Source organism: Burkholderia sp. WSM2230 (assembly GCF_000472445.1).
GTDB lineage: Bacteria > Pseudomonadota > Gammaproteobacteria > Burkholderiales > Burkholderiaceae > Paraburkholderia.
Window position 1 is genome coordinate 801,339 of sequence record NZ_AXAJ01000001.1, and the last position, 57,671, is coordinate 859,009.

Annotated in this window: 43 protein-coding genes and 1 pseudogene (2 of these 44 cut by a window edge); 23 read left to right on the forward strand and 21 right to left on the reverse strand. The window is 63.0% G+C overall.

Annotation, left to right across the window (positions count from 1 at the left end; all coding sequences use genetic code 11):
- The 3 genes in view from A3AC_RS0103700 to A3AC_RS0103710 are tightly spaced (at most 13 nt apart) and all read left to right on the forward strand, a layout consistent with a single transcriptional unit that may run on beyond the window.
- Nucleotides 1-284 carry the final stretch of an SDR family NAD(P)-dependent oxidoreductase gene (locus A3AC_RS0103700; protein WP_025597413.1) on the forward strand. The gene continues 553 nt to the left of window position 1, outside the view, so 284 of the gene's 837 nt are visible here — the last part of the coding sequence; its start codon lies off the left edge, out of view; its stop codon occupies nt 282-284.
- A 13-nt stretch (nt 285-297) separates the two neighbouring features.
- Entirely contained in the window at nt 298-2,040 is a 1,743-nt protein-coding gene (locus tag A3AC_RS0103705; protein WP_269663318.1) for an FAD-dependent oxidoreductase, read from the forward strand.
- Nucleotides 2,037-2,384, forward strand: coding sequence for an NIPSNAP family protein (locus A3AC_RS0103710; RefSeq protein WP_025597417.1), 348 nt, complete (start codon nt 2,037-2,039; stop codon nt 2,382-2,384). The genes A3AC_RS0103705 and A3AC_RS0103710 overlap by 4 nt, the downstream gene beginning before the upstream one ends.
- Before the next feature lie 50 nt (nt 2,385-2,434).
- Here A3AC_RS0103710 and A3AC_RS0103715 read toward each other — a convergent pair whose 3' ends face one another.
- Nucleotides 2,435-3,340, reverse strand: coding sequence for a helix-turn-helix domain-containing protein (locus A3AC_RS0103715; RefSeq protein ID WP_025597419.1), 906 nt, complete (start codon nt 3,338-3,340; stop codon nt 2,435-2,437).
- Between the two features lie 397 nt (nt 3,341-3,737).
- On the opposite strand from A3AC_RS0103715, the gene A3AC_RS0103720 reads away from it, so the two are divergent.
- Nucleotides 3,738-5,105, forward strand: a complete 1,368-nt coding sequence (locus A3AC_RS0103720; RefSeq protein WP_025597421.1) for an MFS transporter — start codon at nt 3,738-3,740, stop codon at nt 5,103-5,105.
- 1,124 nt (nt 5,106-6,229) lie between these two features.
- Nucleotides 6,230-8,428, forward strand: a complete 2,199-nt coding sequence (locus A3AC_RS29005) for a PAS domain-containing protein (protein ID WP_025597423.1) — start codon at nt 6,230-6,232, stop codon at nt 8,426-8,428.
- A gap of 651 nt (nt 8,429-9,079) precedes the next feature.
- Here the strand turns inward: A3AC_RS29005 and A3AC_RS0103730 are convergent.
- The 6 genes from A3AC_RS0103730 to glmS form a co-directional block, all read right to left on the reverse strand.
- Nucleotides 9,080-10,039 carry a glycosyltransferase family 2 protein gene (locus A3AC_RS0103730; protein WP_025597424.1) on the reverse strand — a complete coding sequence of 320 codons (960 nt, stop codon included), beginning with the start codon at nt 10,037-10,039 and terminating at the stop codon, nt 9,080-9,082.
- A gap of 36 nt (nt 10,040-10,075) precedes the next feature.
- Nucleotides 10,076-11,380 carry a flippase gene (locus A3AC_RS0103735; RefSeq protein WP_025597426.1) on the reverse strand — a complete coding sequence of 435 codons (1,305 nt, stop codon included), beginning with the start codon at nt 11,378-11,380 and terminating at the stop codon, nt 10,076-10,078.
- A gap of 47 nt (nt 11,381-11,427) precedes the next feature.
- The gene (locus A3AC_RS0103740; protein WP_025597428.1) at nt 11,428-12,381 is read right to left on the reverse strand and encodes a GlxA family transcriptional regulator; all 954 of its coding nucleotides are present in this window, start codon (nt 12,379-12,381) and stop codon (nt 11,428-11,430) included.
- A gap of 379 nt (nt 12,382-12,760) precedes the next feature.
- Entirely contained in the window at nt 12,761-13,498 is a 738-nt protein-coding gene (locus tag A3AC_RS31200; protein WP_025597432.1) for a helix-turn-helix domain-containing protein, read from the reverse strand.
- A 480-nt stretch (nt 13,499-13,978) separates the two neighbouring features.
- Nucleotides 13,979-15,511 carry a N,N-dimethylformamidase beta subunit family domain-containing protein gene (locus tag A3AC_RS0103755; RefSeq protein WP_025597434.1) on the reverse strand — a complete coding sequence of 511 codons (1,533 nt, stop codon included), beginning with the start codon at nt 15,509-15,511 and terminating at the stop codon, nt 13,979-13,981.
- A gap of 132 nt (nt 15,512-15,643) precedes the next feature.
- A complete protein-coding gene (gene glmS / locus A3AC_RS0103760; protein WP_025597436.1) occupies nt 15,644-17,482 on the reverse strand; it encodes a glutamine--fructose-6-phosphate transaminase (isomerizing) in 1,839 nt (612 codons plus the stop codon).
- A 284-nt stretch (nt 17,483-17,766) separates the two neighbouring features.
- Here glmS and A3AC_RS0103765 point away from each other — a divergent pair, with 284 nt between their 5' ends.
- Nucleotides 17,767-18,645, forward strand: a complete 879-nt coding sequence (locus tag A3AC_RS0103765) for an NmrA family NAD(P)-binding protein (protein WP_025597438.1) — start codon at nt 17,767-17,769, stop codon at nt 18,643-18,645.
- Nucleotides 18,646-18,776: 131 nt separating this feature from the next.
- Here A3AC_RS0103765 and A3AC_RS30320 read toward each other — a convergent pair.
- Nucleotides 18,777-18,907, reverse strand: a pseudogene (locus tag A3AC_RS30320) (glutaminase); the annotation flags it as partial.
- The gene (locus A3AC_RS0103770) at nt 18,907-20,493 is read right to left on the reverse strand and encodes a DHA2 family efflux MFS transporter permease subunit (protein WP_025597440.1); all 1,587 of its coding nucleotides are present in this window, start codon (nt 20,491-20,493) and stop codon (nt 18,907-18,909) included. The gene A3AC_RS0103770 and the pseudogene A3AC_RS30320, both read right to left, overlap by 1 nt.
- Before the next feature lie 334 nt (nt 20,494-20,827).
- On the opposite strand from A3AC_RS0103770, the gene A3AC_RS0103775 reads away from it, so the two are divergent.
- Entirely contained in the window at nt 20,828-21,487 is a 660-nt protein-coding gene (locus A3AC_RS0103775) for an alpha/beta hydrolase (RefSeq protein WP_025597442.1), read from the forward strand.
- A gap of 195 nt (nt 21,488-21,682) precedes the next feature.
- Nucleotides 21,683-22,735, forward strand: a complete 1,053-nt coding sequence (locus A3AC_RS0103780) for a rod shape-determining protein (protein ID WP_025597444.1) — start codon at nt 21,683-21,685, stop codon at nt 22,733-22,735.
- 78 nt (nt 22,736-22,813) lie between these two features.
- On the opposite strand, the gene A3AC_RS0103785 is transcribed toward A3AC_RS0103780, so the two are convergent.
- Nucleotides 22,814-23,215 (reverse strand): hypothetical protein, encoded by a 402-nt coding sequence (locus A3AC_RS0103785; RefSeq protein WP_025597445.1) that lies wholly within the window; start codon nt 23,213-23,215, stop codon nt 22,814-22,816.
- A gap of 426 nt (nt 23,216-23,641) precedes the next feature.
- On the opposite strand from A3AC_RS0103785, the gene A3AC_RS0103790 reads away from it, so the two are divergent.
- Nucleotides 23,642-25,924, forward strand: coding sequence for an amylo-alpha-1,6-glucosidase (locus tag A3AC_RS0103790; protein WP_025597446.1), 2,283 nt, complete (start codon nt 23,642-23,644; stop codon nt 25,922-25,924).
- A gap of 57 nt (nt 25,925-25,981) precedes the next feature.
- On the opposite strand, the gene A3AC_RS0103795 is transcribed toward A3AC_RS0103790, so the two are convergent.
- Nucleotides 25,982-26,278: a hypothetical protein gene (locus A3AC_RS0103795; protein WP_025597448.1), complete on the reverse strand. Its 297-nt coding sequence runs from the start codon at nt 26,276-26,278 to the stop codon at nt 25,982-25,984.
- Between the two features lie 236 nt (nt 26,279-26,514).
- Nucleotides 26,515-28,083: a sensor domain-containing diguanylate cyclase gene (locus A3AC_RS0103800; protein ID WP_025597449.1), complete on the reverse strand. Its 1,569-nt coding sequence runs from the start codon at nt 28,081-28,083 to the stop codon at nt 26,515-26,517.
- 165 nt (nt 28,084-28,248) lie between these two features.
- On the opposite strand from A3AC_RS0103800, the gene A3AC_RS0103805 reads away from it, so the two are divergent.
- From A3AC_RS0103805 to A3AC_RS0103855, 10 genes are all read left to right on the forward strand, one after another.
- Nucleotides 28,249-29,103 carry a MurR/RpiR family transcriptional regulator gene (locus A3AC_RS0103805; protein ID WP_025597451.1) on the forward strand — a complete coding sequence of 285 codons (855 nt, stop codon included), beginning with the start codon at nt 28,249-28,251 and terminating at the stop codon, nt 29,101-29,103.
- A gap of 208 nt (nt 29,104-29,311) precedes the next feature.
- Nucleotides 29,312-30,640 (forward strand): aspartate aminotransferase family protein, encoded by a 1,329-nt coding sequence (locus A3AC_RS0103810; RefSeq protein WP_025597453.1) that lies wholly within the window; start codon nt 29,312-29,314, stop codon nt 30,638-30,640.
- 70 nt (nt 30,641-30,710) lie between these two features.
- The gene (locus tag A3AC_RS0103815; protein ID WP_025597455.1) at nt 30,711-31,265 is read left to right on the forward strand and encodes a carboxymuconolactone decarboxylase family protein; all 555 of its coding nucleotides are present in this window, start codon (nt 30,711-30,713) and stop codon (nt 31,263-31,265) included.
- A 296-nt stretch (nt 31,266-31,561) separates the two neighbouring features.
- Nucleotides 31,562-31,987 (forward strand): OsmC family protein, encoded by a 426-nt coding sequence (locus A3AC_RS0103820; protein WP_025597457.1) that lies wholly within the window; start codon nt 31,562-31,564, stop codon nt 31,985-31,987.
- 144 nt (nt 31,988-32,131) lie between these two features.
- Complete coding sequence (locus A3AC_RS0103825) at nt 32,132-32,980, forward strand: isocitrate lyase/PEP mutase family protein (RefSeq protein WP_025597458.1); 849 nt, start codon at nt 32,132-32,134, stop codon at nt 32,978-32,980.
- Nucleotides 32,981-33,417: 437 nt separating this feature from the next.
- Entirely contained in the window at nt 33,418-35,517 is a 2,100-nt protein-coding gene (locus tag A3AC_RS0103835) for a putative bifunctional diguanylate cyclase/phosphodiesterase (protein WP_025597460.1), read from the forward strand.
- 766 nt (nt 35,518-36,283) lie between these two features.
- A complete protein-coding gene (locus tag A3AC_RS0103840) occupies nt 36,284-36,637 on the forward strand; it encodes a DUF1428 domain-containing protein (protein WP_025597462.1) in 354 nt (117 codons plus the stop codon).
- A 334-nt stretch (nt 36,638-36,971) separates the two neighbouring features.
- Complete coding sequence (locus A3AC_RS0103845; RefSeq protein ID WP_025597463.1) at nt 36,972-37,610, forward strand: TetR/AcrR family transcriptional regulator; 639 nt, start codon at nt 36,972-36,974, stop codon at nt 37,608-37,610.
- A gap of 30 nt (nt 37,611-37,640) precedes the next feature.
- Nucleotides 37,641-39,368 (forward strand): MFS transporter, encoded by a 1,728-nt coding sequence (locus A3AC_RS0103850; RefSeq protein ID WP_025597465.1) that lies wholly within the window; start codon nt 37,641-37,643, stop codon nt 39,366-39,368.
- A gap of 481 nt (nt 39,369-39,849) precedes the next feature.
- A complete protein-coding gene (locus A3AC_RS0103855; RefSeq protein WP_025597467.1) occupies nt 39,850-40,119 on the forward strand; it encodes a YodC family protein in 270 nt (89 codons plus the stop codon).
- 20 nt (nt 40,120-40,139) lie between these two features.
- Here A3AC_RS0103855 and A3AC_RS0103860 read toward each other — a convergent pair whose 3' ends face one another.
- Nucleotides 40,140-40,451, reverse strand: a complete 312-nt coding sequence (locus tag A3AC_RS0103860) for a superinfection immunity protein (protein WP_025597469.1) — start codon at nt 40,449-40,451, stop codon at nt 40,140-40,142.
- A gap of 363 nt (nt 40,452-40,814) precedes the next feature.
- On the opposite strand from A3AC_RS0103860, the gene A3AC_RS0103870 reads away from it, so the two are divergent.
- Entirely contained in the window at nt 40,815-42,278 is a 1,464-nt protein-coding gene (locus A3AC_RS0103870; protein ID WP_025597473.1) for a M20 family metallopeptidase, read from the forward strand.
- Between the two features lie 493 nt (nt 42,279-42,771).
- Nucleotides 42,772-43,659, forward strand: a complete 888-nt coding sequence (locus A3AC_RS0103880) for a crotonase/enoyl-CoA hydratase family protein (RefSeq protein ID WP_025597475.1) — start codon at nt 42,772-42,774, stop codon at nt 43,657-43,659.
- Between the two features lie 45 nt (nt 43,660-43,704).
- On the opposite strand, the gene pdeR is transcribed toward A3AC_RS0103880, so the two are convergent.
- The 3 genes from pdeR to A3AC_RS0103895 form a co-directional block, all read right to left on the reverse strand.
- Nucleotides 43,705-45,708 (reverse strand): cyclic di-GMP phosphodiesterase, encoded by a 2,004-nt coding sequence (gene pdeR / locus A3AC_RS0103885; RefSeq protein WP_025597476.1) that lies wholly within the window; start codon nt 45,706-45,708, stop codon nt 43,705-43,707.
- A 224-nt stretch (nt 45,709-45,932) separates the two neighbouring features.
- Entirely contained in the window at nt 45,933-50,429 is a 4,497-nt protein-coding gene (locus tag A3AC_RS0103890; protein WP_051361584.1) for a DEAD/DEAH box helicase, read from the reverse strand.
- 309 nt (nt 50,430-50,738) lie between these two features.
- Nucleotides 50,739-51,089, reverse strand: a complete 351-nt coding sequence (locus A3AC_RS0103895) for a carboxymuconolactone decarboxylase family protein (RefSeq protein WP_025597479.1) — start codon at nt 51,087-51,089, stop codon at nt 50,739-50,741.
- Nucleotides 51,090-51,205: 116 nt separating this feature from the next.
- On the opposite strand from A3AC_RS0103895, the gene A3AC_RS0103900 reads away from it, so the two are divergent.
- The gene (locus A3AC_RS0103900; protein ID WP_025597481.1) at nt 51,206-52,177 is read left to right on the forward strand and encodes an AraC family transcriptional regulator; all 972 of its coding nucleotides are present in this window, start codon (nt 51,206-51,208) and stop codon (nt 52,175-52,177) included.
- 114 nt (nt 52,178-52,291) lie between these two features.
- On the opposite strand, the gene A3AC_RS0103905 is transcribed toward A3AC_RS0103900, so the two are convergent.
- From A3AC_RS0103905 to A3AC_RS0103930, 5 genes are all read right to left on the reverse strand, one after another.
- The gene (locus A3AC_RS0103905) at nt 52,292-52,864 is read right to left on the reverse strand and encodes an FUSC family protein (protein ID WP_025597483.1); all 573 of its coding nucleotides are present in this window, start codon (nt 52,862-52,864) and stop codon (nt 52,292-52,294) included.
- A 55-nt stretch (nt 52,865-52,919) separates the two neighbouring features.
- The gene (locus A3AC_RS0103910) at nt 52,920-54,239 is read right to left on the reverse strand and encodes a cation:proton antiporter (RefSeq protein WP_025597485.1); all 1,320 of its coding nucleotides are present in this window, start codon (nt 54,237-54,239) and stop codon (nt 52,920-52,922) included.
- A 169-nt stretch (nt 54,240-54,408) separates the two neighbouring features.
- The gene (locus A3AC_RS0103920; protein ID WP_025597487.1) at nt 54,409-54,819 is read right to left on the reverse strand and encodes a DUF3175 domain-containing protein; all 411 of its coding nucleotides are present in this window, start codon (nt 54,817-54,819) and stop codon (nt 54,409-54,411) included.
- Nucleotides 54,820-54,998: 179 nt separating this feature from the next.
- Nucleotides 54,999-55,514 carry a PRC-barrel domain-containing protein gene (locus A3AC_RS0103925; RefSeq protein ID WP_025597489.1) on the reverse strand — a complete coding sequence of 172 codons (516 nt, stop codon included), beginning with the start codon at nt 55,512-55,514 and terminating at the stop codon, nt 54,999-55,001.
- Nucleotides 55,515-55,842: 328 nt separating this feature from the next.
- Nucleotides 55,843-57,240: a DNA topoisomerase IB gene (locus A3AC_RS0103930; protein ID WP_025597490.1), complete on the reverse strand. Its 1,398-nt coding sequence runs from the start codon at nt 57,238-57,240 to the stop codon at nt 55,843-55,845.
- Nucleotides 57,241-57,401: 161 nt separating this feature from the next.
- Here A3AC_RS0103930 and A3AC_RS0103935 point away from each other — a divergent pair, with 161 nt between their 5' ends.
- A protein-coding gene (locus A3AC_RS0103935; RefSeq protein WP_025597492.1) for a hypothetical protein crosses the window boundary here: on the forward strand, nt 57,402-57,671 show its 5' portion. 75 nt of this gene lie beyond the right edge of the window; the window shows 270 of its 345 coding nt (coding positions 1-270); it begins with the start codon at nt 57,402-57,404; the stop codon falls past the right edge of the window.

The following is a 57,671-nucleotide window of genomic DNA, read 5'->3' on the forward strand; positions in this document are numbered from 1 at the left end:
GGGGGCCGCGCGGCGTGCGCAGCAACTGCGTACTGCCCGGCATGATCCGCACCGCGCTGTCAGCGAAGTTCTACGAAGAGCCCGGCTTCGAGGCTCGTCGCGCCGCCGCCACGGCGAGCCGCCGCATCGGCGAGCCGGAGGACCTCGCCGGCCCGGTCATGTTCCTCGCGTCTGACCTCGCGGCCTACGTCAATGGCGCCGAAGTGCTCGTCGACGGCGGGCTCGATTGCATGCTGATGGACATGGTTCCGCGTCCCGGCTTTAACGCCACCCCGGCCGCGTGAGCGCCATCAAACCATAACGAAAAGGAAAGTGAATATGGCTAGGGAGATCACTTGCGATCTGGTCGTGGTCGGATCGGGTGCAGCGGGCCTCGCCACCGCGATCACAGCAAAGAAGCGCGGCCTCGACGTCGTCGTGCTCGAGAAGGAGCCGGTGTTCGGTGGTACCACCGCACTGTCCGGTGGGGTCTTGTGGATTCCGCTGAGCAAATACGGCCGCCAGCAGAACCCGGCGGACTCCGTCGAGCGCGTGCGCGAATACATGATGAGCGAGACAGGCAGCAACTACGATGCTGCCGCCGTTCAGTGCTTTATAGAGAATGGGCCGAAGATGGTAGAGTTTTTCGAGCGGCAAACCGAGATGAAATTTGTGCCCACGCTCTATCCGGACTATCACCCTGATGCGCCCGGCGGCGCGGACGTCGGCCGCTCCATCCTTGCCGCGCCCTATGATATTCGCGGTCTCGGCAAGGACATGCAACGCCTCAAGCCGCCGCTCGAGACGATCACCTTCATGGGGATGATGTTCAATTCCTCGAATGCGGATCTGAAGCACTTCTTTCGCGCGACCAGGTCGATTGTTTCGTTCTGCTATGTGGCGCGCCGTCTGGCCACGCACATCAAGGAACTGGCGCTTTACCGCCGCGGAATCAATGTAACGAGCGGCAACGCGCTCGCCGCGAGGCTCGCGAAGTCGGCACTGGCGATCGGCATTCCGATTTACACGTCGACGCCCGTGAAGCAACTGCTGAGCAAGCAGAGCAAGGTGACCGGTGTGCTCGCGAGCGCAGCGGACGGTGAACTTCGCGTCACCGCCCGGCACGGCGTCGTGCTGGCTTGCGGCGGCTTCCCTCACGATCTCAAGCGCATTGCGCAGGTCTATCCGCACGTGAAGCGCGGGGGGGAGCATCTCTCCCCCACACCCGTCGGCAATACCGGCGATGGGCTGACCATGGCTGAGAAGGTAGGGGGTGCCCTCCAGCTTGGCTTTCCCGACGCGTCCGCCTGGATGCCTGTCTCCAAGGTGCCATTCGGCAAGGGCCGCACGGGCGTATTCCCCCATCTGCTCGACCGCTATAAGCCCGGCGTGATCGGTGTGCTGCGGAACGGTCAGCGCTTCACCAATGAATCGAACTCCTACCACGATGTTGGCGCGGCGCTGATCCGCGCCTGCGAGGGTGAGCGGGAGACGGCAATGTGGCTGATCTGCGATAAGGTGGCGCTGAGCAAGTACGGCCTGGGCTATGCGAAGCCCGCGCCGATGCCGGTAGGGCCGTTAATACGCAAAGGCTATCTGATCAAGGGCGAGACGATCGGCGAGCTGGCGCGCAATTGCGGGATTGTCCCTGATGCGCTCGAGAAGACAGTCCATGCCTACAACCTGGGTGCCGCGCGCGGAGAAGATCCGGCGTTCGGTCGCGGTCGTACATCGTTTAACCGTTATCTCGGCGATCCGGACAACAAGCCCAATCCTTGCGTTGCGCCCATCTCGACTGGCCCCTTCTATGCGGTGAAGGTGGTGATGGGCGATTTGGGCACGTTCGACGGCCTGAAGACGAGCGTCACCGGCGAGGTGCTGCGCGCGGACGGCAGCGAGATTGAGGGCCTTTACGCAGTCGGCAATGACCGGCGCAGCGTAATGGGCGGCAATTATCCGGGAGCCGGTATCACCCATGGACCCAATATGACGTTCGGCTTTGTCACAGGGAACGCCATCGCCGACAAGGCCACGGTCAGCAAATTGAAGGTGCATGCATGAGCCGCGACCCCATGTATCTGGCAAAGCCTCTCGTGGATTTCCGGGTCTACACGATCGCGCTGCGCAAGATGCCGGAGTTCATCGAGGTGTTTGACCGGCTCGCCATGCCGATCCTGCTCGAGACGCTTGGGCACCCGCTCGGCTTTTGGACAAGTATGGTGGGGCAGCAGAACCAGTTCACCCATTTGTGGGGGTACGACGATCTTACGGACTACGAACGACGGTGCCTCGCACGGGATACGCATCCGGATTTCCCCGCCTATCTCAAGGCATCGGGCCATCTGATCACGGCGCAGGAGACACGGCTCATTCGTGCCGTCGCGCTAGGGAGCGTCGCGGCGTAAGCCCGTACGCCGTTGTCACTCAATTTATGCAGTTCTTGTCGCGTATCGCACTACGACGGGCCCAATGCGAGATCGCGATGAGCAGAGCTCTGGAATTCGCGGGGCGTCGCGCCCGTCTGCTTGCGAAAGTAGCGGCTGAAATAGGCGCTGTCCTCGAATCCCAAGCTGTGCGCGATCTGCTTGACGGTCATGCCCGAGTAGACCAGATCGCGCTGCGCTTCTCGAATCAGGTGGTCGTTGATTAACGCGGTAGGTGACGAACCCAGTTCTTCGCGGCAGATGCGCCCAAGTTGCGGCGGGGTGACATCGAGCGCGGCTGCATAGAACTCGACCGGGCGATGCTCGCGGAAATGCTGGGCAATCAGCTCGCGGAAGCGTCTGATTTGCTGGCTGCGCCGCGCGGCGAGTGCGGCCACCGGCACGTTTGCATGGTCGACGAGCCGCGCCGCCTGTACAAAAAGTGCCATTAGTAATGACATACCCGCTGCCGTATAACCGGCCGCGCTACGGCGGTATTCGTTTTCCAGCATATGAAAGAGCGGCATCAGCGTCTCGTCGCTGGCGGACGGCCCGCTTACCGGAATCACGGCGGGGCGCTGCAGAACCGCGACGAGCGTTGAAGAAACTGACTTCGCGATGGACTCCAGAGCGCGCTGCGCCGCCGTGACAACGAGGCCGTCGATTTCCGGTGAAAACGCGAAGCTGTGCACCACCTGCGCGGGAAGGATCACGAGGCAGGGCGGGTTGAACGGGGTCTTTTCGCTCTCTATGACGACGTGGCCGTGGCCGCTGCGGATGTACAGAAACTGCAGCAGCGCGTCGTGACGGTGCGCCGGAATGTTCCAGTCGTTGGGCCGGCTGCGCTCCGGAATCCATTCGAAATTGAATGCATCGTGCCACGGGGGCCGCGCGGCCGATGCCTCACCGTACAGCTCATAACTAGGGATTTTCCTCATCTCGCCTTCCCTCATACGTGCAGATTGTCCTGCTTTTCCACAGTTTTGTCCACGATCAGGCGACGCGCTCTGCCTATACTTCAGGCAGAGGGAATCAATGAAGATTTCTTCGTTTCAGACGCAGGACAAGCTTCGAATCTGGCCGGCCAAATGAGCGCGGTGCCGGCGTCATCTGCGGCGCGCGCGTCGTGCACACGTTGGGCGGATGCTGAAACGAAGCTCTCACGCAATGGCGCTGCGGCGCGCCGTGGCAGATACCGGCCGTCCCCCGACTGCGGGTACGGCGCCGCATCAGAATCACATTAATTTCTGGAGACATCGCAATGGAAACGCTCTATCGCGTCGGCCCCGCCGGCGCGTTGCCCCCGCTCGTCTATCACGTTGCTGGAGGGCTGTAATGAAATCCGATAAACGCATCGTGGATACGCAGGCCTTCATTGACGGTCAACGGTTCTCTCCATTTCAGTGGGTCATTCTCGTGCTGTGCTTTCTCGTGGTCGCCGCCGACGGCTACGACACGGCAGCCATTGGCTTCATCGCGCCATCGCTCGTGCAGCAGTGGGGCATTGCGCGTGTCGCGCTCGGCCCGGTGATGAGCGCGGCGCTGGTTGGGCTAGGCATCGGTGCGGTGCTGGCCGGCCCGCTTGCCGACCGGCTCGGACGCAAGACCGTGCTGGTGTTTTCCGTCGCTTTCTTCGGGCTGTGGAGTCTTGCGGCGGCATTTGCGGGCACGGTCGAGTCGCTGACCGTGCTGCGCTTCTGCACCGGTCTCGGCCTCGGCGCTGCCATGCCGAACGCCGTCACTCTGATGTCCGAATATGCGCCGACGCGCGTGCGTGCGGTCGTCGTCAATACGATGTTCTGTGGCTTTTCCGCTGGCCTCGCGCTCGGCGGATTCGCGTCCGCATGGCTGATTCCGCATTTGGGCTGGCAAAGCGTGCTGGTCGCCGGCGGTGTCGGGCCGATCGTCCTCACGGTTCTGTTGATCCTGTTCTTGCCGGAGTCCGTTCAGTTCATGGCGGTACGCAAACGTGCGGACGCGAAAATCGCACGCATCCTAAGCCGTATTGCACACGGCACGACGCTTGAAGGTTGTGGTTTTGTCGCGCCGGAGGGTGGCGTAGGCGGGAAGCGTGAATCGGCGATTCGCGCCGTCCTGTCGCGACAGTACCGCTTCGGGACATTGATGTTATGGCTCGCGTACTTCATGGGCCTTCTGATCTATTACCTCCTCACCAACTGGCTGCCCACGCTGTTTCGCGACACGGGCTTCTCCGGCGCGAGTGCAGCCCTGATGACCTCGCTTTTCCCGCTGGGCGGCGTGCTGGGCAACCTGTGCGTCGGCTGGTTCATGGACCGCCTGAACGCCAATCGCGTAATCGCGGCCACCTATATGCTCGCCGCGTTAATGGTTCTGCTGGTACGGCAGGGTGTCGGCCACCAGTTGTGGCTTGGCGTGCTCATTTTCTTGACCGGGACGCTGGTCACTAGCGCAGTCACGTCGATGTCCGCGCTGGCCGCCGCTTTTTATCCGACGCACGGGCGGGCAACTGGCGTTGCCTGGATGCTCGGCGTGGGGCGCATAGGGGGAGTGGCAGGCGCACTGGTCGGTGCCGCATTGATGGACTTTGGCTGGCAGATCGGCTCTGTGTTCAGCCTGCTTGCCGTGCCGGCGCTGGTCTCCGCGTGCGCGCTGTTAGTGATGATTCGGCGTGGCACGGCCGCTTCGCAAACGCGCACACAGCAAAGCGTGCCGATGCACTAGGCAAGGTTAAGAGTCGTTCTAGTCGTTAGTTCCTGTCCAGAAAGTTAGGTGCGAACAAGTAACTCAGGCTTGGAGAACCTGGAAGAAAAACTTGTCGCATTAGCCGAGCTTTGCCCAAACAGCGCATCGCCTTGGGCGCAAAGCGGTCTGACGTTGTCCCCCGTGCTGGACGAAGGCATCACATGCAACACAACGTGTTGATCACGTAAGAACCGCGAGAGAGCGGTTGTAGTCGGCCTCCCAATAAAGACGGGTTCTCTTAGACAACGAATAGGTCAGGCTGACGATCCCGAGATCTCGTTTGCCATCGGTGTTCTGCAAGCTTGTCTCCTACACTCCTGCGCCAACGCGCAGAAATGTAGTTCGCGCCCGCCTGAAGACGCCGGTGGATATATACGGTGCAGCCCTCGAAGAACCCGCTTTTGTCTTGCATGCCCGGGCTTCGAGCGGACCCATCGTTGAAATCACCCCCTACGCCGCCGAACGGGTTCTCGACGGTGCTTGCCCGATCGCCGTGAAGCCGGGGAATACTTTTCGATAGCGAGCAACCTTTGACGGACCGACCGCTCGATTTCAGCCTCGACATCATCGGCGTCATGAGGGTCTTCGCAGCGTAGTGAATTTACTTTGTCGTCCTGAGAAATTCGAGTCGATCGGCTACCCGTTCGGTGCTAGAACAGCCCGCCGCCGTAGCGTGAACCGGCACCATCGTTGCCGGCGCCGACGATGTCGATATGCCATGCCGCAGGCAGCTTCGCGAACGCGAGCCGCGAGCTTTAAGAGCGGTTGCAGACTATTGGCAGCGGTACCGGTCCGCTTCAGCGGACTTGTTAAGCTGCATGATGGAATCTTATGCCTTAAGCTCGTCGTGATGTGGCTATTTTCGTTTGTGCCGGTCTGGGTGCACCGTTATTGACAATAGCTGCGCACCATTGTGGGTCATGTCCAGGCGTCAAGAGGGTTGACAGAACTCCACCCCTTTAAGATAGTTATCAAGCGGAATCAAGCCGATCTTTCACCACTGAATGAACATACTGCGGGGGAGTGTCGCGCTGGCTGATAGATAGCCAAATAGAGACGCTCCGCATCCTCCCTGCTAACGTCTCTTTAGTCGAGCCACCGATATGAATTCCATTTTTCGCGAACAGGGCATACAGGGAACGCACTTGGACGTCGCACCGTTTCCCTGCTGCCGGATACACTTCGACGGCTCAATCGTCGATTTCAACGACGCGGGCGGCGCGCTCCTCCGCCTGGACACCGGTACTTCGCGACTTCCCGCCCTGCAGAACCGTCTATATTGCGACGACATAGAGGCGGTGCTCGCGGCATTGGGCTCTTCGGACCAGTCGTTCGAAGCGGACTGCCGCGTTGCGGTCCAGCCGGAGGCGTTCCGCTGGTTCATGCTGCGTGGTCAACGTATACCGGGCATCAGCGCGAATACCTGGCTTTGCTGTCTCATCGATATCGATGCACGTAAGGCACGCGAGACTGAACTCGGCCGTGAACTGCGTATTCGCAACGACATGCTAGATGCGAGTGTCGACTGCATAAAGGTCATCACGTCTGACGGCCTGCTAACGCATATGAACAAGGCGGGGTGCAGCGCGCTTGGTGTGCCACAGGACTCGTCCTTGGGCATGCCGTGGACCGATCTGTTGCCCGAGTCAGTGCGCGCGTCCGGCAGGGCCGCGGTGGCGGCGGCCAAAGACGGGAATGCAGCACGCTTTGCCGGCAGCAGTCGGTTGCCTGGGGAGCCGCCGCGCTACTGGGACAATATGCTGACCCCCTTGCAACGGAAAGGGGACGAAGTGACGTCGATTCTCTGCATGTCGCGCGACATTACACTGCAGCGCGAGGCGGAAATCCGGCTCGAGCTCGCGCTGCGCGCCACAGACGACGCCATCTGGGACTGGGACGTCCATACGAATCGAATGCGTTGGAACGAGGCGATGCTGCGCTGCTACGGATACGCCGCCGAAGGCGTCGGCGAGACGCCGGCGTGGTGGCTGGAGCGCATTCATGCGGAAGACCGCTCTCGCATTCAAGCGACGTTGAGCAATGTGCTCAAAGGAAGCGACTGCAAATACACTATTGAATATCGTTTCCGACGTGCGGACGGACGCTATGCCGACGTGCGCGAACGCGGCTATCTCAGCCGGGACAAAGACGGCGATGCATTGCGCGTGGTGGGCACTATGCTCGACCAGACGGATCGCAAGGCCATCGAGCGCAACTTACAGCAAGTGAACCGCGCGCTCGAAGAGAGAGCGAACGAGCGCACGAAGGAACTCGAGCGACTATGGAATACGTCGCCGGATCTGCTGCTCGTGCTCGGGCCCGACGGCATCATCCGGCGCGCAAGTCCAGCCGTGAGAGATGCACTGGGCCGAGAGCCGGATGCCATCGTTGGGCACCACGTCGGCGAGTACGTCATGGAGGAAGACGCGGGTTTGCTTGGCCGCGCGCTTTTGTGTGAGCTCAGCGAGTCGTCGCCGGCCGTAGAAGTGCGTCATCGGCATCGCGATGGTTCGTGCCAGTGGATCGCTTGGGTTGCTGCTTCGAGCGGCGCAGATGTCTTCGCGACCGGCCGCGTAGTTACGGCGGAGAGGAACATGCAGGCATCATTACGCAAAGCCGAAGAGGCGTTGCACGAGGCGCAGAAGATGGAAGCGATCGGCCGCCTGACCGGAAATGTCGCGCATGACTTCAACAACCTGCTGCACGTGATCAAGACATCGGTCGAACTGCTGCGCCGCCCAGACATCCCGGCGCATCAGCAGGCGCGTTGCGTCGAGGCTATCTCGAGCACTGCGGATCGCGGAGCACGACTGACAAGCCAGTTGCTCTCATACGGTCGGCGTTCGACCCTTGCGCCGACATGCTTCGATGTCGGCGCCAACATTCGCGCGCTGCGAGAGCTGTTTGGAACTCTGGTGGGACGCGGGATCGAAATTGAGATTAATGAAACGCGGGCCTGTCGCGTGTTTGCGGATTCGAACCAGTTCGACACCGCAATGATCAACATTGTCGCGAATGCATGTGATGCAATGAATCGCAAAGGATTGCTAAAGATAGGCATAGACTCGGGCGCCGACGGATTCGTCGCTGTATCCGTCGAGGATCAGGGCCATGGCATTCCAGCGGACCAGATCCAAACAATCTTCGATCCGTTTTTTACCACCAAGCCGCCGGGACAGGGCACGGGCCTTGGGCTTTCACAGGTCTTCGGCTTCGTGAAGCAATCAGGCGGCGATGTCGTGGTCGAAAGCACCGTTGGCGTCGGATCTAAATTCACTCTATCTCTGCCGGAGTGCAGGTAAACCCAAGGTCAATCCAACCGCGCACTTGCAACGTCGGCGTTGCCAGGCCATGCGCCGCCGTGCCCGTCAAGGATCACGCCGCCGTTGCACTGTAAGGTTCGTGCAGTTTCAGCGCTAAAACGAAGTGAAAGGGCGGCGCAGTCGATGCGTTTTCCCTGCTGCTTTTCAGGCAGAAGTTATTGTTAATGAGCATACCGAATTCAGATATGCAACGATGATGGACGGTTGAATCAGAAGAGCGAGCCACTGATGATATTGCAAAAAGAAGTGTGCAGCAGAGAGTGGAGGGCGATCTATGCAGGCCAACGGATACCTTCCGACGTCTAATTATGGAAACGGGATTTCTACGAGAAAATTAAAAACTAAAAAAGGATGCGTCGATTTCCGGATGGCTTAGTTATTTTGGACCCGAATATTGTCATATGACAGGCCCGACTGCGGACAGCATCTCATTTGGGCTTTCGAGCTTGAGTGAACATGCTCCCGTTTTCGAGTGTCGTCGAAGATCGTCTGTGCCTGCGGGATATCGTATCGGATGTCGGAGGCGAAGCCGCGTGTTACTGCAAAATTGACCCCGCGCTCACGGTTCGCGCGATCACGAACGCTTGCGCGGCGCCGCCATGGTCGCGGCACCGTGCCAGAAAAGCTTGCTCAGATCTCGGGCTTCAGTCGATACAGTTCCGGCACGACCGCGAGCAACAGACGCTTCAGGGAAAAAAGCCGCGGCGAGATATGCGTGGCCACGTACCAGGTTGCCGCGACGTTCATGCAGCGCAGCTTGAGATCGGGCCCGACGAGCGCGCTTGCGAAATGCAGGTCGCCGAGCGTCTTGCCGATGATCTCCTGCTTGATCCGTGCACGCGCCGGTGATTCGATGGCAATGAAAGACAGCTCCGAGATCTCGTGAAGCAGCCGGTACATGCTGTTGTAATGATGCAGCGTTTTGGTGGTGAACATCGTCGAGTCCATACGCAGACGCCTTTTGAACAGCGCCTGATTCAGTACGGCGAGCTTGATTCTTTGCTGCAGCAGCAACGCCGCGAAAAAATGATTGTCCTCATACACGATGCCTTCCACGAAACGCAGATTGCCTATGGCCGAACGCCGTGTAATGAAGCAGCATGGCGAAACGAAATAGCGCCCTTGCCGCAGCGACTCCACCACGAACTCATCCGACCAGAGGGTTGCGGTTCCGAGCGGCCGCCTATAGCCGTTCACTTCCTGCTTGTACATGGGCGCGTCATTCGGAAACACTGCCGCTTCGAACATGACCGCATCCATCTCGGGATTGCCGAATTCCCGATGGCAAACGCTCAACGTGTCGATATCGATCAGATCGTCGCTGTCCATGTAGTACACGTACGAGCCCGTCGTGAGCGAGGTACCGAGATTGCGCGCCGCGGATTGTCCGCGGTTCGGCTGATAGACGTACCTGAATCGCGAGTCGGTTTCGCAATAGCGCTGCGCAATTGCGGCGGTGCCGTCAGTGGAGCCGTCGTCAACGATCATCACCTCGAAATCCGTGAAGGACTGTCCCGCAACGCTGGCCAGCGCTTCGTCGAGATAGTGCTCGACGTTGTAGGCGGGCACGATGATGGAAAAAGCTGGCATAAGGCACCTCGATTGTTTGATAACCAGAACGGCAACTCAACCGGCATCCGCGCCGCGCGCTTCCTGACCCGCCGGCGATGCAACGGAGATATGCGCCGCGCCTCGCGAGGCGGGCGCAACGCCGCGAAAATACAGCCACATGAAGGCCGCCGCGCCGACTGTTTCGGTCAGGATCACGGCGACGATCGTCCCTTTTGCTGCGCCGTAGCGCGTGAGCGGAACGACATAAAGAAGATGCAGAACCGTCGCGCCGAGAAAGACATTGGTCAGCGAACGCGCCCGGCCTTGAGCGAGCAGCCCCAGGTCGCCGAATACCACGGCTACGCTGATAATCGGCGGCAACACCGCTTCGAGTCTCAGAAGAGGAATCGACGCATGAAACTGCGGGCCGACCCAGGTTTCGATACCCCACGCGGCAAGCAGCTCGATGCCGATAAAGAGGCTCATCGACGTCGAGAACACGGCGAGCATCGCCATGCGCATGAGGCGCTGCGCAGCTTGCGGATCGGTTGCGTGGAATTGACTGATGCGCGGATAGAATGCCTGACTGATCACCATGAACATGGCCTGCGCTGCCACCCGGATCTTGTCGGCCATCGCGAACTGACCCACTACGTCCGGCCCGTGAAAGTAATTCAGCAGGATCGAGTTGAAGTTCACATAAAAGCTGATCAATACAAAGGAGAGGAATAACGGAAAACCGTCTTTCAACGCCGCGACTATCTTTTTCGCGGAAGTGCCGACGAGTTTCACCCATCGGTTGCGGTGAAGAATCCACAGTGCGCAGACGGCAAGCAGTACATTGCCGAGACTGACGCCAAGTGCGGCGAGCGCGGCATCCCCTGGTCCTTTGACTGCGAGATAGACGAACGCAAGGCCGAGAAGCCGGGAAACAAAAGTCGGCAACACCAGCGCGCGCATACGTTCAAGGCCCTGAAAAAGCCATACGGGCGTAACAGCGTTGGCAACGATGCCGATGAATAGCGCGGCGAGTACATCGGCATGCTCACGCAGGTCTGGCACGAACACGATGCCCGCAGCGATCAGAAGAAGCGCCGCGCCAACCAGTAAAAGCCGTGCAGCGCACGTGCTGGTATAGACCTCGGCGAGACGTTTGGGATCACCGCGCGCGACCGACACGTGCCGCGTTGCCGTGAAGTTGAAGCCATAGTCGGTCAGCAGCACCATGTATTGCGCGACAGCCTGACAATAAGCCAACACCCCGAACTCTCTCGCACCGAGTACATGACCCAGGTAGGGCAACATCAGCAACGGTACGATGTAATTGCCGCCCTGGATCAGGATCAGATACAACAGCGTCTTGCGAATCGGAGTGGTCATGGAAATGCGCCTGGTGCAATGGTGGCTTTCTTCATGCGTAAGCCGCTCTACAGGCTCAAATGCCGCTGTGCGCGGAATTCGGTGGGTGACATGCCGTACCTTTCCTTGAAAAGACGGCCAAGGCGGTTGCCGTCGCCCATGCCGCATCGCCGCGCAATTTTTCCAACCGGGATATTGGTAGAACTGAGCATGGTGCGAACCACGTCAAAGCGTGTGCGCAGCAGGTACTCCAGGGGCGTCATGCCGAACTCCTGCTTGAAACGGCGGCGGAAATTGCGCTTGCTCATTGCTGCGGATTCCGCTGCCTGTGCAATCGAAATGGGCTTGCTGTAGTTCTCCTGTATCCAGCGCGCCGACTCCCGGACCTTGCTCGCGGTAGTCAGCGATTTCACGTCGCCTTCGCGCGGCCTCGTGTGCTTGAGCGCATTCGTCTGCAGTTCAACGGCGACCTTTCTGGCTATGTGCGGACCGAGGTCGCGCTCGATCTGCGAAAGGGCCAGCTCAGTGGGCGCCGCACCACTTGTGCGGGACGTCGCGGGGTCGTCGTCGAATAGAAAGACAGGTACTGCGAGCCGTGAAGCGTTTTTGTAGACCACCGCAAGCTTCGACCCTTGCGTAATGCGAAGCGATGCAACGGCGCCCTGGCGCGTGATCCACGAATGCAGGCGGTCGTTGGGCTCCGTGGCCACCGTGGCGTCGCGGCACGCCACGAAGAACGCGTGAAAGTCGCTGACGCTGTAGCGCTTGAGCTGCTCGGTGACGATTGAAATGCCACACGAGCTCGTCACAAGGCCTCCTTCTTCCGACAATACCGTGAGCCGGTACGGAGCACCCTCGCCACGGTGCACCTCCGCCATGTTGGCGAGGCGGAAAGCGTCGCCAATCGCACCTGCACTTGCCGTGAAGAAGTTCTGCGACACGAGAAGGCCAATGTGCATCGACGGTTCGAGACAGTCGGGTCTCTCATTGACGAGTGGAGTGGAGAGTTCAACGAGATCCATCACGATTAGGGCTCCCAATATATTTATAAAATGCGCCAGAAAACGGGCGACAGTGAATTGTAGTGACCGCGGATTGCGCAAATGTGCTGTCAATCGGAGGCTCAGCCGCCAATTCCTTGTCGCGCTTCGCCAATGCGCGCCGCGTCTCAAAGCCGCTATCTGCGCCGCTTACTGGCCCCGATTGCGGCCCCGATTGCGGAGAAAATCCGCGCGGGAATCAATGCAATCGCAACCACCACAAAGACGACGATTACGGCCAGAACATAAACAGTTGCAAACCCAATCAGTATCGCCGTGAACATGACTCTTTCGGCACGCGATGCCAGCGGCAGGTCTCGCCAATGACCACGCGGCGGGCCTTCTTCCATGTCGTACCCACTCAGGCAAAACCCGTGCGCCCGCGGCGCCGGTACTCCGTTGGGGAGACTCCAAAGCGCTTGCGAAACAGCTTCGCGAGCTGCGATCCATTGCCCATGCCGCTTCGTCGAGCGATCTTGTCGACCGGAAGATCCGATTCGGTAAGCAGCCGGCAGGATCGTTCCAATCGGGCCTTCAGCAAATACTCAGAAGGCGTAGTGCCGATCTGCCGCCGGAAGCGGCGCAGGAAAGTCCGCTCGCTCATCGCCGCGGTCTGAGCGACATCGGCAATGGAGATGTCGTGCTCACAGTTGTCGGTGAGCCATTGCGCGCAAGCGTGCATCTTGTCGTCTTCCATTTTCGGCTTGCCCGATGTTGCTGGGCTTGCGCAATCCGCCTGCGGAAGAAAGGTGATACGTATTTCAGCGGGCCGTGCAATCACAGCGCCATGATCTGTGTGGTCCAGGATCCATACCGGAGCAATCAGGTCTTGACAATCCAGGCTGGACCTGACAATGGAAGCAAGCGTTGCATCCGTATCCGGTGCAATCAGCATCTGCAGTTTGTCGGCGCTCTCGTGTGCGCGGCGAGTGGATGCAGCCTTTACGGTAGGAGGTCTTTCAAAGTTCATTTCGCTTTCGCCGCATTCGAGTTCTCGGCTCGAAACAATATCAATGCGTGCATTCGTATTAATTAGACGAAGTACTTGTGCCGCTTTATCCGTCGATAGGAGGCAACTAGCGGAGCCGAGTTCATTCATGCTGTCTCCTGGTCTTCAGGGTGTCGCGAGTTATTGGTTGAATGCCGCTCAGCTATGACAGTGCTTTTATCGGGCGGGAGCGAAGAAGCGTCGGTGAGGACGATGCTTACGCAATCTTTCTTCGTCGGGTTTTGAGTGAAAGAATAGCTGTAAGGCTAGTTGCATGCTCACCTAAATTCAGCCTTCACCGGCCAACCTTGGCTGACAACGCAGATGTGCGTTATGGCTTGCGATGCCGCGAATGAGCGCATGCGCCCCGCTGACGCAAACCCAGTTTAAGTACCTTGGGAAAGCCGTTTAATCGGCAGGAAATACGGCAACTTAAAGACCGCTGTTCGCGGTACATGGAAATATATACGTAGGAATACGAAGTAACGTAATGAGCGGTTATTCGCAGTAGCGAAATTACCCTGGCCTCTCGCGGGTCGGCATCGGCGTGCGTGCAACCGTCAGTTCTTTCATGACTTCCCGGTGGTCCGGTCAACCGGCATCCGTATGCAATGCGAACTCGCCGGGGGCATCGGCGGCTTCATGCTGCGTCTGTCTGTGCTGAATGGCGTTTGTCTCTTCAGTACCTGTGTATCGGCGGATCACGTTGCGCGTGATCTGCTGCACCACGCCGTGGCTTTTCGCCGTGCTATCCGCTAGTGCGCGGGCCCAGTCGGTCGTGCCCACGTTGAACACTTCTCCGGCGCTGCGGCGGCCGTCCCGCAACAGCGGACGGAATATGCCAATCGCGCCTGCGCCACCCATCTCCCATCCGGTGAGCCGATTCGTGACCGCCAGCGTTTCGAACGCATCATCAGGCCAATCCGGCGGGATGCCGTCGGCCTCGTAGCCGACGAGGCGATCTTCCGCGCCAAAGGTCTCGTCTCTTTGCAATTGAGTGCCCGCGAAAACCCAATGTTCCGGACGTTTGACCGTAAAGCCGATTGCTTCACGCTCGCATTTGACCCAGCGCCGACGCCAGCGCGACCACGTGCCCCAGTGGCCGCCGCCATGCTTATATGTCAGTCCTATCAGATTGCTTTCATTGCCGCTCACGCGCGGGTCGAGGTCGATCTGTTCCTTCAGTGCATCCCAGCTTTCCGCGAGTTTGCGCATTTCAGTCGGCCGGTCCGGTTCCGAGCCTATAAACCTCACGGGCCGGTAGCACGTATTGCCGCTGAAAACCGCGACGTTGCCGCCCTGCGTGACGAAGTACGCAACGTGCGCGCGCATTTCCTCGCTCCAGTACTCGTGATGACCGACGCTCAACATGCAGCGGTAATGTGTCAGATCGAGTGTGGTTGCATAGTGCAGATCGAGGTCGGTGTAGAAGTCGCAGGCAACGCCTTCCTTGCGCAGCCAACGTATGAACTTTGCGTCCCAATGAGCGAATTGCTGACGGGTCGAGCGCGTGTCGTATGGATCGACCGGCTCGCCGAGCCGCGCGCCAAGCCCGCCGCCTGGGCGCCGCAAGCTGACGCGGTTTGCCGCGCGATATCGGTGAACGCGGTCGTCATAGAAGCTTCCACCGCCCGTCGAGTTATAGGCGTGGTACGTGGCCGTCGGAATGATGTACGCAAGCGCCGCCTTGGGCATGCGAGGGCGAGCGATCACGAGCGCCATGCTGTCGCTTTGCGGCCGGGCCGCGAACACCGGCCGATGCGCGACACACGAGCGCCCGAGTTCATGGGCCGGCTTGCCCGCGGCGTCGACTTCATACGCAATCGCCACGTACGCGCCGCTGTGCAGATTCGATACGTTTGGCCGGATGGTGATTGTCGGCCAGTTCCAGTCTTCGTCGAAACGCATCGGCGCGCTATTGCCCGTCGATTCGAACACGTATTTGCCATCCACCAGATTGGCGCCCACGCCGTTCTTACCCGTGACGACCACTCCACACAGGCTGCTGAGCGACTCGTCGTCCTGTTGCTGATAAATGGCGATGCTAAAGCGCCTGTTCGGCTGCACTGCGAGTTCGAAGGACGTTCCCGCAGTAAAGCTCGGATGAATCGGATAGATCTGCATGTTCGCTTTCCTTGCGCGAATAAGCCGGGCATCGTCCCGCCAATGAGTTCCGATTGCATTGCGGCACGCGAGATACGTCGCGCAACCGTTTGCTTATACAAACATGCTGCGCGCGCGTCTGTGCGCTAGCCCTCATTCGACGGTCACGGACTTCGCGAGATTGCGCGGTTTATCGACGTCGGTGCCGCGCGCGCACGCGGTGTGATACGCAAGGAGCTGCAGCGGCACAACGTGCAGAATCGGCGACAGGCAGTCGTAGTGTTCGGGCATGCGGATCACGCGAACCCCATCGGCGTCCGCAATTCGCGAATCGGCATCGGCGAATACATACAATTGGCCGCTGCGGGCTCTCACTTCCTGCATGTTCGACTTGAGCTTGTCGAGCAGCGCGTCGTTAGGCGCTACTGTCACGACGGGCATCTGGCTTGTCACGAGCGCGAGCGGGCCGTGCTTCAATTCGCCGGCCGGATAGGCCTCGGCGTGCACGTACGAGATTTCCTTCAGCTTCAGTGCGCCTTCCAGCGCGATTGGGTAGTGCAGCCCCCGGCCGAGAAAGAGCGCATGGTCGGTGCGCGCGAAAATTTCTGCCCACGCGATGATCTGCGTTTCGAGCGCCAGCACGCTGTTCAGTTTTCCCGGCAAACGATGCAACTGGTCGAGAAAGCGCTCCTCCTGTGCCGCAGGAAGGCGCCCGCGCTGCTTGCTGAGCGTCAATGCCAGCAGGAACAACGCAACAAGCTGCGTGGTGAAGGCTTTTGTCGACGCAACGCCGATTTCCGGTCCCGCACTCGTCAGATGCTGGAATTCGGCCTGCCGCATCATCGTGCTGCTGGAAACGTTGCAAATGGCCAGCGTATGCCGATGGCCCTGGGATTGAGCGTGCCTGAGAGCGGCGAGCGTATCGGCCGTTTCTCCTGACTGGGACACCACAACCACGAGTGTGTTGGGATTCGCGACACTGCTGCGATACCGGTATTCGCTTGCGACTTCCACTTGTGTGGGGATTTTGGCAAGAGATTCGAACCAGTACTTCGCTGTCATACCGGCGTAATAACTCGTGCCGCACGCAACAATCAGTACGGAGTCGATTTCGCGAAACGCGTGGCGCGCGCCTTGACCAAACAGATCGGCTGTAATGGTCTGCACTGTTTCAATTGCGTCTGCAATGGCACTCGGCTGTTCGAAGATCTCCTTATGCATATAGTGCCGGTAAGGACCGAGCTCAACCGCGCTCGTGCTTGAACGCTGTACCTTGACTTCGCGCTGGACCGCCTTGCCGATGCGATCGACGATCTGCACGCCATGCAGCGTCAATTCCGCTATGTCGCCTTCTTCCAGATAAATGAAGTTCTCCACCGTGCCCGCAAGCGCCATGATGTCCGAGGCCAGATAGTTGCCTTGTTCTCCAAGACCGACGACGAGCGGGGAGCCGGCCCGTGCACCGATTACGCGGCCGGGGTCGTTCCGCGCGAATACTGCAATTGCGTAAGCGCCATGGAGGCGTTCGAGAGCTTGACGCACAGCCGAAAGCAGGTTGTCCGCGCGTTGCACCGGTTGCTTTTGCCACATGTGATGAATCAGGTGCGCGACAACTTCGGTATCCGTATCCGACTCGAACATATAACCGAGTGCTTGGAGTTCTTCTCGCAACGACTCGTGATTTTCAATGATGCCGTTGTGCACGATGGCGATTTCGTCGCTGGAAAAGATTGGATGCGCGTTTCTCGCGACAGGCGCACCATGAGTCGCCCATCTTGTATGTGCGATACCGATCATTCCGGACAAGTTAGCTTCGGCAACTTCGGCGGCGAGATTCGCGACCCGCGCGACACTGCGCACGCGACGTAGTGCGCCTTGCTGCACAACGGCGATCCCGCACGAGTCGTAGCCGCGGTATTCGAGCCGCCGCAAGCCCTCGGTCAACATGGAAGTGACATCGCGGCGATCCACTGCTCCTACGATTCCGCACATGGAAGATCTCCTGATTTCGCTGCGATTCGACTGGCTGATAGGACTATTGAATGTGCTGCATTGCAACCAAGCATAGACACCGCAAAGCCAGAGGCGTGCAGAGAGGCGCGAAACGTTGAACGGTTGTCCGGTAAATGAGCGAGTTGGTTTACCACGCAACAGTCATGAAACATGGTCATGCCATTCGGTCATTGCACAAATGACATTGATGCTCTCGCGAAATGACGCGCAAGCGGTGAAAATACGTCGCACTACGGTACGAGGTTTTCAAGGAGCGTTCGAATATGTATGCGATTACCGGTGTGACGGGGCAGGTGGGTGGCGCGGCGGCACGCGCTTTACTGGCTGCGGGGCATCATGTGCGCGCTGTATTGCGCGACGAGACGAAGGCCGCGCAGTGGCGCGAGCGCGGTGCAGAAGTAGTTATCGCGTCATTCGAAGACGCCGACGCATTGACCGCGGCGTTTCGCGGTACAGCCGGCGTGTTTGTCATGATGGCGCCGAATTTTGCGCCCCAGCCGGGTTATCCGAACGCGCATGCCGCGGCGGCAGTGCTAAAAAAGGCGCTGATCGACGCGCGTCCTGAGCGCGTGGCGGCATTGTCGTCGGTTGGCGGGCAGCAGGCATCCGGACTAGGGCTCATTACCCAGGTACGCATTCTCGAAGATGCACTGGCGGACTTGCCGCATCTGCGAATACCCACCGCAATCATGCGGCCCGCGTGGTTCATGGAGAACTCGCTATGGGACATTGCGCCGGCGCGCGACACGGGCGTCATGCCAGCGTTTCTTCAACCGCTCGACCGCCCTTATCCGATGGTCGCGACCGCGGATATCGGCCGTGTCATCGCAGATACGCTCGTGCAGTCCTGGCAGGGGCGGCGCACCATCGAAATAGAAGGGCCGCAGCGTTATACGCAGCATGAAATAGCGGCGCTGCTAGCCGGCGTGCTCCAACGCGACGTTAAAGCTCATGCAGTGCCGCGCGATCAATGGGAGGCGCTGTTCCAGTCCCAGGGCACGGCGTGGCCGGCGCCGCGCATCGAAATGCTCGACGGCTTCAACGCCGGATGGATCGATTTCGAGGGCGGCGCTAACGAGCATGTGATCGGCAAGACTCTCTATCAGACCGTGCTGGCTGAACTGGTCAAACGCGCCGGTTGAACTACTGGAAAGTGCAAACCGCAATGACGAATAGCGCGGCGCCAGTACTTCTGTCGAAAGCAGAGTACGGCCGCGTTATTCGCTTACTCTCTATTCACCGTCAATGTCTGTGCGCTGCCGCGCATTGGCTATTAAAAAATCGACTTCCCCGTATAGATGGTCAACCATTCGAGCGCGAGTACTCCGGCCAATGAGTTGCGGCTTGCGTCGAGTCCGGTGACCATACGCACACTGCCATCTCTCCGGGCAGCACCGCGTGGATCAATGTGCGCCGGCTGCGTCTCCACCGCCGCCTTTGGCGGGCCGCGTGATCCAGATGAGCGGAATGATCAGGATAAAGATCACCGCCGACACAAAGAAGATGTCGTTCAGGCCCATCATCGCGGCCTGCGTATTGACGGTGAAGTCGAACAGCGCGTGCGCCGATTGCGTGTTCATATGAAGCAGCGACTGCGTCGAATCGATCTGTTGATTAAACAACGGGTTGTCGACGGATGCGCGTTCAGTGAGCCGTGCGTGATGCAGCACCGTGCGGTTGTTCCAGGCGTTGCCGGCTATCGAGGTGCCGACCGCGCCGCAAAACACGCGCACGAAATTCGACAGCCCCGCCGCCGCCGGAATCTTGTGCGGCGGTTGTCCCGACAGAATGATCGACGTGAGCGGCACGAAGAAGAGCGCCATGGGAATGCCTTGCAACAGCGTTGGTATCACGAGATGCCAGGTGTCGATTTCGATCACGTACTTCGAACGCATATAGAAGACGATTGCGAAGCCGACGAAAGCCATTGTCGAAATGATGCGGGCGTCCGAGCGCGGGAGCACGCGGCCCATGACCGGCGCAAGAATCACGGCGAATACGCCGAGCGGTGCGGTGACGAGGCCGGCGTCGACGGAACGGTAGTTCAGGTACTCCTGCATCCATTGCGGCAACAGCACGAGGTTGCCGAAGAAGACCCCGTACGCGACAGAGATGGCTATCGTGCCGCCGAGAAAGTTGCGCTCCCGAAAAAGCCGCAAATCGACGATCGGATTCTCTTCGGTCAATTCCCACACAAGAAAGAACGCGAAACTGACGAGCGCGGTCAGGCCAAGAATCACGATGACCGGCGACGCGAACCAGTCGAGATCCTTGCCTTTGTCGAGCATGATCTGCAGCGAAGCGACCCAGGTGATCAGGAGGCCAAGCCCGACCACGTCGATGGGCGGCTTGCGCGTGGGCGACTCGCGAGTGCGATAGATCATCCACGTGACGCCGGCCGCGAACAGCCCGACCGGAATGTTGATGTAGAAGATCCATGACCAGCTGTAGCTGTCCGTGATCCAGCCGCCAAGCGCGGGGCCGGCAATCGGACCTACCGTCGCGGTCATTGCCCATAACGCGAGTGCGGTCGACGCTTTTTCCTTCGGGTAGGAGCCGAGCAGAATGGCTTGCGACAGCGGAATCAGCGGGCCCGCCACCGCGCCCTGGAACACGCGCGCGAGCAGCAGCACCGGCAGCGTCGGCGCAATGCCGCACAGCCACGACGCGAGCACGAACATCAGGATCGCGCCGACAAAGAGTTTCACCTGGCCGATACGCTGCGTGAGCCAGCCGGTGAGCGGAATCGACACGGCGTTCGCCGCGGCGAATACGGTGATGACCCACGTGCCTTCGTCGACGGAAACGCCCAGGTTGCCCGAAATAGTGGGAATGGCGACGTTTGCAATCGAGGTGTCCAGCACGTTCATGAAGGTGGCGAGCGCGACCGCGATCGTTGCGAGCACCAGTTGACCGCCTTGCAGCGGCGGCGGAGGGGCGGGCGGAGCAGAAGCAGGCGCTGGAGACGCCGCGGAGGTGGGTTGGCTCAAGACATTCTCCGGTATCGGTTTGCCGCGGACCTCGCGCGTTGGGCGGCGCGACCGGGGCTGCTGGTGCGGGCGCCGCAAGAGCAAATGCATGCCTCCATGCATGCGCACATACATGAGAACTGCATGCGCCGCGCGGCAGGTCCGCCGGATGCTCGCAAAAGCATACCCGGATTCATCTTCCAACGTCGCCGACCCGGGCAGCCCAACCCGCCATAAGCAAGGCTGACAGCGTATCCTCGCGGTTAAGGCCGAACCAATCCGCATCGCGCCGCATCGGGCGGTGTGCGGCCGGCCGCCATCAACCGCGATTCACTGGAGCGAAGGGAAAAGCAATATGGCTTGGGAGCAATTCGAACACGGCTGGCGGCGCGCGCCGCTCGACTCGCCTGCTAAGGGGCTCGTCGTGCTGATGCACGGCGTGGGCAGCAACGCGCGCGATCTGATGCCGCTCGCGGACATCTGGAGCGAGCGTCTGCCGGATGTGGCCTTTACGTCGCTCGACGGCACAGATCCTTTCGACGGCGGATTCGGCGGCCGTCAATGGTTCAGCCTGCGCGACATCAGCGAAGGCAACCGCGAGGCGCGCGCGGCGGCGGCCTACGCGGCCCTGCGCGGCATGCTCGAAGCTGAACTCGCGCATTGGCAGCTTGCTTTCGGACGCCTTTCGCTGGTTGGCTTTTCGCAAGGTTCGATCATGGCGCTGCATCATGCGGCGACGAGCGCGGAGGGCGCCGCCTGCGTCGTCGCCTATTCGGGGCGGCTCGCTTCGCCCGTCGTCGCGCACAACGGCACGCCGCTCACGTTGATTCACGGCGAGGAAGACGAGGTGATCCCGGTCCAGGAGCTCGAATACGCCGCGGACGCATTCAGCGCGGCGGGCTACACCGTGGATGCCTACGCGTTGCCTGGCGTCGGCCATACGATCAGCGCGGACGGCGTCGCGCTCGGCGAAGCGGCGCTGGAACGCACGCTGGGCGCGTTGTCGCGCGATTGACACGGCCCGCGCGAAAAGCGGCTCTAAAGTTATTGGCCGGCTTGCCGTTAACTGCTCATAGCACGAAAATCACGCCCGTCGCGGGACTGCGCAGTGCCCGCGGCCTGGGTGACCGGGGTGCATTTTCCACACCGTCGCGCATGAGCTGACCTCTCAGCCGGGCGACGCTACCGAGCGACACAACAGAGCCTCCTTATGGCCAGACCGACGCCGCATCACCCGCTTTTCGATCGACTGTTCCGCCAGGCCGTGACCGTGGACCTCGGCACGGCCAACACCCTTATCTATACCGACGACGGCGGCATCGTGCTGAACCAGCCGTCGGTCGTCTGTTTCCAGAAGGATCAGTCAAGCGGCCCGAAACGCGTCGCGGCGGTGGGAGCCGAGGCGCGCCAGCTTCTCGGTCGCGCGCCGCGCAATCTGGAAGCCGTGCGGCCAATGCGCCACGGCGTGATCGCCGATTTTTCCGCCGCCGAGCACATGATCCGGCAATTCGTCGACATGGCCCGGCCGCGGCAACTGTTCAGCCGCCGCGCTGCTTTCACGCTGTGCGTGCCGGCCGGGGCGACGCAGGTCGAGCGCCGCGCAATCACGGAAGCGGCTGTTTCGGCGGGTGCGTGGAAAGTGAGCCTGATCGGCGAATCGCTGGCCTCGGCGGTGGGCGCGGGCTTGCCGGTGGCGGAGGCGACCGGTTCGATGGTGGTCGATATCGGCGGCGGCACGACCGAAGTCGGCGTGCTCACGCTCGGCGGCACCGCGTACAGCGGTTCGATTCGCGTGGGCGGCGACGCCTTCGACATGGCGATCGTCAGTTATGTGCGCAACCTGTACGGTGTGCTGCTCGGCGAGCAGACCGCTGAACACGTGAAGAAGAACATCGGCACCGCCGTGCGCGACGTGCCCGCGGAACACATGAACGCAACCGGGCGCAGTGTGGACGACGGCCTGCCGCGCACGGTCCAGTTGAGCAATCACGATGTCGCCGACGCGATCGAGGGGCCGCTGCGTCAGGTGATCGGTGCGGTCAAGCGCGGGCTTGAAATGGCGCCCCCCGAGCTCGTCACCGATATCGCGCACAACGGCATCGTGCTGACGGGCGGCGGCGCACTGCTCGCCAATCTCGAGCGGCGCCTCACCCATGAGATCGGCCTCGAGGTGCGCGTTGCCGACGAACCGCTCACGTGTGCCGTGCGCGGCGCCGGCGCAGCGGCCGCGAGTGGCCTGCTCGACGAATTCGCTTGCGAATGACGGGACGGTGGCAGCGACCAGCGCAGGTTGGCCTTCGAGTCACCCACCACTAACCGCCGGCCCATCCGCGCGGATGACTCAAGCCTTGCGATGCGCGTCCGTGTCCAGCGCGCGCTCCGCCGCTTCGCCGACAAGACCGTGATAGTAGAGATGCACGCCGATCGCGAGCGAGTCGTTGCGAATCTCATGAAAGGCTTTCCACGCCTTCGCCGGATCCTTGAACAGCAGATAGTGCGCTTCGTGCGCGATCAGGTCGGCCACTTCGTGCAGACCGTGTCCGTGTAACACGTCGACGAGCGCATCGAGGCTGCGATGCGTGCGCGCGTCGGTGCGCGGGTAGAGCATGTGAAGCACTGCCACATTCTGCGTCTTCAAAGCCGCCGACAACGCGACGACGATGTCCTGATGGTTCAGCGCGCTGACGGCGCTGTCTTCGGCATGGACGTGGTCCGGGAAAAGCGTTTCGAGTGAGGCGTTCATACGTGTCCTTCCTGTTCTTCTGGCCGATTAAAAAGGCCCGCCTGTGCAGCGGGCCAAACACAGCGACATGTCCGCCGGGCTAGCGGAACACGAAGGAGTATCGCAGAAGGCCTCGCGCTCACTCAGTACCCGCACGGCAAAACATTGTTGCTGTCAGCGTGCGCATACGCATGGCTTAACGGGCGAAGCCGCGCGCGAGCTTGCAGACGCAACATTCGCGACAAGGCACTGTAAGGCGCGAATGCTCGCTGCCTGCAGGTCGCGTGCCATCGAAAAAAAACCGAAACTCCGCTGTGATAACTTCGTCTGACGAGTCGAGAGCTTCTACAATCGGAAGCGACCGGGCACGGCCGGGCACGTCCCTGCACCACCCGGCGGCCACCGCAAGTGAAGCATACGCAGCAGCGAACCATAGGAGCGACCCTGATGCAGCAGCCTGAAGCCCTCGGCGGCCTGTCCCACTCGGGCGGAATCGACCATCGCGAACCCGAGCCGGACGGCGCGTTCATCCCGACGGAAAATCTCAACGTTGCGAGCGCTACGCAGCACGTGCTGAAGTCGGGCGACACCTTCATCGTCAACGATCCTCTCGGCGACATCACGGGCCACGACGACGGCCTCTTCGTCAACGATACCCGTGTGCTCTCGCAACTGCGCCTCACGTTCGGAGGCCGCGCGCCCTCGCTGCTCTCGGGCAGCGTCAGCAGCGACAACACGTCGTTCACCGCGCATCTGACCAACCGCCCGTTGCCGCCGCTCGGCGGCGACAGCACGCCGGAAGGCGTGATCCACGTCGAACGCGTGCGCGTGCTGTCGGGCACGGTGCTGAACGAGGCGATCGAACTCACCAACTACGGCACGAGCGACGCCATCGTGCCGCTGTCCATTTCGTTCGATAGCGACTTCCGCGACATGTTCGAGGTGCGCGGCCTGAAGCGCCCGCGGCAAGGGCATGTCGAGGCGGCGCGCGTCGAGAACGACGAAGTGCTGCTCGGCTACGTCGGCCTCGACGACGTGGCGCGCAATGTGCAGATTGCCTTCGCGCCGCAGCCCGACAAGCTCTTTGCCAACCGCGCGGATTACACGGTCAAGCTGCCTGCGCAGGCATGCGTATCGATTTACCTGTCGGTCGCCGTTCAGGTGGTGGCCAGATCACCGGGTGCGCCGAGCGCCGGCGTGTCGTCGCCGACGCATCCGCTGAGCGAAGCGCACATGTCGCAGATCGACACCGAGCGGCCGCGCGTCGGCCGGGCGGCAGTGCGCGCGGCGCTGGTCGACGCACACCTGGTCATGCGCGAGCGGCGGCGCGTGACTGCGCGGGTTCGCTCCAGCAATCCGCTTTTCAATGCATGGATCGACCGTTCGCTCGCGGACCTTGGCTTGCTGACCACCGACCTCGCGACGGGGCCGTATCCGTATGCGGGCATTCCGTGGTTCTCCACGCCGTTCGGCCGGGATGCCGTGATCACCTCGTTGCAGACGCTGTGGTTGCAGCCGCAACTGGCGGCCGGCGTGCTGCGTTTTCTGGCCGAGCATCAGGCGCATGAGAACTCGCCGTTTCGCGATGCCGCGCCCGGCAAGATCATGCACGAGATGCGCAAGGGCGAAATGGCCGCCACCGGCGAAGTGCCGTTTGCGCTGTATTACGGCGGCGTGGACACCACGCCGCTCTTCATCGTGCTGGCGGGCGCCTATGCGGCCCGCACGGGCGATGTCGGTCTGATCGACGAGTTGTGGCCCGCGCTGGAGCGTGCGGCGGGCTGGGTCGCGGGCGTATGCGACAAGAACCGCTATGGGCTGCTCGATTATCAGCGCGAGTCGGACGGCGGCCTCGCCAACCAGGGCTGGAAAGACAGTCACGACTCGGTGTTCCATGCCGACGGCCGCTTCCCCGATGGCCCGATTGCGCTCGTCGAAGTGCAGGCGTATGCCAGTGCGGCCTTTGACACGATGGCTCATCACGCCAAGTTGCGCGGCCTGCACGACGCGGCCGGGCAATACAAGGCGCGGGCGAAAAAGCTGCGCCAATGCGTCGAGGAAAAGTACTGGATGGAAGAGTCGGGCTTCTACGGCATCGCGCTCGACGGACATGGCGAACTGTGTCGCGTGATGGCATCGAACGCGGGGCACCTGCTGGCCTTCGGCCTGCCTTCGCGCGAGCGCGGCGAGGCGGTGGTGCGCGCGCTCGACTCCACGCTGTTTCACACCGGCTGGGGTGTACGCACGCTCGCCGCGAGCCAGTCGCGTTTCAATCCGATGGCGTATCACAACGGCTCTGTCTGGCCGCACGACAACGCGATCTGTGCGCGCGGCCTGTCGCACTACGGCGGCAAGGCAGCGGCGGTGCGTCTTCTGCAAGCGCTATTCCAGGCGGCGGTGAATTTCGATATGCGCTTGCCGGAGCTCTTCTGCGGATTCCCGCGGCGGCGCGGCGAGCCGCCCACCGCCTATCCGGTTGCCTGCCTGCCGCAGGCGTGGGCGGCGGGCTCGCCGTTCATGATGCTGGAGGCGTGTCTCGGCATTACGATCGACGCCGAGCGCCGCGAGGTGCTGATCGAACAGCCGATGCTGCCTGAGGGCATCGACTGGCTCGAAGTGGGCGACCTGCGGGTGGGCGACGCTTCGGTGTCGATCACGTTCCGCCGCATCGGCGACAAGGTGGTGGCGTCCGCGGAGCAGGGCGATGTGCGGGTGGTCGCGCTTCTGTGACGTTGGGCACCGAGCGTGGGCGGTGCCGCCGCGTCGGGTCCATTGATCGGCTCGTGCTCAATCCGGCTTCTTGAGGCCGCTCGGATTGGCCGGCGTGCCTGGCGACGCCTCGGGGCGCGGCGGCCTGCCGTCCTCCGGCGCCAGGATAATGCCCGCGCCGGGCAACAGCGATGTGCTGCCGGTGGTCGCCGCCGAGGCCGGCGCGGAAGGCGGCACTTGAGGTCTCGCGGCGCCTGTCGAATTCGCGTCTTGACGCTGGTGGCCTGTCCCGGTGGCCGCACCGGTTCCCTGCGCGCAGGCCGTTCCCGCGAACGTCACAGCCCATGCTGCGATGGCGAAAAGTCTCGTGAGCATGATGGCGTCCTCCACCTGACTTCGGCGCTCGCGTGGCCTCGCGAACGGGCAGGACCGAACAGGCCCTTCCGGTATGCATACGGAATTCTTAGCGCACGCAGAAACGCGGGTCAATCGGGGGGAAATACTCCGTTTTTATTGCTCGCCGGGAGTGGCCGGCGGGCGGGTGGAGCAGCATGTAGCTCCGGTGAGCGGCACGCGGATTGCGCCGCTCAAGGCCTTCGTTTCGCGCATCCCTACACCGTATCGACGCTCGCGTCGCAGTCGGCTCCCGACTGCTGCCCGCTTTCCTCGCGGGAAATCCGATAGGTGCCCTTGCCGGCGTTTTTCGCGCTGTACATCGCCTCGTCGGCGCGTCTGATGAGATCGTCGACAGGTTCCTGCGCCTGCGCCAACGCAATGCCGATGCTTGTGCCGATGCTGATCGAGCCGCCCGCCGCGAGCGAATACGGTTTGGCTACTTCACGGATCACGCGCTGCGCGATCGCGACAATCGAGGGCAGCGTCGCGTCCTCGACGATCACAGCAAACTCGTCGCCGCCCAGGCGCGCCGCGAATTCGCCGTGTCGAAGCGTCTGCCTCAGGCGCGCCGCGACCGTCTCCAGCACTTCGTCGCCTGCGCTATGGCCGTGCCTGTCGTTGACCTGCTTGAAACCGTCCAGATCGAGGAACAGGACCGCGGTTCGCGTCGCGCTCCGGGCGTGGACGCTCGCAAGCTTTTTCTCCAGGCGCTCGCGCAGTTCGCGCCGGTTCGCGAGCCCCGTCAGCGAATCGTGGCGGGCCAGATACAGCACCTTCGCTTCGCTATTCCGGCGTTCGGTCACATCCTCGATGATGACGACGGAGCTGCCGTCGGGAACAGGGTTTCGCCGCAATTCCAGCTGCCGCCCGTTGCGCAGTTCCAGCGCCAGCGGCCGACGCTTCTCGTGCAGCCATGCGGTGCATCTGTCGGTGAAATGCTGGCGTAGCGTGTCGTCGAACTGTGCGAAGCCAGCATGGGCGATGAATTCGGGCAGCGGCAAGTTCAGTTTCAGCATGTCGACGCTCGCGCCGAACAGCTGTGCGGTGCGGCTATTGGCAATGACCACTTTGCCCACACGGTCGAGCGTGCACAGACCATGCGGCATATGGGTCAGCGCTGCATCGAAGCGCGCCGCGAGTTCGGCGTGGTTCTGCTCGGCGATCATCAGCGCGACGAGGCCGCGATAGTGGCGCCGCACGATGGACGACATCGCGGCGACGTACAGAAGCAGAGGCGGTATCAGGATCCACGAACCGTCGGTGGGCGAGAGCAGGGCGCCGATCCCGATAGGTATCGACACGGCGCATATCTGCGCGATGGCAAGACGCGGAACCGCGGCGTTTCTCGAGGCCACGCCGCCGAGAATGCCCGCTGCAACCATGATGGCGAGCGATCCCAGCGTGGTGTCGGCGGTGCTGACGCAGCCCATCGTCCCGAGTCCGAGCATCAGGCTCGTGGCGACGCACAAGGGAGCGTAGGCGGCCGCCCACGGTCCGGGACTCGCGGGGCCTTTGCCGTGGTGCACGCCATACGCGTGGATGATGCTCAGGCGTCCTAGCAATAGCCACACGTCTGCGAACAGCCACACCATGGTCCACGGCTGATGCAGGCGCACATAAGCCATTACCGCGACGAAAGCGCTCGCGACGATCGAAATGACAAGGGGCCACCGGTTGTCGAAAAGCGTCGACAACAGGCGCGCGCGGATAGTGTGCGACACTGCTGCGCCACGTTCGGGCGGGGTCGCGAGGATCGACTCTGAAACGGAAAGTTTGACTGCCATGGTGCCGCTCGATAGTGCGGGGCGGAGCTAGGTTCCCTGTCTTAACGGCGCAAGGCGGCGGTTCTTTATGGGGATTTGCCCGGAGTACGCGCCGCGCGGTGTTTCGGCTTCGTGCCCGGTGGTAACATTTGTTGTCGTCTTTTCAACCCTCCGCCGGCCCCTCGCATGCCAGACAGTTTCGACCAGCTTGCCGCCCTGATCCGGGCGCGCTTCTCTGAACTGAGTCCGCAATTTCAGATGGGCGCGGGCTTTCTGCTCGACCATCCGGACGAAGTCGCGGTCTCGTCGATGCGCAAGGTCGCCGAGCGCGCGCAGGTGCAACCGGCGTCGCTCGTACGTCTTTCGCAGCAACTCGGCTTTCCCGGCTGGAACGAATTGCGCAACCTGTTCGTCGCGCGCCTGCGCACGCGGCCTGAACCGCTGACAAGCCGCGCGCGCTCGCTCGTCAAATCGAAAGAGGCGCTCGCCAACGACCTGCTCGTCGCGCAGCAACATAATCTCGAAGTCACCGCCGCGCACAACGGTCGAGTGATCGTCGAGGCGGCGCGGCTTTTGCGGCGTGCGCCGCACGTCCATGTTGCCGGTTTCCGCTCCTGCTACCCGGTCGCTTTCGGGCTCGTTTATGGCTACCGGCTATTCCGTTCGTCGGTGTCGCTGCTCAACGGCGAGGCGGGCACGCTTGAAATGCAATTGCGCACGGTAGAGCGCGACAGCGCCACCATCGCGATCAGTTTCGCGCCGTATTCCGTCGAAGCCGCGCGCGTCGCGGAAGCCGCGCTGGAAAAGGGCAGCAAGCTCATTGCCATTACCGACAGCGCCGTCTCGCCAATCGCACTGAATGCCGACAAGGTGCTGATCTTCTCGCACGAGAGCCCGTCGTTTTTTCCATCGCTGGTGGCTGCCACCGCCATCGCCGAATCGCTCGTCGCGCATCTGCTCGCGCTCGAAGGCGCGGACGCCGTCGAACAGCTGGGTATCGCCGAACAGTCGCTGCACGCCAAGGGCGCGTACGTGCCCTGATCGCCACTGGTCCACTGGTCAATAGCCAGTGATGTCGGCGCGCAGTATTTGACAACATTTGTTGTTTGAGCGTATAAATGCGTACCGATTGTTGAGTCGATACCGGACCGTGCGATCGAGGACAGCGCGTTTTCGATGCGTTCATTCCGCGCACGACACAGGGGGCCCGCGCTTTCAGCGCGGCCAACTTCTTCTACAAGTGAAAGCCATGTCCACCGTATTCCATCGTTCTCCGAAGCAGTCGTTGCCGATTGCCGTTGCCGGCGACGGCATTGAAATCATCGACTCGACCGGCAAGCGCTATATCGACGCCTCCGGCGGCGCCGCCGTTTCGTGCCTCGGCCACAGCAATCAGCGCGTGATCGACGCAATCAAGCGCCAGGCGCAGCAACTGCCGTACGCGCACACGTCGTTCTTCACGACACAGCCTGCGGAAGAACTCGCGGACCGGCTGATCGAGCACGCGCCGCCGGGTCTCGAGCACGTGTACTTCGTATCGGGCGGATCGGAGGCAATCGAGGCCGCGCTCAAGCTCGCGCGGCAATATTTCGTGGAGAAGGGCGAGCCCGCGCGGCGCCATTTCATTGCGCGGCGGCAAAGCTATCACGGCAATACGTTGGGGGCGCTCGCCATTGGTGGCAACGCGTGGCGGCGTGAGCCGTTCCTGCCGTTGCTGATCGAAGCGCATCACGTGAGTCCTTGCTATGCGTACCGCGAGCAGCGCGCAGGCGAAACGGAAACCGAATTCGCCCAGCGTCTTGCCGATGAACTGGAACAGAAAATCCTCGAACTCGGCGCGGACACGGTGGCGGCTTTCGTCGCGGAAACGGTGGTCGGCGCGACCGCGGGCGCGGTGCCGCCGGTGCGCGAATACTTCCGCAAGATTCGCGCGGTGTGCGACCGTTATGGCGTACTGCTGATTCTCGACGAAATCATGTCGGGCATGGGCCGCACCGGTTATCTGTACGCATGCGAGGAAGACGGCGTGGCGCCGGACCTTCTGACCATCGCAAAGGGACTCGGCGCGGGCTATCAGCCGATCGGCGCGACGCTGGTGAGCGAGCGGATTTATCAGACCATCGTCGGCGGCTCGGGGTTTTTTCAGCACGGGCACACCTATATCGGTCACGCTTGCGCATGCGCCGCGGCGCTCGAGGTGCAGCGCGTGATCGAAGAAGAAAACCTCTTGCCCAATGTGCTGGCGCGCGGCGAACAGTTGCGCGGGCTGTTGCGCGAGCATTATGCGCAGCATCCGCATATCGGCGACGTGCGCGGGCGCGGACTTTTTGTCGGCGTCGAACTGGTCCGCGACCGCGAGACCAGGGCGCCTTTCGACGCGAGTCTCAAGCTGCATGCCGCGATTCGCCGCGAGGCATTCGCGCGAGGCTTGATGGTGTACCCAATGGGCGGCACGGTCGACGGCAAGATCGGCGATCATGTGCTGCTCGCGCCGCCGTTTATCTGCACCGCGCGCGACATCGACGAAATCGTGAGCCGTCTGGCCGATGCGATTCACGGCGCGCTGACCACGATCTGAGCGCACGGCGAGCAAGCCCGCGCCGGTAATTGCACACTGATTCCATCCATCTTCAACTTGCGAGACCGCCATGACCGAATGCCTGCCCGCTTTCCAGATAACCGATGCGACGCCGGAACAAAAGGCGGTTCTCGACGAGATTTTGTCCGGTCCGCGCGGCAACCTGAACGGACCGTTTCTCGGCTGGATTCACAGTCCGGAACTCGCGCAGCAGGCGCAGCGCCTGGGCGCGTTCTGCCGCTATCGCACGGGTTTGCCGTTGCGCCTCTCGGAGCTTGCCATTCTGGTAACGGCGGCGCGCTGGCGGGCGCAGGCGGAGTGGTACATCCACTATCCGATTGCGCTCGAAGCCGGCGTGCGCGAGGCCGACGTCGAGGCCATCCGCGCGGGCCGGCGGCCTGCCTTCGCGGATCCGGACGACGCGCTCATCTACGACTTTGCAAGCGAACTCTACGACACGCGGCGCGTGTCCGACGCGACATACGAGAAGGCGCTGGGGCGCTTCGGGCATCAGGTGGTGATCAACCTCGTGGGGCTTCTCGGTTACTACGCGCTCGTCGCGATGACGCTGAACGTGTTCGATATGCGCGCCATTGGTCAGGACAGCCTGCCGTTCGCGGAGTAGCCTCGCCGGCGGCATCGCGGTTCGCCGTGGCACGTGTGGCACGTGTGTTGGTGTGGCACCTATGGCACCTGTGGCGTGTGGGGTGCGTGGCGTGTGTGCATGTGTCGCGTGTGGTGCAGTCACGGCATTGGCACACGGAAGCGCCTATGATGAAGGTCGGTCCACGTCCGCGCCCGTCACGCAGCGCCGCACACGCGACCGATGCATAAGCCGCGGAACATCCGGGCTGGACCGTTGCGGCGGGCATCGCCATCAGTCGTACAGCGCGCGAAGCAGGGCACAAACAGGAGAGAGCGATGAAGCGCAAGGCATCAGCAGTCTGGCAAGGCGGTCTGCAAGACGGCAAGGGCTCCATTTCCACTGACAGCGGCGTCCTCAAGGAGACTCAATATTCGTTTTCCACGCGCTTCGCGGACGGCATCGGCACGAACCCGGAAGAACTGATCGCGGCTGCGCATGCGGGCTGCTTTTCGATGGCGCTGTCGGCCGAACTGGGCAAAGCGGGCATTACGCCGGAACGTATCGGCACGACTGCCACGGTTACGCTCGACAAGGATGGCGGCGGCTTCACGATCACGGCCGTGCATCTCGATGTGGCGGTGAAAATCCCCGGTGGCGACAAAGCCGCATTCGACAAGGCCACCGCCGACGCGAAGGCCGGCTGCCCGGTCTCGAAGGTGCTGAACGCCACCATCACAATGGACGCGAAACTCGAAACCTGAGCTCGAGCTGCGCTCAGCAGATTTGCGGCGAGCGAGGCCGGTGCAGATCGCCTTGTCTCGCCTCGTCGCTCGTGAAGATTTTTCGCGCAACCCACGCCGCAGTGCCGGCATGTCGCCGGCGCGGCGCTTACCGATGCCATCGCGATGACCACTCAAGCCGAAAAAGCCGGGCAATTCCAGGCGCTGCACACAGCGCCTGAAACCTTCGTCATTCCTAACCCGTGGGACATCGGTTCGGCGCGGCTGCTCGCGCTGGCCGGCTTCAAGGCGCTTGCTACGAGCAGCGCCGGCTATGCTTTTTCGCGCGGCCTGCCGGATAACGCGGTGGGCCGCGCGCAGATGATGGTCCATCTCGCCGAAATAGCGGGCGCGACCGATCTGCCGGTCAGCGCCGATCTGGAGAACGGCTTCGGAGACGCGCCCGAAGATTGCGCGCAGACCATCCGCCTGGCTGCGCAGGCGGGCGTGGTCGGCGGCTCGATCGAGGACGCAACCGGCCGCGCCGACGAGCCGATTTACCCGTTCGAGGCCGCTGTCGAGCGCGTGCGCGCCGCGGTGGAAGCAGCGAGGGCGTTGCCGTTTCCGTTCACCCTCACGGCGCGAGCCGAGAACTATCTGACCGGCCGCCCCGATCTCGACGACACGATCCGCCGCCTGCAGGCGTACGAGCAAGCCGGCGCGGACGTGTTGTATGCGCCGGGACTCAGGACGCGCGAGGAAATCGCCGCCGTGGTCGGCGCGCTCGAGCGCCCCGTCAACGTGTTGATGGGTTTGCAGGGCGTGCTGCTCAGCTTCGACGAATTGCGCGCGATGGGCGTGCGCCGCGTGAGCGTAGGCGGCTCGCTGGCGCGCGCGGCGCTCGGCGCCTTCCTGCGCGCCGCGCATGAGATACGCGATCAGGGCACCTTCAACTACACGACGGACGCGGCAAGCGGCAACGAGCTCAATCAGTTCTTTGCTGCTGCCGAAAATAAGTGGCCGACGCCGCGCTGAGAACACTTGTCGAGTGATCTTCGAGCATCAGGCGGATGCTGCCGACGCCGTTCGCTCGGGGGGATTGATGCGTATGCAGGCACAGCCTTGGGCGCGCATTCGTTCGAATACTATTTTCACGACTCGCGGCACGAGTCGTATCGACGGCTGCGCGCCCGGCGCGTGGCCGATGCTGGCGGCGGGTGGACGGCGCAAAGCCAGGGTCTTAACGCCCATGCGTCCCTGCGCGACATTCGCAAGCGCGCGAATTGAAGCCTCCCCCATTTAAGACGAATCGCTCGTAATGGCGGCCAAATCATAAAGTTATCCAATAGCTTGCCGATAGACAGATAACGGCAGGAAGATAACGCCGGGTGCTGATTCGCGGCTCGCCGAAGCAGGGCCGGGGTGCAAGAAGAATCGGTCGCAAAAGAACGATACGAAAAGAGAGAGGGTCGATGACTGGTGTCTACAACCCGCTGCTGGTCTGCCTGTCCCTGGTGGTCGCATTCCTTGCGTCCTACACGGCGATGGAGCTGTCCGGTGGCTTGAACGCGCTTACGAGCGCGAAAAGACGGCCGCTATGGCTCGTCGGTGGCGCGGTGTCGATGGGCGTCGGAATCTGGTCGATGCACTTCATCGGCATGCTCGCGTTCTCGCTGCCGATCGCGGTCGGCTACGATTTTTCGATCACCGCGGCGTCGCTGTTCCTCGCGATCAGCGTATCGTTCATCGCGCTTGCCACCGCGAGTCGCGGCGCGCTGTCGCGCAGGCGTCTGTGCGTCGCCGGAACGGTCATGGGCGCCGGAGTGGCCGCGATGCACTTCACCGGCATGCAGGCGATGCAAATGTCGCCGGGAATCGAATACACGATCTGGCGAGTTGCGCTTTCGGTGGGCGTGGCGATCGGCGCTTCTATGGCGGCGCTCTGGCTGGCTTTCACGCTGCGCGCGTCGGACGTGGAGAATCTCGTTGTCAAGCGGCTCGGCGCCGCCCTGATCATGGCGTTCGCGATCACGGGAATGCACTATTTCGGCATGAGCGCCGCCAACTTCGCCGCTGGCAGCCTTTGTCTCGCCGGTGGCAAGCTCGATGCGAACTGGCTTGCGCTCGTCGTCACGGCGACGTCATTTACAGTGCTGGTCGGTACACTCGCATTGTTCGGCTTCCATACCAGCAGCCTCTCTATTTCCCTCAGGCGCGCGACCCGGCAGCTGCAGTATCTCGGCACGCACGACGCGCTGACGAATCTCCCCAACCGCCAGCAACTTGCGTTACGCATCGAGCAGGCGGTCGCCGAATCTGCGCGCAGGGAATCGCCGTTCGCGGTGCTCTTCATCGATCTCGACGGCTTCAAGTCGATCAACGATTCGCTTGGCCACAGCGTCGGCGACGACTTGCTGCAAGTGTGCGCTGAGCGCCTGCGCCAGGACTTGCGCCACACCGACATGGTCGCACGGCTCGGCGGAGACGAATTCGTGATCGTGGTCGAGAACACGACCGATGCGTCGGCCGCCGTGACGGTTGCGAACGGGGTCCTGCGGCGCCTGGGCGAGGAGATCGTCGTCAACGGATTGCCGCTGCGCGTGAGCGCGAGCATCGGCATCGCGTCCTATCCTCGTGACGGCGGTAACGCCGACGAACTTTTGCATAGCGCGGACGCAGCGATGTACGCCGCCAAGCAAAGCGGGCGCAACACGTTCCGCGTGTTCGAGCCCGAGATGAACCACACCGCGCTCAGGTCGCTGATTCTGCAACGCGATCTGCAGCGTGCATTGAGCGCCGGCGAACTGAGCATGTCATTCCAGCCGAAGTTCAGCGTTGCATCGCAATCGCTGACGGGCGTCGAGGCGCTGATCCGCTGGCATCATCCGGAACTCGGCGAGATTCCTCCGCTGGAATTCATACCGATTGCGGAACGCTCCGGCCTTATCGTCGAGATCGGCGACTGGGTTCTGCGCGATGTCTGTCGCAACATTGCGCTATGGGACGCGCAAGGACTGCCTCCGATTCCTGTGGCGGTGAATCTTTCGCCGATCCAGTTCAGCGTACCGGACCTGGTGGGCCGCATCGATGCGCTGACCGGCGCGGCCGGCGTCGAGCCGTGTCGCCTGATGTTCGAGATTACGGAAACGACGGCGATGCAGAACATCGAAAAGACGAGCAGTACGATCGACGCGCTGCAATCGCGCGGCTATACCGTCGCCATCGACGATTTTGGCACCGGATATTCGAGCCTCGGCTATCTGCAGCGCTTCAGGTTTGATCAGATCAAGATCGATGGCTCGTTCATGCGCGATCTGGACGACGGCGGCCAGCGCGGCAGCGCATTGCTTTCCGCCGTCGTCACACTCGCGCGCGCGCTGAAGATCGAGGTCGTGGCGGAAGGTGTCGAGACGGAGTCGCAATTCCGTAAGCTCAGCGAACTTGCCTGCGATCAAATGCAGGGCTTCCTGTTAAGCCGCCCGTTGCCCGCCAGCGATTTCCTCGCGTTCCTGCGCGTCGCTGCTGACCGGATCGTCGCGACTGGGAGCGTCTGCCCCGCGCCTGCAGGATGAGCGGAAAACCCGGTGACGCCCGTGGTTCGACGACTGCATCGATACAGAACTTCGCCAAGTAGTCGAAAGCAGCTGTCCGGGAGTCAATGGGCTACGCAATGCCGCCCGCTTAACCGCCACACTGTACGGGTGAAAATGACCGTTTGAAGTCCAGATGTGGGGGATGCGGCATTGCAGTGAGCCGCAGGAGTGGGTCGGCGTCGGTGCGATGAGCTGTCATGCCGGGAGTGTTCCGACGTAATGGTTCGGCGTCTAGCGGTCGGGTTTCATGAGGGCAGTTTCCCTTACTGATTCTGCGACGCTGTCGTCAACCCGGTCGTCGGTTTGGGCTACAACGACTGCATCTCGGTGCTTGCGGCCGCTTCCTACCGTTCGTCGTCCGCGCCCGGAAGGCTGCTCACGGGACGAGCCGCCCTTCGACTGGGAAGCATGGTCCGGCGAGCGTCGCCCGCTGGTTTTCTAAGACTTCCGTTACTCGCCCCGAAGGCTTTGCTTGGGTTTGCACTGGTCGATCTATTAGCAAGCAGAAGGCTAGAGAGTGTTGTGAGGTTGACTCCGAGACCACCCAAACGCACGGCTCCGCACCTCAGCATGGTCAGATGCGTTCCCCGCGAGTGTGAGTTTCGGAGGACCTCGAAATATATCGTGAGCTTTGTCGATTTCCTAAAGCGTCGTTCGTCGTGTGTATAGGACGGCGGTTGTGGCAATGCGGTCCCGACGTCGCTTTTGCGCCCCTATTCACTTTTAACGCGAACGGAGATCGTTCATGACTTACGTAGATGGATTTGTCGCCGCGGTGCCCACGGCCAATCGTGAAGCGTACAGGAAGCATGCCGAATCGGCAGCGGCCGTCTTCAGGGAGCACGGCGCACTGAAGGTGGTCGAGTGCTGGGGAGATGACGTCCCGGAAGGGAAGGTGACGTCTTTTCCGATGGCGGTCAAACGGCAGCATGACGAGGCGGTGGTGTTCTCCTGGGTTGTCTGGCCTTCGCGTCAGGCACGAGACGAGGGAATGAAAGCGGTGATGGCCGACCCACGGCTGCAGCCCGACACCAATCCGATGCCTTTCGACGGCAAGCGGCTGATCTACGGCGGGTTTGAAGTGATCGTGGACGCGTGAGGGCCAAAGAAGGTCGCGCCGCTCGAAAATGGCCAGAAGCCTGCGATTCACCCGAATTTTTGCAGGTCCACTGCAGGCACAAGCCGTTGAGGCGCTTCTTGAAACATTCAATGGAGACGACGTGTATATGTGACATCAGGCGCCTGGCGACCGTGCGCGGCTGCGATTGCGACACATGAAGTATTAGAACGGCTTTCATTTTTCGAGGTCTCCTGGACAGCCATTCAGCGGACTTCCCAAGCCTATTGCTCAATTTTGCAGGGACAACACCCGTACGGGCGATCTACGGAATCTCGGGTTGATTTCTTGAACGGCTAGTCATAATATTGGTCGCATGAAGCCACCTGGTCAACCCAATTCGTCGCGGAAAAAAGCGGGCGAAATATGCCCGCGTGGCCGTCCACGCGAGTTCGATACAAACGCCGTGCTCGCCAGCGCGAGTCAGGTGTTCTGGAACCACGGCTATCACGCCACCTCCATCGACGACCTGTGCAAAGCCACCGGCCTGCTGCGCGGCAGCCTGTACGGTGTGTTCGGCGACAAGCACGGCATCATGCTCGCCGCGCTGGACCATTACGCCGAGGGCTCGGTGGCCCGTCTCGCTGAGCGGCTGAATGCGCCGGTGCCGCCGCAAGAGGCGCTGCGCAACGCGCTGCTGCATTACGCGCGGGTCGCCTGCGCGCTGTCGGGCGAGCGTAGCTGCTTCATCACCAACACCACGCTCGAAATGCAGCCCGGCGACGAGGAATTGCGCAGCCGTGTTGCCGCCATCCAGCGCCGCATGGCGACCTTGCTGGCGGCCTCGGTAATTCGCGGCCAGGCAAGCGGGGCCTTCAACTCCACGCTCGATGAAAAAGCCGCCGGCGATTTCCTGCTGTGTGTCATGCAAGGGCTGCGCGTGCTAGGCCGGGTCGCGCACAAGGAAGACGCGCTGACCGGTATCGTGGATGTCGCGATGCGGGCTCTCGTCTAATTTTTTTGCCTGATTATTGAACGATCAGTCATGAAATCTGAACCGATCAAGTCTTCATCCGCAATATTCGCCGGGGCGGATGGCGTCGCAGACGTGCCAGGCTGCGGTGCCGCTAGCGCTGCCGTTGCGGTGTGCCCGGGCCGTGTCGCAGCAAGCGCCGCGGCAAAGAGCGCGCCTGCGGCTGCAAGGCATGGCGTGGCTGAAGACGGGAACCGAAGCAGGACCAGAAGCAGAAGCGCGAGCGAGGACCCAAAACGACCCGCACCAGTCGCCGATCGACCGGCGCCGCGTTTCGAACGTCAGGGCCTGGCGCTGGCCGTGCTCTTCGTGGGCGCTTTCCTCGCGCCGCTCGACTACTTCATCGTCAATCTCGCGCTGCCGTCCATTCGCAGCGGCCTCAACGCGACCGACGCGCAACTGCAGCTCGTTGTGTCGGCTTACGCCTCCGTGTATGCGGTACTGCTGATTACCGGCGGCCGGCTCGGCGACCTGTTCGGCCGGCGCCGCATGTTCATGGCGGGCATGGCCGCGTTCGTGGTCGCCTCGGCGTTATGCGGCCTCGCGACGAGCGGTCACATGCTGGTGATCTCGCGCATCGTCCAGGGCATGGCGGCGGCGATCATGGCGCCGCAGGTGCTGGCGACCATCCGCGCCGTCGTGCCGCTGCATCAGCAAACGCGCGTGATGAGCTTTTACGGCTTCGTGTTCGGCCTCTCGTCGATTGTCGGGCAGTTGGGCGGCGGCGCGCTCATCACTTATCGCCCGTTCGGCCTCGACTGGCGCATCATCTTCCTGATCAATATTCCGATTGGCATCGCGGCGTTTCTCGGCACATGGAAGTTCGTGCCTGAAAATCAGCCAGCCACGCGCACCAGCCTCGACATGAAGGGCGTGGCGCTGCTTTCCGCGGTGCTGCTGCTCGTGATTTACCCGATGACGCACGGCCGCGAAGCCGGCTGGCCCGCGTGGACCTTCGCGATGTTCGCGCTCGCGGTGCCCGCGTTGGCGCTCTTCGTCATCACCGAAAAGCGCGTGGAGCGGGCCGGCGGGAACCCGCTCGTCGATCTGCAGCTGTTTCGCAATCGCGCGTTTGCACTCGGTCTGGTGCTCGCGTTCCTGTTCTATTGCAACAGCGCATTTTTCCTCACCTACGGCATCTTTTTGCAGACGGGCTTGCACTGGACACCGCTTGCCTCGGGCGTCGCGATCATGCCGTTCGCCATCGGCTTCGTGATCGGGCCGCTGACCTCGCCGGCGGTCGTCAAGCGCATCGGCAGCCATGTGCTCACGCTCGGCTTTTCGCTGATGACGCTGGGCTTCGCCATCACCGGCTGGGCCGCGACCGAAGCCGCCGCGCCGGACCTCGCGTTCTACGCGGGTCTCGTGTGCGCGGGCGTCGGTCATGGTCTGCTGTTGCCTTCCATCATGCGCATCGCGCTGCTGGAAGTCGCGCCTGAAAAGGCCGGGCTCGCGTCGGGCGTGGTTTCGTCGACCTTGCAGATCGGCTCGGCGTTCGGCACGGCTGCGATCAGCGGCGCGTTCTTCGGCGCGCTCGGCGCGACGGGCGCGACGCGGGTAACAGGCGCGACGGGACTGACGGGTGCGAGCGGCGCGAGCGCTACGCCCGCCGCATACGCGCACGCGTTCCAGTTGAGCCTCGCGATCAACGCAGCGCTGATGTTCGTCTGCATCGGCTTGAGCGTGCTGCTCGTGCGGCATCAGCAACTCACGTTGCGCCGTGCCGCACGCACGCTTTAAAACCGCGCGGGAGTAATCGTTTTCATCGCTGTAACAGCACAAAAATAATTAACCGGTTTCACACGGATTTCATTTTAATTGCCGCGCCATTTACGAATAATCGGCTCGTTCATAGGTAATTCGGGAGCCGCGGCAAATAGTAACAACCCTGATCCGCTTCAAATGTGTTTCAGATTTGAAGCATTTTTTGTCCATGCACTTTCTACTGCGCACTCAGGCCGGGCAGTAATTCTTGCGCTCTGTACGGTCCCACACAATTGGGCTCGGAGGCTTTGTGGTGGCGGCCTCCGGTATAACCCGCAATTGCAGTGCGGCAAATGGCCTTTCCCGCGCTTATGAGTGCGGTATTAATAAAAAGCGCTTGCCGTCTTCATTTTCAATTGTTAGTCTGAGCGCGTTTTAGAGGCATCCCTCAGTTGGTCGTAGTCGATACACGGCGCAATGACTTGAATACTGCAAACGGTTCCGTAGAGGATTGAAAATGCTGACCGCTACTATTGACGCACTCACACCGCTTCCCGCGCGCTTCACCACCGGCGACGTCGTCACGTTGAAAGACGGAGGCCCGCGCATGACAGTGACGTATGCGGGCCCGGTGGCGCTCAATCCTGGCGAGTGGCTGATCTGCGAATGGTTCGACGACCACGGCGAATTGCGCCGCGAAATGTTCGCGCCTGCCAGCGTCCGCGCTGAGCCGCGGTCTATTCCGGCCGGCTCGGTGCGGTGGAACCGCATGAGCCGCGCGGCGTGAAGGCAGCGCTCAGCGTCGCTTTATTCCTGCGGGTGGTCCCGCGTCGTATCGCGCCGCTGTACGCGTAGCAGCAGCGCGGACGAAAACGCGCGCATACGCACCAGCTTGCGTTTTTCCACTACCTCGCCCGCGAGATTCTTCGGCGGGTTCGGCTGCAACGACCAGTAGAGCGCGAGCAGCCAGCCAAGCACGGTCCATCCCAGGCACGCGTTGAAAAGCGCAAGTGTCAGTACGTCGACGCGCTTGCGCCGATCGGCCAGGATCGCCGGCAGAAAATACAGCGCCAGCGCGATCACCACGGCGATGATCTGAATGGCAACTCGCTCATTCATATGCCGCCTCCCCGAGACGCGACTTGCTGCGCAGCCGGCGATCGAACCGCCGGCCCGCTAAACGCGGCCGCCCATGCAACTCGTGCAACGCACGCGGCCGATATGCCAATTGTCGCGCGATTGTTTGCCGCGCGCAGCGTGGCTGAAAGCTTGCCGTGGAAGCGAGGCCGGCGCCCGGCCGACTTGTCCGCCGCGCACATGAGCTGCATGCGCGGCCGCCCCGCCCACCGTGCGCGTCGCCGCGCGCGCCGCCAGCTTTCCACCGCCCCAGCAATCGCGGCCAAGCCGCGAATACTTCAGCGCACGCAGCATCAGGACTATCATGTTCGTTTCGAGTGAACGAAACCGTTACGGACTGCCATCATGATCTCCGACGATACGACCCGAGAGGCTCAGCGCCTGAACCCCGACACGCTCCGCGAATTCGTGGACCGCAAATGGAACGACGAGATCGTGCCCGCGCTGACCGACTACATCGCGGTGCCCGCCAAGAGCCCCGCGTTCGATCCCGAGTGGGTGAAGCACGGCTACCTGGAGCGCGTGATTACGGATGCCGCGCGATGGGTCGAGCAGCAGCCGGTGCGCGGCCTGAAGCTCGAGATCGTGCGTTTGCCGGGCCGCACGCCGGTGATCTTCTTCGAGACGCCGGCTACGCGTTCGGGCAGCGACGAAACCATCGTGCTGTACGGCCACCTCGACAAGCAGCCCGAATTCGACGGCTGGCGCAGCGACCTCGGCCCGTGGACGCCGAAGCTGGAAGACGGCAAGCTCTACGGCCGCGGCGGCGCCGACGACGGCTACGCGATCTACGCGAGCATCACCGCGCTCGCCGCGCTGGACGCGCAAGGCGTGGAGCGGCCGCGTTGCGTCGGTCTGATCGAAACCTGCGAGGAGTCGGGCAGCTACGACCTGCTGCCGTATGTCGACGCGTTGCGCGAGCGGCTCGGCAACGTCGGACTCGTGGTGTGCCTCGACTCGGGCGCGGGCAATTACGATCAGTTGTGGCTCACCACGTCGCTGCGCGGACTTGTCGCCGGCGATCTGGAAGTGCAGGTGCTCGATGAAGGCATTCACTCGGGCGGCTACGGCGGCATTGCGCCGTCGAGCTTCCGCATCATGCGGCAACTGTTCGACCGCCTCGAGGACGCCGCCAACGGCACGCTGCTGCCCAAGGGCTTTCACTGTCCGATTCCCGCGGACCGTCTGCGCGAAGCCGAAGCCACCGCGCAAATTCTTGGCGACGATGTCTGGAAGAAGCTGCCGTGGGCTTGCGGCCAGGACGGCCGCCAGGTGCTGCCCACCACGACCGATCCGAAAGAGGCGCTGCTCAATTCGACGTGGCGTCCGTCGCTTTCGGTGACCGGCGCGGCCGGCTTGCCCGCGCTCGCCGACGCCGGCAACGTGCTGCGTCCGCGCACCGCGTTCAAGCTGTCGCTGCGCCTGCCGCCGCTGCTCGAAGCCGAAAAGGCCGTCGCGGAGCTGAAGGCGCTGCTCGAATTCGACCCGCCGTACAACGCAAAGGTTACGTTCAGGCCGGATGCCGGCGCGGCGAGCGGCTGGAGCGCGCCCGAACTCGCGCCGTGGCTCGCCACTGCGCTAAACGACGCGTCCCGCGCGCATTACGGCGCCGACGTCGCGTACATGGGGCAGGGCGGCACGATCCCGTTGATGAACGTGCTGAAGGCGGGCTTTCCGAAGTCGCAGTTCATGGTGTGCGGCGTGTTGGGGCCGAAATCGAACGCGCATGGGCCCAACGAGTTCCTGCACGTGCCGTACGGCAAGAAGCTGACGGCAGCGGTCGCCCAGGTGATTGCCGCCGCGCCCTGAGGTTGCAACGCGCTCTGCGGCGGCGCTCGCCGCCGGCATGAGCGCGGACGAGATCGTGCGCTCTCCGGCGTCGCTGAAGTAGCCTTCATCGCCCGGCGCGCCGTCCGCAATTCATGCGTTATAGATATTCTGTCTGCTAGCTCACGAATTGCACTCTATTCGCAAGCGGCGATTTCGACTGCGTCATCTAATCGGCCTTTAATCCCGCTTCATTGCTTTTTCTTTCACATTTGCAAGGCGCATTTCCTCTCGTGCGCGCCGCCCGACCATTCGCCGACGGCGGCTAATTTCGTCCTATCTCGCGCATTTCTGTCGCGCAAGCGTTTGCGGGGCAGCGCACACCTGCGCGTTGAGAAGTGCCGCGGTGGTGCCTGCTCTGCAAGGGTTTGACAGTTCCTTGCATTCTTCTGTTGGTTATCCCGCTCCCATCGGATTCCGGTCTGTTTTAGGCTCGCATTGCAATATCAGTGTTTAACCTTAAAGGACCGCTCAAATGAATCTACAAAACCACCACGCCTGCCGCCCGTTCCTCGAAGCCGGCAATCTGTCGCAGATCTCCGCCTATTACGAAGAAGGCCGCAACGTCATGTGGATGATGCTGCGCGCGCAGCCGCGTCCGTGTTTCAACCTCGATCTGGTCCACGACATTCTCGGGCTCGCGCAGGCGGCACGCGAATCCGGTCTGCCGATCGACTTCTGGGTGACTGGTTCCCTGATCCCGAACATCTACAACGTGGGCGGCGACCTCGATTTCTTCGCCGACGCGATTCGCTCCGGCAAGCGCCAGGCGCTGATGGCGTACGCGCGCGCCTGCGTCGACTGCGTTCATGCCGCGGCGCGCGGCTTCGACACCGGCGCGATCTCGATTGCGATGGTGGAGGGCACGGCGCTCGGCGGCGGCTTCGAGGCGGCGCTCGCGCATCATTTCCTGCTTGCACAAGCGGACGCGCGCATGGGCTTTCCCGAAATCGCGTTCAATCTGTTCCCCGGTATGGGCGGCTATTCGCTCGTCGCGCGCAAGGTGGGCATGCGCCTCGCCGAGGAACTGATCGGCGGGGGCGAATCGCATACCGCGGAGTGGCATCGGGACAAGGGACTCGTCGATCAGCTGTTCGAGCCCGGCGACGCTTATGTGGCGACCCGCACGTTCATTGACACGCTCAAGCCGAAAATGAACGGCATCCGCGCGATGCTGCGGGCGCGCCAGCGCGTACTGCAACTGCCGCGCGCCGAACTGATGGAAATCACCGAGGACTGGGTAGACGCCGCGTTCATGATCGAAGAGAAGGACCTCGCCTTCATGGAGCGGCTCGTGATGCTGCAAAACCGCCGCACTTCCAACCTGCGGCAGACGGCCGCGAGCGCGGCCAACTTCGGCTGAATCAACGCCCGTGCGGCCCGGGCGCGTGTGTCGAGGCTCGCAAGCTCAGGCGATCAGCCTGAGCTTCTGCCGGTCCTGCAACCAGCGCTCGAAATCCGCGGCGGGCATCGGGTGAGCGTACAGGTAGCCCTGCACATATTCGACACCGAGCCCCTTCATGAACGCTTCTTCCGACTCCGTCTCGATCCCTTCGGCGACCACCTTGAAACCGAGTTCCTGCGCGACCACGACCATCGAGCGCACCAGCGCTTGCGCTTTGGGGTCGGCGTTGATCGAACGCACGAAGCTGCGGTCGAGCTTGATCACGTCGAGCGGAATGCGGCCCAGTTGCGACAGCGACGAATAGCCGGTCCCGAAGTCGTCCAGATGCACCTGCGCGCCGATCTCACGGAACTGCTTGATGAGGTCGATTGCGGCGGCTTCGTCCTCGATCAGACAGCTTTCGGTGAGTTCGACGTCGACGAGGCAGGGATCGAGCCTGGCCTCGGCAAGCGCTTCGGTGAAATGCCGGACCACGGCCGTGTCCACCAGTTGCCGCGCCGACACATTGATCGCAATGCGCAGGTTGTAGCCGTCTGCTTTCCATTTGGCGGCCTGCTTGGCGGCTGTTTGCATGACCCAGCGGCCGAGCACGCCGATCAGGCCCGACTCTTCGGCATAACGAATGAACTCGGCCGGCATGATCTGCCCGCGTTCGGGCGAATTCCAGCGCACCAGCGCTTCCACACCTTGCACCGCGCCGGTTGAAAGCAGCAGCTTCGGCTGATAGTGCAGCATCAGCTGGCCTTCTTCGAGCCCGCGCCGCAGGTTCGTGTCGAGCCACATGTATTCGGCGACCTTGCGGTTCATCTCCGGAGAGAACACGCGGTGGGTGCGCTTGCCTTCGTCTTTGGCGACGTACATCGCGGTGTCGGCCGAGCGGATCAGCGACTCCAGGTTGTCGCCGTGTTCCGGATAGCGCGCGATGCCGATCGAGCAGCCCGTATAGACCTCCACGAGCCCAAGGCTGAACGGCGTGCGCATGCGCTCGAGTATGCGCTGCGCGGTTGCTTCCAGTTCGTGCGCGGCGCCTTTGGCCGCGAGCACGATGAATTCGTCGCCGCCGAGCCGCGCCAGCGTGTCGCCTTCGTTCAGGCACGTGCCGATTGCCGCCGATACGTCGCGAATCAGACGGTCGCCGAACACGTGGCCGTAGTGATCGTTGACCTTCTTGAAGTTGTCGAGATCCAGAAACAGCACGCCTACCGATTCGCCGGGCGCGGCTTCTTCGATTGCGGTGCGGATCTTGTCCTGGATCGCATTGCGATTGGCGAGTCCGGTGAGCGAATCCGTGTTCGCAAGCTGCGTAAGACGTTCCTGCGCGAGACGTTCCTCAGTGATGTCGGTGCCCGAGCAGATCAGGTATTGCTCGTCGACGCCGCTGCCGCTTTGCACGAACTTGTTGCGAAACAGAAAGAGCCGCTCGCCTTGCAGCGTCTTCACGCGCCGCTCGACTTCATACGACACGCCGCGATTGAAGAAGCCCGTAATGTTCTGGCTCGACGCGGCGCCGTCTTCCGAGGACATGAAAAGCGCCCACACGTTGCGCCCGATGATGTTCTCTTCCTTGACGCCGGTGAGTTCTTCGGCGAGCCGGTTAAAGCGCTGGATCCTCCCGTGGCGGTCGACGATCACCACGACCGAGTTGACTTCGGACACCACCTGCTCGGCGAACGACAGACCATGCATCAGATCGCGCGCGACAGATTCGGTGTCGTCATAAGCCGAGGCGGTGCCCGCCCAGTTGCTGCCGTTGATTTTTCTGCCGACCAGGTGCAGGCGCAGCGGCTCGCCGAACATTCGCACGTCGAGAACCACGTGCGACGTGATGCCCGTTAGGCAACGGATTTGCGCTGCCTGCTGGGGATTCAGCGGAATGGCCACGTTGGCCGGCACGTCGCCAGTGACTGGCGTCAGTTCGAGCGCATTGCTGTCGCTCGACAGACGCCAGCAAGGGCTGCTTGTGCCGAACTGCGCATAAAGCACCTGCTCGTGTTGGTCGTCATTCATGGGATCCCCGGGCGGTGTGCCGTTTCGGCCATGATGGCGGATAGCGGCAGACAGTCTTCATCATACTTAAAGACGCGCTCATTGTAGCGAAGCGGTTGAAATTCGGGACATAAAACATGAATGACGCGCGCTTCTGTGGCACGCGCATGAATCGGTAAAAGAGGCAGTCCGAACGATGCCAGGGAAGGCATTCTCTACATGGCGCGCATCTGCCCGATTGGGGGCTAGAACCGTCGCGTGAGCCAGCTGCGCGCGCGCTCGCGTTCGACAGGATCGGCCTCCACCGACGCGTCGAACCAGAAGGCGCCCGCCACAAGCGTAGCCACAACAATGCCGTCGCGATACAGCACGCGGTTGCCGGCCACCGCCGCAACGCGTTCGCCGACCAGCAGCGTGCCCGCCAGATTCAACGGATCGGTGCCGCCGACGCACACAAAAGCACTGTCGTTCGCATGTCGGCGCACCTCGCGCAGCAGCGGTATCGCTTCGGGCAACGCGAACTGCTCGCCGGCGAGTCCATTCACGAAGCGTCCGCCGCGAATCACGCCGCGCGCCTCGAGCCGCTGATACACCCGCAGCAGATCGCGCCATGGCGGAATCCAGTCCGCTTCGCGCGCGAGCAGACGCCAGAACACGACGCCGTAGCGCCGCAGCAACGTCATCGCGACATGTTCGAGGATCTCGGGCGACAACTGGCGGCGTTGCTGCGACGGTTGCTGCTGGACTTCCGCTTTGGCGTCGTCGGCTTGCGCGCTTGCTGCAGCCGAGCGGCGCCGGTTGACGAGCGCCCAGCGGCCCGCGTCGTCCATTCCTCCTATCAAAGCGCTCGAGCGCACACGGCGGCTACCCGAGTAGGCATTGCGTTTCGCAGCCGGCTTGAGCAGCGCGCGCAGGCCCGCGAAACTGTCCGAGTTGACGAGACCGGCCGCAACCAGTTCGCCGAGTGCGCTCTCCAGCTCTATACGCAATACGCGAAGCTCGTGCAGCAGTTCGTCGAAAAACATCGCGCCATGTTCCGACAATGCGTCGTGAACCGATTGCGCGCGCGCCGAGAGTTCGGGCTGACGCGCCGGGTCGATGAGCGCGCTCCAGGCGCGCACCTGGGCGCGCGGCAACAGAACGATAGGTGTGGCGCGCACCGGACCGGCGGCGCTGCGCGAACGCTCGGTGAGCCGCGTCCACACGATTTTGCCCGCCCGGCATAGTTCGTCGAGCGAAGTATTCGAGTACGCCTTCACGCGCGCGGGCAGAATGTCTTCCTCCCAGGCGCTGGCCGCGGCTTCGAAGCCTTCCATCTGTTCGAGCACGGCTGCCAGCGCCTCGCGGCCTTCGCTGCGCGTGTCCGGCGTGAGGTGCTGCCATTCGAACAGAAAGCGCATGAAGTCGTGGCGTTCCACCGGCTCGATTTCGCGGCGCAGGCGCTTGACGGTGTAGCGATGAATGCGCGCGAGCAGGTGCCGTTCGCACCATTCGTCGTCGCTGGTTTGCGGTGTAAAGCGGCCGCGCATCACGTAGCCTTCGGCTTCGAGGCGCACGAGCGCCTGATCGACCGCGGGCTGCGGCAGCCTCAACGTGTCTGCAATCGCGCCGGCGGGCAGCGGGCCGAAGCCTGTCAGCCGCGCGCGCAGCACGTCGAGCAGGGCGTCGTCGGCGCTCCATTCATCCGTGTAGCCCTTGGGTGCGGTGAGCGGCGGCGCGAAGCGCGGTGCGCCGTCCGTATCGGGATACAGCGCGGCGAAGCAGGTCAGGCGTTCGGCGGGCAGCCATAACGCCGCATCGGCGGCTATCTGCAGGCGGGTCGCGCGGCCCGATTGCGCGAGCGAAGCGAGCCACTCCGGCCAGCCCTCGTTGTTGCGCGCCTCGGCTTCGGTCACGCACGCGAGGCCCGTGAGCGCCTCATGCATTTCGTCGATGCTGCGCGCCTGAGGCCATGCTTCGTCGCGCACGCTGGCAATCGCGTCAGCGTCGAGGGCGCCCAGGTCGTCGGCGCTCGACGGATCCGTCCAGCGGCGGTTGAGCACGGCCTGCGTGCGGCGCTCTTCGATGGGCGCGTCGTCGAGATACGCGTACGGCTTCGCGTTGAGGATTTCGGCGGCGAGCGGGGAGGGCGCGGGCAGATCGCGCGCGACGAGTTGCACGTCGCCGCTTTCGATACGGCGCAGCAGCGCGATCCAGCGCTCGCTGTCCATTGCGTCGTGCAGGCAGTCGTCGACGGTTTGGTCGACAAGCGGATGACGCGGCAGTTCGCGCTCGCCGACCACGTTCTCGAGACACGCGGCCTGCTCGGGAAACACGCTTGTCAGCAGATCTTCGCTGCGCATGCGCTGCAATTGCGGCGCCGTCTTGCGCCCGCCGGTATAGCGGGGCAGGCCGAGCGCGGTGGTCGCGTTCCAGCGCCAGCGCACGCCGAAAAGCGGCGCGTCGAGCAGCGCCTGGATCAGCAGATGCTCGGCGCTCGCGGAATGCAGATAGCGCCACACTTCATCGAGCACGAACGAATGGCTGCCGGTCAGCGACAGAACGATGGCGTCCTCGGTCGCGGCGGCTTGCAGTTCGAAGTTGAACTGGCGGCAAAAGCGCTTGCGCAGCGCGAGGCCCCACGCGCGGTTCACGCGGCTGCCGAACGGCGCATGAATCACTAGCTGCGTGCCGCCCGATTCGTCGAAGAAACGCTCCATCACGAGCGTGTCCTGCGTCGGCAACACGCCGAGCGCGGCGCGCGCCCGCGCGAGGTAGTCGACGATCTGGCGCGCCGCAGCTTCATCAAGACCCAGTTCTGCGATAAGCCAGTCGATCGCGCGTTCGAGACGCGCGGGCATGGGGTCGGCGGTGTCGGTGCTATCGGCGCTACCGGCCGCAAGCAGGCGCCCGATCTGCTCGCGCAGCCGCGCGACACCGAACGACAGTTCGTCGCTGCGGCCTGGCGCCTCGCCGAGCCAGAACGGAATGTTGGGCGGCTGGCCCTGCGCATCCTCCACACGCACCCGGCCGCTTTCGATCCGCAGAATCCGGTACGACGCGTTGCCGAGCTGAAACACGTCGCCCGCAAGACTTTCGACCGCGAAGTCTTCGTTGACGGTGCCGATATTGATCGCCTGAGGCTCCAGTATCACCGCATAGTCGGCGTTCTCAGGAATCGTGCCGCCCGAGGTGACCGCGACGAGCTTGCCGCCGCGCCGGCCGCGCAACGTCCCGCTCACTACGTCGCGATGAATGTACGCGGCGCGTGGCCCGTTGCGGCTCGTGTAGCCCTCGGCGAGCATGCGCAGCACCGCGTCGTATTGCTCGCGCGTGAGGTCCGCATAGGGCGCGGCGCGGCGCATCAACTCAAAGAGCGCGTCTTCGCTCCATTCGGCGCTCGACACCTCCGCGACGATCTGTTGCGCGAGCACGTCGAGCGGCGCGCGCGGAATGCGCAGCGCGTCGAGTTCGCCGCGCCGCACGCAATCGAGCAGCGCCGCGCATTCGATCAGGTCGTCGCGCGAAGTGGGAAAGAGCCGGCCTTTCGGCATGCCGCCGACATGGTGGCCCGAGCGCCCGACGCGTTGCAGGAACGGCGCGATCGCGCGCGGCGAACCCATCTGGCAGACCAGATCGACGTCGCCGATATCAATGCCCAGTTCGAGCGACGCGGTGGCGATCAGCACGCGCAGGTCGCCGCGCTTGAGCCGCTGCTCGGCGTCAAAACGATGCTCGCGCGCGAGGCTGCCGTGATGCGCGGCGACGGCCTCCTTGCCAAGCCGCTCGGTCAGATGCCGCGCGGCGCGTTCGGCCATGCGGCGCGTATTGACGAAAATCAGCGTCGTGCGATGCAGCGCGACGAGTTCCGCGAGCCGGTCGTAGACGCGCTCCCAGACTTCGTTCGGCATGACGGCTTCGAGCGGCACCGGCGGAATCTCGAGCGCCAGGTCGCGCTCGCGGATATGGCCGACGTCGACGATCGTACAGTCGGCCGGAACGTCGCTGTCGATGCTCGCGCCGCCTACGAGAAATCGTGCAACCGCGCTCACCGGTTTTTGCGTCGCTGACAGGCCGATGCGCGGCAGACGCCGTCCGCACAACGCGTCGAGCCGTTCGAGGCTGAGCGCGAGATGGCTGCCGCGCTTGCTGCCGGCGAGCGCATGAATTTCGTCGACGATCACTGTGCGCACCGTGGCCAGCATGCGCCGACCGGAGTCCGAGCCCAGCAGCACGTAAAGCGATTCGGGCGTAGTGACGAGAATATGCGGCGCGCGCTTTTTGAGCGCGTTGCGCTCCTGCTGCGTGGTGTCGCCGGTACGCACGGCGGTGCGAATGTCGAGCGGGGGCAGCCCGCACGCCGCGAGTTCCATGGCGATGCCTTGCAGCGGCATCTGCAGATTGAGACGGATGTCGTTGGAGAGCGCCTTGAGCGGCGACACGTAGACCACGAGCGTTTCGTCGGGCAAGGCGCCGTTGTTGGCGAGACCTTGCTGGACGAGATCGTCGAGTGCCGAGAGGAACGCGGTCAGCGTTTTGCCGGAACCCGTCGGCGCGGCGACCAGTGTCGAGCGCCCGCGGCGGATGGGCGGCCACGCGGCGGTTTGCGCATCGGTCGGCGCGGGGAAAGTCTTAAAGAACCAGCCGGCCACGGCCGGATGAAAGTCCACGAGCGCAGTGTGCGCGGCGGGTGCGGACGCACTGTCCGCCCTGGCGACGGAGGCGGGGGATGCGGTCGTGGCGGCGGCGGTGGCTGAAGTCATGCGTGTATAGATGGGGGCGCGACGCCCAATATCCAGCGACGGAATGCCCGCGCTGCCAGCGAAAACCGCGGCGGCCGGGGAAATCAGTCTCGCAGGTTTTCGCGGCATTTGCCAAATGCCGCGGCTCGCGTGGGCTCAGCGCCGGCGCTTCGCGGCGCCCGGGGCGGGTCGACGAGGCGCACCGTCCAGTGTGATGCGTCGCGTCGTGGCGCGGCGGTTCTTCCTCCATGGTTTTCCCGCCGCTGCTTTGACATCGCAGTTACCCGTCGCGGCTTTCCCGCTACCTTTTCCTCGCCGCCGATCCGCTCGCTATGCAGACGTCCCACCGGAATGCGCCGCCACCGCGTCCATGGTCCGGGCCGAGTACACCATCGCCGCGCCCGCATTGATCGCGACCGCCACGCCGAGCGCTTCGGCGATCTCCTCGCGAGTGGCGCCATGCTTAAGAGCTTCGGCCGTATGCACCGTGATACAGCCGTCGCAGCGCAAGCTCACGGCGACCGCGAGCGAAATAAGCTCGCGCGTTTTCGCGCCGAGCAGATCGGTTTTCTGGCCGGCGCCCGACAGCGCCTGATAACCCTTCACCGTATCCGGCGAGAGCTTGCCGATTTCGCCGATGCGCCCAAACAGCTCCTTGCGGTATTCGATCCAGTTCAGCATCGCAATGCTCCTTTTCTGTCGCGCGCCGGAGGTTGCCGGCGCCGTGGGACAAAGTATTGCGCCCGACGGCGATATCCTGAATACTCGGCTGGCTCAACTTTTAGCGCGAAAGTCTCATGGACACGCTCAGCCGATTGCTCGACCTCGCCCGGCCGCAGGCCAGCCTCGATCTGCGCTGCCTGCTGAGCGGCGCATTCGACGTGGACCACGCGCCCATGGAGCCGGGCATCGCGCCGTTCCATCTGGTGCTCGAAGGCGAGTGTGTCATTGAGACGGCGGAGGGCGGACAAGTGCCGCTGCGCACCGGCGATTTCGTGCTGTTTCCACGCGGCGCGGCGCATCGCGTGAGAGATACCAGGCGCAGCACGACCGCGGCGCCGCTCGTGACGAGCCACGACGGCCTGCTGCCGATCAAAAGCAATCGCGCCGCCGAGCCCGGCGAACTCGCGAACGGCTCGCAGCCCAAAGCCGATCTCGACCTGCTGTGCGGCCGCTTCGTCTACACACCAGGTTCGTCGGCATTACTGTTGAATGCGCTGCCCGATCCGTTTCACGTGTCGCTCGGCGGCGTGCACGCGTTGGGCTCCTTGCAGGCGCTCATCGGCCTGATGCGCGACGAAGCCGGGCAACGCCGGCCCGGCGCGCTCGCCATTGTCACCGCGTTGAGCCAGGCGCTCTTCGCGATGGCGCTGCGCGTACACGGCGACGAGGCCGGTTCGGCTCCCGGCATGCTGGCGCTGCTCGCCGATCCGCGTCTCGCCTCGTCGGTACAGGGCATGCTGAGCGCGCCCGAGCGGGCGTGGACCATCGCCGCACTCGGCGAACTTGCGGCGATGTCGCGCGCCACTTACGCACGGCGTTTCAACGAACGCGCCGGCATGACCGTAATGGATTTCCTCACGCAGATTCGCATGACGATCGCTTGCGATCTGCTGTGCCGGACCCAACGGAGCGCAGCCGAAATTGGCGAGGCGGTGGGTTATCAATCGGAAGCGGCATTCGGCAAGGCGTTTCAGCAGAACGTCGGCGTGACGCCCGGGCGATACCGGCGGCTGCCGCACGACGGCGCGCCGGCCGCGGCTGCATGAAGCGGAGTCCTGCGGCTGGCGTGCCTGGCGTGCCTGCTGCGCCTGGTGCGCCTGCTGCGGCTAGTGCGCCTAGTGCGCCCAGTGCGCCCGATGCGCCCAATGCGCCCAATGCGCCTAATGCGCGTCGCGATCGGCGCCCCACCAGCGCTTTTCCGCGACCGACATCAGCCACGCCACCAGCAACGCGCACACCGTGCCGAGCGTGACTTCGCCGAGGCGCAGCAACGCCTTGTCCCACGCCGGCCCGATGCCCGGCACCAGCAGCATGATGGTCGCGGTGATGCCGCCAAGCCGGGCCGCGCTGCCCACATTGACGACCCAGCAGATCACAATCGCCGCCGCGACCGTCGCCGCATAAGCCGCGAAATAGCCGCGTCCGAGCGTCGCGCCCGCGAGCCCGCACACGCCGCCGACCATTGCGCCGATGAACTGGTCGCGCGACAGCTTGCGCGTGTCGATATAGCTGTGCTGGCTTACGGCAATCGCGGTGATCGCCGCCCAGAAGGCCTGCTCCGTGTGCAGCGCCCGGCCGATGCCGAACGCGAGGCTCGCGCCCGCCACCGCCTGGAAGGCCATCAAAGCGCCTTCGGTGAGCCGCTCGGCGAACGGCAGCGACTTCAGGAAGGCGAACAGCGATTCGCCGGCGCTCGCGCGTTTGGTTTGCGCTGGATGGTCGGAAGGAGTCATCGGCTGGCGAAGTGGCAAAGGCGGCTCGGGGAAGCTGCGGAGGGTCGTTCGTATTCTAGCGTTCGCGACGACGCAGCCGACGATAGCGGTTCATGAGCGGCGTCGCCGACACGCCGTGAATCACCACGGAAGCCGTGACTACGGCCAGCGCGAGCGGCATCAGCGGTTCGATGTCGGCGGCCGGGCCGTGTTCGAGCGCATAGGCGAGGTAGTAAAACGAGCCCACGCCGCGAATGCCGAACCAGCTCGTCAGGCGCCGTTGCGTCGGCGAAGCGGCCGAGCCGAGCAGCGACAGCTCCACTGACGCGGGCCGCACCACAAAGAACAGCGCCACGATGAGCGCGAGCGCGGGCCATGTGAAGATCGGCGCACTCAGCGTGGCGAGCACATTGCCGACCATCGCCATGATGATCACTTCCGCGATGCGTTCAAGCTCGATCGTGAAGCCGAGTACCGACTCGGTCATGAACGCGTGCGCCTTCTCCGGGTTGGACGCGGTCGCTTCGACATCGGCCGAATCGATGGTGCCGATCGCTTCGCGCGGCGAGGTGCCGCCGCTCGCGCGATGCTCGACGCGGCGCATCGACACGCCCGCTGCGAACACCGCGAGAAAGCCGTAGGTCTCTGCGAGTTGCGCGGCGCCGAACGACAGGCCCATCAACCCGAGCGCGAAAAAGCCCTCCAGCCCGAGCGCATGCGCATGGTGCGTGCGCAGCCACGCGACTGCATGCGTCGTCGCCCAGCCGAGCAGACCGCCAATCGCGATTGCGCCCAGCACGCCCCACGCGGCGGCGCCGGCGAGCTTCAGGTTGAACACGTCGCTTGGACTGGCTTGCGGCATCGCGCAAAAGGCGAGGCCGACCATCGCGAACGGCAACGCGATGCCGTCGTTCAGGCCGCCTTCGCCGGAGAGCGCGAAGCGCAGCAGATCGTGATCGCCTGGGTCGTGGACTTGCACGTCGTGAGCGAGCACCGGATCCGTCGGCGCGAGAATCGCGGCAAGCAGGATAGCGGGCCCCCAGCCGAGATCGAGCACGTACACGCAGAAAATCGCGAGGAGCGGCACGGTTGCGAGCATCGCCAGAAAACCCAAGCGCAGCGGCACCGTCCACAACCTGTCGAGCATGCCCACGCGCAAACGCAAGCCGATTGCGAACAGCGACACCAGCAGCGCGACTTCGGTGAGCCTGCGCAGCAGGCGAGCGTCCGCGATCATGTCGAGGTGCAGCAGATCGAGGCCCGGCGGACCGAGACCGTAGCCGACCGCGACATAGACCATCGCGGCGCTCACGGGCAGCCGGCGCAGTGTCGTCGCGGCCACGCCCATGAAGACGAACACCGCTCCGACGATCAGGAACCAGTACGTTTCGTGCATGAGCATCCGGTTGAGGCCGGCCATGCGAACTGCGCACGGCGGGCCGGGTGGAGGGGCGCGGGCCCGGACGCGTCACGCGAACGCCGTCGGGCGCAGGTGTTGCGTCAAGGCGCGCATGAATGCGCGCATGAATGTGCGCGAAGGCGAATGGATGCGGACGAATGTCGCCTCAGGGCGCGCGTCCAAACGCTTCGCGCAGCTTGCGCTTGGCTTGCTCCAGCGTTGCGCGGCGAGTTTTCGGCAGGTTTCGGCCCGCGCGGTTGATGTAGAAGTTCAGCATCGACATCGCCGATTGGAACGGTGTGCCTTTGCGGCGGCGGCTTCGAGTCGACGACTTTTTCAGCGATTGTGCGATTTGTTCCGCGTTGCCCTCCTTGAAGATATCCGGCTGGAGGTCCATCGCGTCGCTCGTTTCCATCACATGATGCGACCACTTGCGCGGGCTTTTGCCTCTGCCCGCGCGCGCCGCCTTCCTCTGTTGCGCGGCGTGCGCTTGAGCATGGCGTTGACGCGGCGGCCGTCCGGACTTGCCGCGCGCCCGCGGGTGCCTCGATTTGCTGGTGGATTTGCTGGTGGCCATGAGAGCCGCCTCCCTTTCGGGTCCTGAGTGGCCCGGTTATGCCCGCTCGCCTCGTGCGGCTAACGAGACAGTTCATACGGGGAAGCCAAAGCGCCGGTCGCCGTGAAGGCGGCCGGCGCGTCGTCGGCGAGCCGACGTGAAGCGCGGATGCGCTTCGTGCACTCGCCGCGGCTCGCGGATTACAGCTTGACTCCGCCGGCTTCCGGCGCGTCCGACGATCCGGCTGGAATGTCGCCGATGCGCGTGTCATCGCGCAGGTCGAAGCGGTCGCGATTCCAGTACGGCTCGCTGCCGTAGTACTGGTGCACCGAGGTGGCCCAGGTCGGGTCCGCCATCGACGGCCAGTGGTCCTTGTCGAACCCCGGCGCGTTCTTCACGCTTTCTGCGGGCATGTTCAGCACGAAGCACTTCTGCTCGGTGTCGAGGGTGAGCGCCTGCCATGGAATGGCAAGCAGCTTGTCGCCGATGCCGAGGAAGCCGCCGCTCGAAAGCACTGCATAGGCAATGCGGCCCGAGCGCACGTCGAGCATGATGTCCTTGATCTTGCCGATATCCTCGCCGTCGCTGCTGAGGACTCTGTTGTCGTCGAGCGTGTCTGCCGCCATGACGTCGGGGCCCGGGCCTTCCGCCGTTGCACTGCCTTTACCGACGATACGTGCGCCTTGCGTGCCTTGCGACTGACTTTGCATGACCATGATCTGCCTCCTTTGCAGGTTAAGGGTATGAACAGTGCAGCAACGCGCGTTCCTCGCCGGGTCGCGCGAGGGTTTGCGACAAACTGGCGGTGCGCTTGTGGGCTGGCTTCCGGCACAGCGCTCCGTGCGCGTAAATGATGCGAGCGCTAATGAAAATTCTGCGCCGGCGGCGCGCTTATAAGTGCGTTGCAATGAAGGCCCGGGGCAATGTGGATAGTGCAGCATGCATCGACGCACTGCGGTAGACACGATTCATGGCTCTGCGCTCGTGATGATCGCATGCGTCGAAGACAATTGGTTCGGTGCCCGAACTAACTGTCTGAGTGCATCAGCTGACCGCTGGCTTCTCTGGGCCCGGTGCCGAACTGGCGCGCTCGCTCGCGGCTCGCCGCGCGCCGACTTTAACGCTGCCATTGGCGCCGGCTTTAACCCTGACATTCGCGCCGGCTTTCACGCCGGCTTTCGCAGCGACTTTCTGGCGGGCTTTGCGGCCGGGTTTCTCGCCGGCTTGCAGTGCCGCCTTGTTCGCTTCCTTGCGAATCGCACGCGACTTTTGCAGCAGCGTCGAGATAGAGCTGTTGATGCTGTCGGCCGCTTGTGCCTCGCGCAGCTTGCGACCCTTCGCGCCCGCCTGACGCGCGAGTTTCGCCGCGCGTTTTTCGGCGTGGGCGAGCAACGCGGCAAACGCCACTTCGTCCACTTTTAGGCCGCGTCTTGACTGGCCGGGCGGCAGGCTCTGCAATTCGTCCGCCTCGAAGGCGCTGATCACAGCCGGATGGATATAGCAGCGCCGGCATACGGCTGGCGTATTACGCAACAGGCCCGCCACTTCCTTGACGGTGGCCACGATATGGTGCCGGGCCTCGGCGGCGCTGCTGCACACGAGGCGCCGCAGCGTCGCCAGCGCATAGACGCTGCCGGCCCACGTCCGGTAATCCTTCGCGGTGAAATCCGCGCCGCTTACCCGGCGCAGATAGTCGTTGATGTCGGCGGAACCGACGGTGCGGCGGGTGCCGTCTTCGTCGAGATACTGGAACAGGTCATGCCCGGGCAGTTCCGCACAGCGCCGCACAATGCGCTTAACGCGCGGGTCGTCGACTGTGACGTCGTGTTCGATGCCGCTCTTGCCGCGAAACTTCAAGCGCAGTTGTCCGGCTTCCACCTTCACGTGCTTCTTGCGCAACGTCGTCAATCCGTATGACTGATTTTCGCGCGCGTACTCGACGCTGCCGATCCGCACGAGCGTCGTATCGAGCAGCCGCACGACGGCGGCCATTACCTTGTCGCAAGGCATGCCGGGCAGTTCGAGATCGCGCGCGACGCGCGCGCGGATTCTCGGCAACGCGCGCCCGAACTCCGCCATGCGTTCGTATTTGTCGGCGTCGCGCGTTTCGCGCCAGCGCGGGTGATAACGGTATTGCTTACGGCCGCGCGTATCGCGGCCGGTTGCCTGGATGTGACCACGCGGATCGGGGCAAATCCATACGTCCTCATAGGCGGGCGGAATCGCGAGCGAATTGATGCGCTGGATTTCCGTTTCGTCTTCAATGCGCTTTCCTTCGACGTCGAAATACGCGAAGCCGTCTTTCTGGCGCTTGCGCGTGTAGCCAGGCTTGCTGTCGTCGGCATGGCGCAAGCCGGGCGGCATCGGCGCGGGTGCGGCTTGCGTCGCGCTGTCGTCGGCGCACGCGTGAGCGTTTTGAGTTGTGCTGTTCGTCGTAGGCATCTTCGCAGGTAGAACTTTCAAGCGTGAAGCGCGTTGCGCCAGTGATGGCCCGGAGCAAGGGCGGTGCCTGGCCGCGGCGTGCGCGGCCTCCATGCGGAACAGTCCTTGCGATGAACCTCATACGTATCAACCCGCCCACCAACCCAGCACAGGAGAGCGCCATGAGCAGCACGCTGAATCCCGATGAAGAGCCGCAACAGGTCGTGAAGCAAACCTCCGGCACGACAGGCACGTTGGGACCGAGCGATTCGTCCGATAGCGGCAGCGATGTCGCCGGCGAGAAGCGCCACGAGTTCGACGTCGATACTGAACTCGACAACCACGCGCTCGAAACCGGCGACCTGGAACTCGGCAGCGACACCGATCGCGCCGGGACCGGTGAGCGCGCCGCAGCCGACGGCGATTCGACGCTCGACCCCGATCGCGACATC

Bases quoted from the DNA above. Each gene is read 5' to 3' on its own strand.
- A3AC_RS0103930 (WP_025597490.1), bottom strand. From the start codon at position 57,240: ATGCCTACGACGAACAGCACAACTCAAAACGCTCACGCGTGCGCCGAC.
- A3AC_RS0103845 (WP_025597463.1), top strand. From the start codon at position 36,972: ATGAAGCCACCTGGTCAACCCAATTCGTCGCGGAAAAAAGCGGGCGAA.
- A3AC_RS0103805 (WP_025597451.1), top strand. From the start codon at position 28,249: ATGCCAGACAGTTTCGACCAGCTTGCCGCCCTGATCCGGGCGCGCTTC.
- A3AC_RS29005 (WP_025597423.1), top strand. From the start codon at position 6,230: ATGAATTCCATTTTTCGCGAACAGGGCATACAGGGAACGCACTTGGAC.
- A3AC_RS0103765 (WP_025597438.1), top strand. From the start codon at position 17,767: ATGTATGCGATTACCGGTGTGACGGGGCAGGTGGGTGGCGCGGCGGCA.
- A3AC_RS31200 (WP_025597432.1), bottom strand. From the start codon at position 13,498: ATGAATGAACTCGGCTCCGCTAGTTGCCTCCTATCGACGGATAAAGCG.
- A3AC_RS0103785 (WP_025597445.1), bottom strand. From the start codon at position 23,215: ATGAACGCCTCACTCGAAACGCTTTTCCCGGACCACGTCCATGCCGAA.
- A3AC_RS0103720 (WP_025597421.1), top strand. From the start codon at position 3,738: ATGAAATCCGATAAACGCATCGTGGATACGCAGGCCTTCATTGACGGT.
- A3AC_RS0103835 (WP_025597460.1), top strand. From the start codon at position 33,418: ATGACTGGTGTCTACAACCCGCTGCTGGTCTGCCTGTCCCTGGTGGTC.
- A3AC_RS0103920 (WP_025597487.1), bottom strand. From the start codon at position 54,819: ATGGCCACCAGCAAATCCACCAGCAAATCGAGGCACCCGCGGGCGCGC.
- A3AC_RS0103735 (WP_025597426.1), bottom strand. From the start codon at position 11,380: ATGACCACTCCGATTCGCAAGACGCTGTTGTATCTGATCCTGATCCAG.
- A3AC_RS0103840 (WP_025597462.1), top strand. From the start codon at position 36,284: ATGACTTACGTAGATGGATTTGTCGCCGCGGTGCCCACGGCCAATCGT.
- pdeR (WP_025597476.1), bottom strand. From the start codon at position 45,708: ATGAATGACGACCAACACGAGCAGGTGCTTTATGCGCAGTTCGGCACA.
- A3AC_RS0103905 (WP_025597483.1), bottom strand. From the start codon at position 52,864: ATGACTCCTTCCGACCATCCAGCGCAAACCAAACGCGCGAGCGCCGGC.
- A3AC_RS0103790 (WP_025597446.1), top strand. From the start codon at position 23,642: ATGCAGCAGCCTGAAGCCCTCGGCGGCCTGTCCCACTCGGGCGGAATC.
- A3AC_RS0103775 (WP_025597442.1), top strand. From the start codon at position 20,828: ATGGCTTGGGAGCAATTCGAACACGGCTGGCGGCGCGCGCCGCTCGAC.
- A3AC_RS0103860 (WP_025597469.1), bottom strand. From the start codon at position 40,451: ATGAATGAGCGAGTTGCCATTCAGATCATCGCCGTGGTGATCGCGCTG.
- A3AC_RS0103800 (WP_025597449.1), bottom strand. From the start codon at position 28,083: ATGGCAGTCAAACTTTCCGTTTCAGAGTCGATCCTCGCGACCCCGCCC.
- A3AC_RS0103825 (WP_025597458.1), top strand. From the start codon at position 32,132: ATGACCACTCAAGCCGAAAAAGCCGGGCAATTCCAGGCGCTGCACACA.
- A3AC_RS0103795 (WP_025597448.1), bottom strand. From the start codon at position 26,278: ATGCTCACGAGACTTTTCGCCATCGCAGCATGGGCTGTGACGTTCGCG.
- A3AC_RS0103715 (WP_025597419.1), bottom strand. From the start codon at position 3,340: ATGAGGAAAATCCCTAGTTATGAGCTGTACGGTGAGGCATCGGCCGCG.
- A3AC_RS0103910 (WP_025597485.1), bottom strand. From the start codon at position 54,239: ATGCACGAAACGTACTGGTTCCTGATCGTCGGAGCGGTGTTCGTCTTC.
- A3AC_RS0103890 (WP_051361584.1), bottom strand. From the start codon at position 50,429: ATGACTTCAGCCACCGCCGCCGCCACGACCGCATCCCCCGCCTCCGTC.
- A3AC_RS0103755 (WP_025597434.1), bottom strand. From the start codon at position 15,511: ATGCAGATCTATCCGATTCATCCGAGCTTTACTGCGGGAACGTCCTTC.
- A3AC_RS0103730 (WP_025597424.1), bottom strand. From the start codon at position 10,039: ATGCCAGCTTTTTCCATCATCGTGCCCGCCTACAACGTCGAGCACTAT.
- A3AC_RS0103815 (WP_025597455.1), top strand. From the start codon at position 30,711: ATGACCGAATGCCTGCCCGCTTTCCAGATAACCGATGCGACGCCGGAA.
- A3AC_RS0103895 (WP_025597479.1), bottom strand. From the start codon at position 51,089: ATGCTGAACTGGATCGAATACCGCAAGGAGCTGTTTGGGCGCATCGGC.
- A3AC_RS0103855 (WP_025597467.1), top strand. From the start codon at position 39,850: ATGCTGACCGCTACTATTGACGCACTCACACCGCTTCCCGCGCGCTTC.
- A3AC_RS0103870 (WP_025597473.1), top strand. From the start codon at position 40,815: ATGATCTCCGACGATACGACCCGAGAGGCTCAGCGCCTGAACCCCGAC.
- A3AC_RS0103740 (WP_025597428.1), bottom strand. From the start codon at position 12,381: ATGGATCTCGTTGAACTCTCCACTCCACTCGTCAATGAGAGACCCGAC.
- A3AC_RS0103850 (WP_025597465.1), top strand. From the start codon at position 37,641: ATGAAATCTGAACCGATCAAGTCTTCATCCGCAATATTCGCCGGGGCG.
- A3AC_RS0103900 (WP_025597481.1), top strand. From the start codon at position 51,206: ATGGACACGCTCAGCCGATTGCTCGACCTCGCCCGGCCGCAGGCCAGC.
- A3AC_RS0103710 (WP_025597417.1), top strand. From the start codon at position 2,037: ATGAGCCGCGACCCCATGTATCTGGCAAAGCCTCTCGTGGATTTCCGG.
- A3AC_RS0103810 (WP_025597453.1), top strand. From the start codon at position 29,312: ATGTCCACCGTATTCCATCGTTCTCCGAAGCAGTCGTTGCCGATTGCC.
- A3AC_RS0103925 (WP_025597489.1), bottom strand. From the start codon at position 55,514: ATGGTCATGCAAAGTCAGTCGCAAGGCACGCAAGGCGCACGTATCGTC.
- A3AC_RS0103820 (WP_025597457.1), top strand. From the start codon at position 31,562: ATGAAGCGCAAGGCATCAGCAGTCTGGCAAGGCGGTCTGCAAGACGGC.
- glmS (WP_025597436.1), bottom strand. From the start codon at position 17,482: ATGTGCGGAATCGTAGGAGCAGTGGATCGCCGCGATGTCACTTCCATG.
- A3AC_RS0103880 (WP_025597475.1), top strand. From the start codon at position 42,772: ATGAATCTACAAAACCACCACGCCTGCCGCCCGTTCCTCGAAGCCGGC.
- A3AC_RS0103780 (WP_025597444.1), top strand. From the start codon at position 21,683: ATGGCCAGACCGACGCCGCATCACCCGCTTTTCGATCGACTGTTCCGC.